The organism is Paucibacter soli, assembly GCF_037482845.1.
GTDB classification, from domain to species: domain Bacteria; phylum Pseudomonadota; class Gammaproteobacteria; order Burkholderiales; family Burkholderiaceae_C; genus Paucibacter_B; species Paucibacter_B soli.
This window is the reverse complement of sequence record NZ_JBBHJW010000002.1, coordinates 454519-509641: the sequence shown is the minus strand read 5'-3', so window position 1 is coordinate 509641 and position 55123 is coordinate 454519. Positions and strand designations below refer to the sequence as shown.

General features: G+C 67.8%; 54 protein-coding genes (1 of these 54 cut by a window edge). 18 read left to right on the top strand and 36 right to left on the bottom strand.

Translation table 11 applies throughout. The features are described from left to right. Nucleotides 1-11 precede the first annotated feature (11 nt). From WG898_RS07045 to WG898_RS07025, 5 genes are read left to right on the top strand one after another with little or no spacing between them, the layout of a single operon-like run. Nucleotides 12-2063, top strand: a complete 2052-nt coding sequence (locus WG898_RS07045) for a TonB-dependent receptor plug domain-containing protein (RefSeq protein ID WP_339602044.1) — start codon at nt 12-14, stop codon at nt 2061-2063. Further along, a complete protein-coding gene (locus tag WG898_RS07040; RefSeq protein ID WP_339602043.1) occupies nt 2060-2614 on the top strand; it encodes a YfiR family protein in 555 nt (184 codons plus the stop codon). The genes WG898_RS07045 and WG898_RS07040 overlap by 4 nt, the downstream gene beginning before the upstream one ends. A 5-nt stretch (nt 2615-2619) precedes the next feature. Continuing rightward, a complete protein-coding gene (locus WG898_RS07035; RefSeq protein ID WP_339602042.1) occupies nt 2620-4995 on the top strand; it encodes an ATP-binding protein in 2376 nt (791 codons plus the stop codon). Beyond that, on the top strand, nt 4992-5687 hold the full coding sequence (locus WG898_RS07030) for a response regulator (protein ID WP_339602041.1): 696 nt from the start codon (nt 4992-4994) through the stop codon (nt 5685-5687). Before WG898_RS07035 ends, WG898_RS07030 begins: the two co-directional genes overlap by 4 nt. A 59-nt stretch (nt 5688-5746) precedes the next feature. Then, nucleotides 5747-7264 carry a hybrid sensor histidine kinase/response regulator gene (locus WG898_RS07025; protein ID WP_339602040.1) on the top strand — a complete coding sequence of 506 codons (1518 nt, stop codon included), beginning with the start codon at nt 5747-5749 and terminating at the stop codon, nt 7262-7264. Here WG898_RS07025 and WG898_RS07020 read toward each other — a convergent pair. Beyond that, nucleotides 7244-8230, bottom strand: coding sequence for a quinone oxidoreductase family protein (locus WG898_RS07020; RefSeq protein WP_339602039.1), 987 nt, complete (start codon nt 8228-8230; stop codon nt 7244-7246). The genes WG898_RS07025 and WG898_RS07020 overlap by 21 nt on opposite strands. Before the next feature lie 75 nt (nt 8231-8305). On the opposite strand from WG898_RS07020, the gene WG898_RS07015 reads away from it, so the two are divergent. Then, nucleotides 8306-9238 (top strand): DMT family transporter, encoded by a 933-nt coding sequence (locus WG898_RS07015; RefSeq protein ID WP_339602258.1) that lies wholly within the window; start codon nt 8306-8308, stop codon nt 9236-9238. Here WG898_RS07015 and WG898_RS07010 read toward each other — a convergent pair. Genes WG898_RS07010 through WG898_RS06995 form a run of 4 tightly spaced genes read right to left on the bottom strand, consistent with a single transcriptional unit; the run spans nt 9195 to nt 13176 of the window. Then, nucleotides 9195-10169 carry a CsgG/HfaB family protein gene (locus tag WG898_RS07010; RefSeq protein ID WP_339602038.1) on the bottom strand — a complete coding sequence of 325 codons (975 nt, stop codon included), beginning with the start codon at nt 10167-10169 and terminating at the stop codon, nt 9195-9197. The genes WG898_RS07015 and WG898_RS07010 overlap by 44 nt on opposite strands. 56 nt (nt 10170-10225) lie before the next feature. Continuing rightward, the gene (locus WG898_RS07005) at nt 10226-11014 is read right to left on the bottom strand and encodes an SDR family oxidoreductase (RefSeq protein ID WP_339602037.1); all 789 of its coding nucleotides are present in this window, start codon (nt 11012-11014) and stop codon (nt 10226-10228) included. A 4-nt stretch (nt 11015-11018) separates the two neighbouring features. Next, entirely contained in the window at nt 11019-11909 is an 891-nt protein-coding gene (locus tag WG898_RS07000; protein WP_339602036.1) for a DMT family transporter, read from the bottom strand. Between the two features lie 52 nt (nt 11910-11961). Then, the gene (locus WG898_RS06995; RefSeq protein WP_444718918.1) at nt 11962-13176 is read right to left on the bottom strand and encodes an NAD(P)H-dependent flavin oxidoreductase; all 1215 of its coding nucleotides are present in this window, start codon (nt 13174-13176) and stop codon (nt 11962-11964) included. A gap of 270 nt (nt 13177-13446) precedes the next feature. Between WG898_RS06995 and WG898_RS06990 the strand changes: the two genes are divergently transcribed. Together WG898_RS06990 and WG898_RS06985 are read left to right on the top strand one after the other, a co-directional pair. Further along, nucleotides 13447-14484 (top strand): GGDEF domain-containing protein, encoded by a 1038-nt coding sequence (locus WG898_RS06990; protein WP_339602035.1) that lies wholly within the window; start codon nt 13447-13449, stop codon nt 14482-14484. Nucleotides 14485-14623: 139 nt separating this feature from the next. Then, nucleotides 14624-16207, top strand: a complete 1584-nt coding sequence (locus WG898_RS06985; protein WP_339602034.1) for a sensor histidine kinase — start codon at nt 14624-14626, stop codon at nt 16205-16207. A gap of 4 nt (nt 16208-16211) precedes the next feature. Here the strand turns inward: WG898_RS06985 and WG898_RS06980 are convergent, their stop codons facing one another. Next, nucleotides 16212-17120 carry an AraC family transcriptional regulator gene (locus WG898_RS06980; RefSeq protein ID WP_339602033.1) on the bottom strand — a complete coding sequence of 303 codons (909 nt, stop codon included), beginning with the start codon at nt 17118-17120 and terminating at the stop codon, nt 16212-16214. A 110-nt stretch (nt 17121-17230) separates the two neighbouring features. On the opposite strand from WG898_RS06980, the gene WG898_RS06975 reads away from it, so the two are divergent. Further along, entirely contained in the window at nt 17231-18502 is a 1272-nt protein-coding gene (locus WG898_RS06975) for a glycosyltransferase (protein WP_339602032.1), read from the top strand. Here WG898_RS06975 and WG898_RS06970 read toward each other — a convergent pair. Genes WG898_RS06970 through WG898_RS06930 form a run of 9 tightly spaced genes read right to left on the bottom strand, consistent with a single transcriptional unit; the run spans nt 18499 to nt 30268 of the window. Next, nucleotides 18499-18942: a universal stress protein gene (locus tag WG898_RS06970; protein WP_339602031.1), complete on the bottom strand. Its 444-nt coding sequence runs from the start codon at nt 18940-18942 to the stop codon at nt 18499-18501. The genes WG898_RS06975 and WG898_RS06970 overlap by 4 nt on opposite strands. 33 nt (nt 18943-18975) lie before the next feature. Then, entirely contained in the window at nt 18976-19671 is a 696-nt protein-coding gene (locus WG898_RS06965) for a carbonic anhydrase (protein ID WP_339602030.1), read from the bottom strand. A 7-nt stretch (nt 19672-19678) separates the two neighbouring features. Next, nucleotides 19679-20536 carry a peptidylprolyl isomerase gene (locus WG898_RS06960; RefSeq protein ID WP_339602029.1) on the bottom strand — a complete coding sequence of 286 codons (858 nt, stop codon included), beginning with the start codon at nt 20534-20536 and terminating at the stop codon, nt 19679-19681. A gap of 16 nt (nt 20537-20552) precedes the next feature. Beyond that, the gene (gene narI / locus WG898_RS06955) at nt 20553-21275 is read right to left on the bottom strand and encodes a respiratory nitrate reductase subunit gamma (protein ID WP_339602028.1); all 723 of its coding nucleotides are present in this window, start codon (nt 21273-21275) and stop codon (nt 20553-20555) included. Next, nucleotides 21272-21973: a nitrate reductase molybdenum cofactor assembly chaperone gene (gene narJ / locus WG898_RS06950; RefSeq protein WP_339602027.1), complete on the bottom strand. Its 702-nt coding sequence runs from the start codon at nt 21971-21973 to the stop codon at nt 21272-21274. Before narJ ends, narI begins: the two co-directional genes overlap by 4 nt. 11 nt (nt 21974-21984) lie before the next feature. Beyond that, complete coding sequence (narH, locus tag WG898_RS06945) at nt 21985-23508, bottom strand: nitrate reductase subunit beta (protein ID WP_339602026.1); 1524 nt, start codon at nt 23506-23508, stop codon at nt 21985-21987. Then, nucleotides 23505-27284 carry a nitrate reductase subunit alpha gene (locus tag WG898_RS06940; protein WP_339602025.1) on the bottom strand — a complete coding sequence of 1260 codons (3780 nt, stop codon included), beginning with the start codon at nt 27282-27284 and terminating at the stop codon, nt 23505-23507. The genes narH and WG898_RS06940 overlap by 4 nt, the downstream gene beginning before the upstream one ends. Nucleotides 27285-27309: 25 nt before the next feature. Further along, complete coding sequence (locus tag WG898_RS06935; RefSeq protein ID WP_339602024.1) at nt 27310-28956, bottom strand: MFS transporter; 1647 nt, start codon at nt 28954-28956, stop codon at nt 27310-27312. 31 nt (nt 28957-28987) lie between these two features. Continuing rightward, entirely contained in the window at nt 28988-30268 is a 1281-nt protein-coding gene (locus WG898_RS06930; RefSeq protein ID WP_339602023.1) for an MFS transporter, read from the bottom strand. Between the two features lie 245 nt (nt 30269-30513). Here WG898_RS06930 and WG898_RS06925 point away from each other — a divergent pair, with 245 nt between their 5' ends. Continuing rightward, nucleotides 30514-31287, top strand: coding sequence for a Crp/Fnr family transcriptional regulator (locus WG898_RS06925; protein ID WP_339602022.1), 774 nt, complete (start codon nt 30514-30516; stop codon nt 31285-31287). A gap of 21 nt (nt 31288-31308) precedes the next feature. Here WG898_RS06925 and WG898_RS06920 read toward each other — a convergent pair whose 3' ends face one another. From WG898_RS06920 to WG898_RS06890, 7 genes are read right to left on the bottom strand one after another with little or no spacing between them, the layout of a single operon-like run. Next, the gene (locus tag WG898_RS06920; RefSeq protein ID WP_339602021.1) at nt 31309-32385 is read right to left on the bottom strand and encodes a DUF8744 domain-containing protein; all 1077 of its coding nucleotides are present in this window, start codon (nt 32383-32385) and stop codon (nt 31309-31311) included. Then, a complete protein-coding gene (locus tag WG898_RS06915) occupies nt 32385-32714 on the bottom strand; it encodes a metal-sulfur cluster assembly factor (RefSeq protein ID WP_339602020.1) in 330 nt (109 codons plus the stop codon). Before WG898_RS06915 ends, WG898_RS06920 begins: the two co-directional genes overlap by 1 nt. Beyond that, nucleotides 32711-33787, bottom strand: a complete 1077-nt coding sequence (locus WG898_RS06910) for an NnrS family protein (protein WP_339602019.1) — start codon at nt 33785-33787, stop codon at nt 32711-32713. The genes WG898_RS06915 and WG898_RS06910 overlap by 4 nt, the downstream gene beginning before the upstream one ends. Nucleotides 33788-33790: 3 nt before the next feature. Next, nucleotides 33791-35161, bottom strand: coding sequence for a cytochrome c oxidase accessory protein CcoG (gene ccoG, locus WG898_RS06905; RefSeq protein WP_339602256.1), 1371 nt, complete (start codon nt 35159-35161; stop codon nt 33791-33793). Nucleotides 35162-35205: 44 nt separating this feature from the next. Next, nucleotides 35206-35673, bottom strand: coding sequence for an RrF2 family transcriptional regulator (locus WG898_RS06900; RefSeq protein ID WP_339602018.1), 468 nt, complete (start codon nt 35671-35673; stop codon nt 35206-35208). A gap of 10 nt (nt 35674-35683) precedes the next feature. After that, nucleotides 35684-36859: an NnrS family protein gene (locus WG898_RS06895; protein ID WP_339602017.1), complete on the bottom strand. Its 1176-nt coding sequence runs from the start codon at nt 36857-36859 to the stop codon at nt 35684-35686. Nucleotides 36860-36873: 14 nt separating this feature from the next. After that, on the bottom strand, nt 36874-37155 hold the full coding sequence (locus WG898_RS06890) for a DUF2249 domain-containing protein (protein ID WP_339602016.1): 282 nt from the start codon (nt 37153-37155) through the stop codon (nt 36874-36876). 119 nt (nt 37156-37274) lie between these two features. On the opposite strand from WG898_RS06890, the gene WG898_RS06885 reads away from it, so the two are divergent. The 3 genes from WG898_RS06885 (at nt 37275) to WG898_RS06875 (ending at nt 40284) form a co-directional block, all read left to right on the top strand. Beyond that, nucleotides 37275-37676: a putative zinc-binding protein gene (locus tag WG898_RS06885; RefSeq protein ID WP_444718917.1), complete on the top strand. Its 402-nt coding sequence runs from the start codon at nt 37275-37277 to the stop codon at nt 37674-37676. Nucleotides 37677-37704: 28 nt separating this feature from the next. Beyond that, nucleotides 37705-38592 (top strand): 1-acylglycerol-3-phosphate O-acyltransferase, YihG family, encoded by an 888-nt coding sequence (gene yihG / locus WG898_RS06880; protein ID WP_339602014.1) that lies wholly within the window; start codon nt 37705-37707, stop codon nt 38590-38592. A gap of 84 nt (nt 38593-38676) precedes the next feature. After that, nucleotides 38677-40284, top strand: coding sequence for a S8 family serine peptidase (locus WG898_RS06875; protein ID WP_339602013.1), 1608 nt, complete (start codon nt 38677-38679; stop codon nt 40282-40284). 35 nt (nt 40285-40319) lie between these two features. On the opposite strand, the gene WG898_RS06870 is transcribed toward WG898_RS06875, so the two are convergent. From WG898_RS06870 to WG898_RS06845, 6 genes are all read right to left on the bottom strand, one after another. Then, nucleotides 40320-40730 (bottom strand): SirB2 family protein, encoded by a 411-nt coding sequence (locus WG898_RS06870; RefSeq protein ID WP_339602012.1) that lies wholly within the window; start codon nt 40728-40730, stop codon nt 40320-40322. A 9-nt stretch (nt 40731-40739) separates the two neighbouring features. Then, the gene (locus WG898_RS06865; protein WP_339602011.1) at nt 40740-41261 is read right to left on the bottom strand and encodes a hypothetical protein; all 522 of its coding nucleotides are present in this window, start codon (nt 41259-41261) and stop codon (nt 40740-40742) included. Between the two features lie 116 nt (nt 41262-41377). Continuing rightward, nucleotides 41378-41740, bottom strand: a complete 363-nt coding sequence (locus WG898_RS06860; protein WP_339602010.1) for a plastocyanin/azurin family copper-binding protein — start codon at nt 41738-41740, stop codon at nt 41378-41380. A 14-nt stretch (nt 41741-41754) separates the two neighbouring features. Then, a complete protein-coding gene (locus WG898_RS06855) occupies nt 41755-42624 on the bottom strand; it encodes an ethylbenzene dehydrogenase-related protein (protein WP_339602009.1) in 870 nt (289 codons plus the stop codon). Between the two features lie 17 nt (nt 42625-42641). Further along, nucleotides 42642-43244: a NapC/NirT family cytochrome c gene (locus WG898_RS06850; protein WP_444718916.1), complete on the bottom strand. Its 603-nt coding sequence runs from the start codon at nt 43242-43244 to the stop codon at nt 42642-42644. Between the two features lie 70 nt (nt 43245-43314). Further along, complete coding sequence (locus tag WG898_RS06845; RefSeq protein WP_339602008.1) at nt 43315-45000, bottom strand: cytochrome D1 domain-containing protein; 1686 nt, start codon at nt 44998-45000, stop codon at nt 43315-43317. A gap of 219 nt (nt 45001-45219) precedes the next feature. On the opposite strand from WG898_RS06845, the gene WG898_RS06840 reads away from it, so the two are divergent. The 4 genes from WG898_RS06840 to WG898_RS06825 all read left to right on the top strand — a co-directional run bounded on the left by WG898_RS06840 (nt 45220) and on the right by WG898_RS06825 (nt 47335). Continuing rightward, nucleotides 45220-45759 (top strand): DUF924 family protein, encoded by a 540-nt coding sequence (locus tag WG898_RS06840; RefSeq protein WP_339602007.1) that lies wholly within the window; start codon nt 45220-45222, stop codon nt 45757-45759. Nucleotides 45760-45886: 127 nt separating this feature from the next. Further along, nucleotides 45887-46693, top strand: coding sequence for a hypothetical protein (locus WG898_RS06835; protein ID WP_339602006.1), 807 nt, complete (start codon nt 45887-45889; stop codon nt 46691-46693). 79 nt (nt 46694-46772) lie between these two features. Further along, the gene (locus WG898_RS06830) at nt 46773-46976 is read left to right on the top strand and encodes a hypothetical protein (protein ID WP_339602005.1); all 204 of its coding nucleotides are present in this window, start codon (nt 46773-46775) and stop codon (nt 46974-46976) included. Between the two features lie 32 nt (nt 46977-47008). After that, the gene (locus WG898_RS06825; RefSeq protein WP_339602004.1) at nt 47009-47335 is read left to right on the top strand and encodes an antibiotic biosynthesis monooxygenase family protein; all 327 of its coding nucleotides are present in this window, start codon (nt 47009-47011) and stop codon (nt 47333-47335) included. Nucleotides 47336-47393: 58 nt separating this feature from the next. On the opposite strand, the gene WG898_RS06820 is transcribed toward WG898_RS06825, so the two are convergent. From WG898_RS06820 to WG898_RS06790, 7 genes are read right to left on the bottom strand one after another with little or no spacing between them, the layout of a single operon-like run. Next, the gene (locus WG898_RS06820; protein WP_339602003.1) at nt 47394-48944 is read right to left on the bottom strand and encodes a cytochrome D1 domain-containing protein; all 1551 of its coding nucleotides are present in this window, start codon (nt 48942-48944) and stop codon (nt 47394-47396) included. Between the two features lies 1 nt (nt 48945). Continuing rightward, a complete protein-coding gene (gene nirJ, locus WG898_RS06815) occupies nt 48946-50211 on the bottom strand; it encodes a heme d1 biosynthesis radical SAM protein NirJ (RefSeq protein WP_339602002.1) in 1266 nt (421 codons plus the stop codon). Nucleotides 50212-50215: 4 nt separating this feature from the next. Then, a complete protein-coding gene (gene ahbB, locus WG898_RS06810) occupies nt 50216-50704 on the bottom strand; it encodes a siroheme decarboxylase subunit beta (protein WP_339602001.1) in 489 nt (162 codons plus the stop codon). After that, nucleotides 50697-51203 carry an Lrp/AsnC family transcriptional regulator gene (locus WG898_RS06805; RefSeq protein ID WP_339602000.1) on the bottom strand — a complete coding sequence of 169 codons (507 nt, stop codon included), beginning with the start codon at nt 51201-51203 and terminating at the stop codon, nt 50697-50699. The genes ahbB (WG898_RS06810) and WG898_RS06805 overlap by 8 nt, the downstream gene beginning before the upstream one ends. After that, nucleotides 51196-52236 (bottom strand): siroheme decarboxylase subunit beta, encoded by a 1041-nt coding sequence (gene ahbB, locus WG898_RS06800; protein WP_339601999.1) that lies wholly within the window; start codon nt 52234-52236, stop codon nt 51196-51198. Before ahbB (WG898_RS06800) ends, WG898_RS06805 begins: the two co-directional genes overlap by 8 nt. 2 nt (nt 52237-52238) lie before the next feature. Continuing rightward, a complete protein-coding gene (locus WG898_RS06795; protein WP_339601998.1) occupies nt 52239-53435 on the bottom strand; it encodes a cytochrome D1 domain-containing protein in 1197 nt (398 codons plus the stop codon). Next, nucleotides 53432-53785 carry a c-type cytochrome gene (locus tag WG898_RS06790; protein WP_339601997.1) on the bottom strand — a complete coding sequence of 118 codons (354 nt, stop codon included), beginning with the start codon at nt 53783-53785 and terminating at the stop codon, nt 53432-53434. The genes WG898_RS06795 and WG898_RS06790 overlap by 4 nt, the downstream gene beginning before the upstream one ends. 130 nt (nt 53786-53915) lie before the next feature. Between WG898_RS06790 and cobA the strand changes: the two genes are divergently transcribed. Further along, complete coding sequence (gene cobA / locus WG898_RS06785; protein WP_339601996.1) at nt 53916-54734, top strand: uroporphyrinogen-III C-methyltransferase; 819 nt, start codon at nt 53916-53918, stop codon at nt 54732-54734. Here the strand turns inward: cobA and WG898_RS06780 are convergent. After that, nucleotides 54719-55123 carry the 3' portion of a Crp/Fnr family transcriptional regulator gene (locus WG898_RS06780; protein ID WP_339601995.1) on the bottom strand. The gene runs 297 nt beyond the window's last position, so 405 of the gene's 702 nt are visible here — the last part of the coding sequence; the start codon falls outside the window, past its right edge — the gene reads right to left on this strand; its stop codon occupies nt 54719-54721. The two genes, cobA and WG898_RS06780, sit on opposite strands and share 16 nt — an antisense overlap.

Genomic DNA, 55123 nt, shown 5'->3' with positions numbered 1-55123 from the left:
TGCGCCTTGCCATGAGATTGACCTTTACTTGCCTACTCGCACTGTGCTGCCACAGCCCTGCCCGGGCGGCCGCCGAGCCTCTTGATCTGACGGCCATCCCCTTCGAGAAGCTCACCCAGACCGAGGTCATCACCGCCTCCAAGCTGGCCAAGCAGGTGAGCGACTCGCCCTCGGCCGTCTCCATCGTCACGGCGGACGACATCCGCGCCTACGGCTACCGCACGTTGGCCGATGTCGTTAACGGCATGCGCGGCCTCTACACCACCTACGACCGCCGCTACGAGTATCTGGGCGGCCGCGGTTTCGGCGCGCCAGGCGACTACACCGGCCGCATCATGGTGCTGATCGACGGCACAGCCACCCAGGACAACATCTACAACCAGGCCTATATCGACAACTCCGGCCTGCTCGATCTGGAATTGATCGAGCGCGTCGAGTACGTGCCCGGCACCGGCTCGGTGAGCTACGGCAACAACGCCCTGCTGGGCATCATCAACATCATCAGCAAGCGCGGTGCCGACTTCGACGCCGCCCAACTCGCGGGCGAGCTGTCCAGCTACGGTGGCCGCAAGAGCCGCCTGACGCTGGGCCACCGTTTCGAGAACGGTGTGGACCTGCTGCTCTCCGCGTCCGGCCTGCACAGCGATGGGCAGACGCACTACTTCCCCTACTTCGACGCCATCGGCCTGCATGGCGGCCGCGCCGTCGGGCAGGATTTCGAATCGAACCGGCGCCTGTTCGCCAAGCTGGAATTCGAGGGCTTCAGCCTGCAGGCCGCCCATGTGAGCCGCACCAAGGCCTCGCCCCTGCCCAGGCGCCAGAACGCCTTCAACCTGCCCTACTACCTGGTGGACGAATCCACCAGCGTCAGCGCCAAGGTCGACTTCAATATCGGCCGCGATCTGAAGTCGGTATCGCGCCTGTACCTCGGCCGCTACGAGGACCGCACCTTCCGTCAGTACGTCGCCGTCGATCCGGACGAGCAGTTCCGCCGCAACCAGACCCTGGGCCAATGGTGGGGCCTGGATCAGAAATTTGCGCTCACCCGCTACCAGGGCCACACCCTGGTATTCGGTGCCGAGATCCGCGACGATTTCCGCCAGCGCATTGCCAGCGTCGGCCTGGACGATCACTATGTCGAGCGCATCGAGTACGACCGCCTGCCCTATACCAACAAGACCTACAGCCTCTACGCCACCGACGAGTTCGTCGTCAGCAAGACCCTCACCGCCAATCTCGGCGTGCGTTACGACAAGCCCCATGCGGTGGACTGCTCGATGGCGCCCTGCATCACCTACGCCAGCAAGCCAGCCTTCAGCCCGCGCCTGGCCTTTACCCTGATCGCCGGCCCCGACACCACGCTGAAGGCCTCCTACAGCCGCGCCTTTCGCCTGCCCAACCCCAACGAGATCAGTGCCTCCACGCAGTCCGACCTTTACCGCCCCGAGCGGGTCGGCGCGGCCGAACTGGTGTTGGAGCAGGACTGGTCGCCGACGCTGCGTTTCACCGGCTCGATCTACGACTACCGCCTGGGTGACCAGCGCTATCTGGCCTCAGCCACCGGCGGCGAGCAGCACGACGGCCGCAGCCGCACGCGCGGGCTGGAGATCCAGCTCGACCAACTCTGGGAGGGTGGCATCAAGCTGCGCGCCAGCGCGGCCTGGCAGGCCGCACGCGACCCCGAGGGCAAGCAACTGGTCAACTCACCGCGCGCCATGGCCAAGCTGAACCTGAGTGCGCCGCTGTGGGAGCGCGCCTGCCGGCTGGGCCTGGAGGCGCAATACCTGGGTCGGCGCATCACCCAGGAGTTGCGCGACGACGATGGCATCGTCACGCGCGAGGGGCGACCGCTGGCCGGCGCCAGCCTGCTCAACCTGACGCTGAGCTCGGCACAGGGCTGGCATGGGCTGAACTGGTCGATCGGCATCAAGAACGCATTGAACCAGCGCTACGAGGTGCCGGCCTCCACCGTGCGCAGCGACGGCCATGGCGCCGTGCTCGACACCATGGCCATGGACGGCCGCCACTTCTTCGTGCAACTCAGCTGGGACGCATGGCGATGAGAACGGCCCGCGCGCGCCTGCTGACGGCCGGCTCGCTGGCCCTGGCCCTGAGCTTGGCCACCAGCCAGCAGGCCGGCGCGCAGCAGGCCGGCGCCCAGGCCGTGCCCGAGTACGCGATGAAGGCCACCTATCTGTACAACTTCATGGTGTTCGCCGAGTGGCCCAATCAGGAGGCCCATGGCACACAGGACTCCCTGCAGCTCTGCGTGTTCGGGCCGGACAACTTCGGCGCCGCCCTGAACGCACTGGAGGGCAAGAGTGTGCATGGCCGCAAGCTGGCGGTGCAGCGCGCCAGCAGCCTGGCCAGCCTGCGGCGCTGCCATCTGCTGTTCGTCACCGAACGCGAGGCGCCAAATATGGCCGCAATCTTGCAAGTGCTGGGTGAGGCGCCGGTGCTGACCGTGGCAGACTCGCCGCTGGCCAGCGGCGCCGCCATCCTGCTTTCGCTCGACGGCCAGCGCCTGGTGTTCGACGTGAATCTCCAGCGCATCAAGAAGGCCGGCATCACGCTGTCTTCCAAGGTGCTGCAACTGGCGCGTTCTGCGAGCTAGTTCCCATGTTCAGCCTCTCCTCCCTTTTTAAGCGTCCGGGCAGCGAGCAGGGCTCCCTGGTCACCCGGCTGGAAAGCATTCTGGCGGCGACCATGGGCGCCGCCCTGCTGATCGCGTTGGTGCTGATCACCTCCAAGGAGTTGCTCACCCAGCGTGCCGCGCTCAGCGCAGGCGGGCAGGCCTGGCTCAACACCCTGGCCGTGCAAGCCACCTCGCCGCTGGCCTTCGACGATGCCAAGGCCGCACAGGAGTTCCTGCAGGCCGCCAGCATCTATCCGGGCCTGCAGGCCGCCTACATCCTGCGCAACGATGGCTCCACCCTGGCCAGCCACCTGGCCGCGTCGCAGCCCGCGCTGTCGGCGGCCGAGCTGGCACAGGCCAACAGCACGCCCTTCTTTGCCAGCGCCCTGCTGATTAGCACGCCGGTACGGCTGTCGGAGGACATGCTGGGCAGCGTGGTGGCGAAGATCGACCTCACGCGCATGTGGCGCTCGATCCTGCAGTTCGCCGTCTCGCTGATCGTTGCGCTGGGCGCGTCGGGGGTGGCGGCGGCGCTGGCGGCACGCAAATTCCTGCATCGCGCGCTTGCCCCCATCAAGGGCCTCAAGCAAGTGATGGACGACGTTTCGCATGGCCAGCGCTTTACGGTGCGCGCCGAGGTGGTGGCCAACGACGAGGTCGGGGCGCTCAGCACGGTGTTCAACAACATGCTGGACCAGATCATCAAGAGCGACGCCCAGTTGGCCGAGAACAATGCACGTCTGCGCGCGCTCAAGGACGCCGCCGAGCAGGCCTCCAATATGAAGAGCGAGTTCCTGGCGCTGATGAGCCATGAGCTGCGCACCCCGATGGCGGGCGTGCTGGGCATGCTCAAGCTGAGCCTGCGCGGCCAGATGGACGCCACGGTGCGCGAGCGCATCGAGCTGGCCAGCCAGAACGCCTCCGTGCTGCTGCAGCTGGTGAACGACCTGCTGGACGTCTCCAAGATCGAGGCCGGCAAACTCTCGCTCGAATGCGTGGACTTCGAGCTGCAGACCCTGCTCGGCGATGCCATGCGGCTGCTGCACGAGCGCGCCACCGAGAAGGGCATCGCGTTGAGCTGGCAGATCGACGCCGCCGTGCCGACCTATCTGCGCGGCGACCCCACGCGGCTGCGCCAGGTGCTCATCAACCTGGTGGGCAATGCCATCAAGTTCACCGAGCGTGGCGGCGTCACCGTCACGGTGCGCAATCTGCCGCCCGACGAGCGCTTGCCCGATGCGCCGCCACCCATCTACTTCGCGGTGCAGGACACCGGCATCGGCATCAGCGAAGCTGCCCAGCGCCGCATGTTCCAGAAATTCGAGCAGGCCGACATGTCGACCACGCGCAAATTCGGCGGCACCGGCCTGGGCCTGTCGATCTGCAAGCAGCTGGTCGAGCTGATGGGGGGCCAGATCGGCCTGCACAGCGTGCTCGACCAGGGCAGCATCTTCTTCTTCGAGCTGCCGCTGCCGGCCGGACAGCGCCCGGCCGAAACCAGCGCCCTGGCGATGGGCCGGCATGCCTACCGGCTGCATGCGCTGGTGGCCGAGGATGCCAGCACCAACCAGCTCATCATCAAGGCGTTGATGGAGGACATGGGCCACCAGGTCAGCGTGGTCGAGAATGGCGAGCAGGCCCTGGAGGCGCTGACAGGCCAGAGCTTCGACCTGATCCTGATGGACGGCCGTATGCCGGTGATGGATGGCCTGGAGGCCACCGCCCATATCCGTGCCGGCCACTGGGGTGAGCTGATTTTTGCGGAGCGCGACATCCCCATCGTCGCGCTTACCGCCGATGCCTCCGAACAGGACCGCGCCAAGTTCCTCGCCAGCGGCATGAACGATTTCCTCAGCAAGCCCGTCGACGAACTGGCCCTGCACCAGGTGCTGAGCCGCGTCATCGAACAGCGGCTGCGCGCCGGCCTGCCGATGAAGCCGCGCACCGACGACGCGCTGGGCGCGCTCGACAACTGGGCCGCCCAAGCCAGCCTGGATGTGGGCGCGGTGGCGGCGCCGCCCCCCGTACCGCTGCGTGCCAGCCAGGATGCCATGCAGCAGCGCGCGCGCAGTGTGCAGGCGCAAATGCTGCGGGCCTTCCGCGAGCAGGCGCCGCTGCGCCTGCAGGAGATCGCGGCCGCGGCCGCGGCGGCCGACTGGAACAGCGCCGCCATCGTCGCGCACGGCATCAAGGGCTGTCTGGCCTATATTGAGCCCAAGGGCCGCGCCTACCAGCTGAGCGACCAGCTCGAACGCATGGCCGACCGCGGCGAGGTGGCCGAGTTCGACACGCACTTGCAGGCGCTGCAGCTCGCACTCGCCAACACCGTGATGAACAAAGACGCAGGGAGCGGCGCATGAAGATTCTGGTGGTCGATGACGACATGATTTCGCGCATGGCGCTGGTCGATGTCATCAACGCTTGCGGCAACTACCGCATCGTCGAGGTGGCCAGCGGCGACGAAGCCTGGCAGCAGATCAGCGGCCCCGGCGTGCCGCCGATGCTGGTGTGCTGCGACATCCGCATGCCGGGCATGTCGGGTATCGAGCTGCTCAAGAAGGTGCGCGCCACCCCGGCCAGCCAGGACATGCCTTTCGTGTTGATCTCGATGGCCAACGACGCCGACACCATCAAGGAAGCGATTCAGTTCGGCGTGACCGGCTACATCGTCAAGCCCTTCAGCCAGAAGGACGCGCGCGAACGCCTCAGCAAGGCGCTGGCGCTGTCGGGCAGCAAGGTGATGGAAAGGCCCGCCGACACCATGGCCAGGCTCAAGTTCGAACCCGACCGCTATCGCGCCTACCTCACCACCATGCAGCGCCAAGTGGCGCAGCTGATCGGTGAAATCGCTGCCATCTCGAACAGCGAGGCACTGCGACCGATACGCGAGAAGATGGCGGTGCTGCAGACCGGCTGCGCGCCGCTGGGCCTGTGGCGGGCGGCTGCCCTGCTGCAGAAGTTCTCGGCCGAGGGCTCGGCCAGCGCCGACATGCTGGACAGCCTGGACGAGCTGCAACAGCAACTCCATCACCAGTTGTTCGCAATCGACTGAGCGTTGGCGCGCCGACGCAGGCCACAATGCGCGCTGATGAGATCCGTTCCCCCCGCCCCATGCTCGATTTTTCCAGCTTGACGCATTACGACTGGCTCGACGTCCCCATGTGGGTGTACGACCTCGAGCGCCAGCGCAATCTGTGGGCCAACGCCGCCGCCCTGAGCTTTTGGCGCGCCGAGAGCGCCGAGGAATTCCTCTCGCGCGACCATACCGACACCAATGCCGCGGTGCGCGAGCGCCTGGCCGTGACCGCCGCCGACCATGCCCAGGGCAAGATCGTGCGCGAGCAATGGACGCTCTATCCCAAGGGTCAGCCCACCACCGTGATGCTGACCTCGCGCGGCATCCGCACCCCCGACCGCCGCCAGGTCATGCTGTTCGCCGCCGACTCGCTGCCCGCCGGCAGCGACAAGTCGATGCTGCGCGGCGTCGAGGCGCTGCAGCACACCTCGGTGCGCATCGCCATGTTCTCCCTGCGCGACGGCAGCGCCCTGATGCGCAACCCGGCCGCGGCGATCTGCTTCGCCGCTCTGCCCAAGGCCGCCGGCGTGAGCGACTTTGCCGCCATCTTCCCGGACCCCGAACTGGCCAGGCGCATCTACGCCCAGGTGCAGCGCGGCCAGACCTTTGCCGCCGATCTGGAGCTCAACACCAGCTCGGGCCGGCGCTGGCATGGCGTGGATGCGCGGCCGATGCGCGACCCGGTGACCGGCGATCTGGTGATGCAGCTGAATGCGCGCGACATCGCCGACCTCAAGGCCAGCCAGGCCGCGCTGGAGGCCGCGCGCGAGGCCGCCGAGGCGGCCAGCCAGGCCAAGAGCAGCTTCCTGGCCAATATGAGCCACGAGATCCGCACGCCCATGAACGGCGTGCTGGGCCTCACCGAGCTGGTGCTGCAGACCGAGCTGAGCGAGCGCCAGCGCAAATTCATCGAGCTGGCCCATGGCTCGGCCAAGGGCCTGATGGTGATCATCAACGACCTGCTGGACGTGGCCAAGATCGAGGCCGGGCGCGTGCATATCGACGACGCCGAGTTCTCGCTGCACGACTGCCTGCGCGAGTCCCTGCACCCGCTCTTGCTGCAGGCGCATGAGAAGGGCATCCAGCTGCATGCGCGCGTGCAGCCGGGCGTGCCCCAGCATCTGCGCGGCGATGCGCTGCGCCTGCGCCAGGTGCTGGTGAACCTGGTGGGCAATGCGCTCAAGTTCACCGAGCGCGGCGAGGTGCGCGTCGAGGTGCAGCTGATCGCCGAGGACGATGCGCCCGCCAATTCACCCATCGATGGGCCGGCGCCGCTGCGCTTCTCGGTGCACGACACCGGCATCGGCATGACGCGCGACCAGATCGCCCATGTGTTTGCGCCCTTCACCCAGGCGGACGGCAGCATCACGCGCCGCTACGGTGGCACCGGCCTGGGCCTGACCATCGTGCAGCGCCTGGTCAATCTGATGGGCGGATCGGTCAGCGTCGAAAGCCAGCCCGGCACCGGCTCCTGCTTCAGCTTCGAGCTGCGGCTGCCGCGCGCCATCAGCGCGGCGCCCGCGCCGGCAGATTCAGACCAACAGCACGCCTGAGCCCGTGGTGCTGCGGGCCTCGAGCTCGCGGTGCGCCCGCGCCACCTCGGCCAGCGGGTAGCGCTGGTCGACATGGATGCGCACCGCGCCGCTCCGCACCACCTCGAAGAGTTCGTCGGCCATCGCCTGGCTGCGCTCGCGCGTGGCCAGGTGGGTGAACAGCGTGGGCCGCGTCAGGTAGAGCGAGCCCTTGGCCGCCAGCGTGCCCAGCGCCACCGGCGGCACCACGCCCGAGGCATTGCCGAAGCTGACCATCAGGCCGAAGGGAGTCAGGCAGTCGAGCGAGCCGGCCCAGGTGTCGGCGCCCACCGAGTCGTACACCACCTTGACGCCGCGCCCCTCGGTGATCTCGCGCACCCGCTCCGCGAAATCCTCGCGCCGGTAGTTGATGACATGGGTGGCGCCGGCGTCCAGCGCGAGCCGGCATTTTTCCTCGCTGCCAGCGGTGCCGATCAGGCGCAGGCCCAGCAGGCGCGCCCATTGGCAGGCGATCAGGCCGACGCCACCGGCGGCCGCATGGAAGAGCACGAAGTCGCCCGCCTGCAGACCGCCCTGCGGCAGCGTACGGCGCAGCAGGTACTGGGCGGTCAGGCCCTTGAGCATCATGCCGGCGCCGGTCTCGAAGGAGATCTCGTCCGGCAAGCGCACCACGCAGCGCGCCGGCATCACGCGCGCCGTGGCATAGGCACCGGGCGGCTGGCTGGCATAGGCGGCGCGGTCGCCCGGCTTGAGGTGGGTAACGCCCTCGCCCACCGCCTCCACAAAGCCCGCCGCCTCCATGCCGATGCCGGCGGGCATGGGCAGCGGGTAGACGCCGTTGCGGTGGTAGACGTCGATGTAGTTGAGCCCCACCGCCACATGGCGGATGCGCAGCTCGCCCGGCCCGGGCTCGCCCACCTGCACCGGCAGCAGCTGCAGCTGTTCCGGGCCACCCGGCTGTTGTATGCGCACCGCGAGATCGCTCATCGAGAACTCCTGCTGATATGGCCAAGGGAATTCCGCTATCGTGCCAGCCTTTGCCCTTCAGTGCCCGCCCACGCCATGCAGCTCACGCCGCGCCTCGCACTCCTGCTCACGCTGCCGCCGCTGCTGTGGGCCGGCAACGCCGTGGTCGGACGCCTGATGGCCACCAGCGTGCCGCCGCTGAGCCTAAATGCAATGCGCTGGGCGCTCGCCTTCGTGCTGCTGCTGCCGCTGGCGCGCGGCCTGTTCGCCAGGCTCGAGCAGGTGCGCGCGCGCTGGCGCTATCTGGCCCTCACCGGCCTGCTGGGCATGGGCTGCTACAACGCGCTGCAGTACCAGGCCCTGCACAGTTCCAGCGCACTCAATGTGACCCTGATCGCGGCCAGCCTGCCGGTCTGGATGCTGGCGGTGGGCGCGCTGGGCTTCAAGGTCCATCCGACGCGCCGGCAGCTGCTGGGCGCCCTGCTCTCGCTGGCCGGCGTGGCCCTGGTGATCGCGCGTGGCCGGCTCGCCAGCCTGGGCGAGATCCAGTTCGTCGCCGGCGATCTGCTGATGCTGCTGGCGATCTTCAGCTGGGCCATCTACAGCTGGCTGCTGGCACGCCCGCCCGTACATTTGCGGGGCGCCACCCGGCCGGACTGGAACTGGGCCGAGATGCTGATGGCGCAGCTGCTGTTCGGCCTGCCCTTCGCCGCCGGCATGGCGGGCGTGGAACAGGCGCTCGGCAGCCAGCCCATCGCCTGGGGGTCAGGTCTTGCGCTGACGCTGGCCTATGTGGCGCTGGGCCCCTCGTTGATCGCCTACCGCTGCTGGGGCCTGGGCGTGGCGCAGGGCGGGCCAGCGCTGGCCGCCTTCTTCAACAACCTCACGCCGGTGTTCGCCGCGCTGATGTCGGCCGCGCTGCTGCGCGAATGGCCGCAGTGGTACCACGGCCTGGCCTTTGTGCTGATCGCCGCCGGGATTGTGGTCAGCGCACCCCGCCCACCAAGGTCCGCTGCACCCAGCCGCTGAAGTTGGCGGCGTCGATCTGCACGAAGCCGTTCTTGACCTCGCCGGTAGCAATCAGCTCGTCGCTCTTTTGCAGCGTCGCCACCACCTTGGACTCGCGCGAGGGCTCGGCATAGAGCTTCACATTCGCGATCTTGGCCATCAGCACCTGACCGGGCTGCTGGGGTGCCTCGGCGCGCGTGGAGGCGGCGGCATTGGCATCGCCCGATGCGCTGCCGCTCTTGATGAGCTGCGGCTGCTCGCGCACCACCAGCACGATCTTGTTGTAGTTGTCGAGAAAGCTGGCCGCCACCATCTTGCCCTCGGGCGTGCTGGTATAGCCGCCCAGCGCCCCCAGTGCGCCGCCGCCGAAACCCCAGCCGCCGACGCCGAATTCGGTCTTGGTGGCCTTGCCCTCGGCGGCGGCTACCTGGATGCTTGAGCGCACATCGGCCACCAGCAGGCTGGTGGAGGCCTCCTTGAACTTGAGGCCGCCGGCGATCGCACCCAGCACGCCCAGCTTGCCGAACAGCGCTCCGCCGACCCCGCCGGTGGTCGAGCTGCCGATCTGCACATTCGGGGTCATGACGAAATCGGCCGCCTGCATCTGGCCCTTGCCGACATTGGATTCCTGGCGCAGCTCGCCGCCCTGGGCCAGCGCGCGCTCCTGCTGGATGTTCTGCATCGCCTGGCCGCGCTCCACGACATCGAAGCAACCCGATTGCTGGATCATCATGCGCAGCAAGGCGGCGGGCGATCCCAGCCCGTATTGCGAGAGGTAGTTCCAGCCATGCTGCGGCTCGGCCACCGCCATCACGCCGAGCTTGCGCTGGCATTTCTCGACCGTCGAGCCGGGCTCCTCGGCCCAGGCCGGCGCCGCCAGCAAGGCGGCGCTGAGCAGGGCCAGCACCTGACGTTGGTGCAGGCGCTGCTGCACATGGTTCTTGTTGTTCATCGCAAACTTTCCCTGGTTATGGCCCAACGATTGTGCCAAAGGCGCATGCCGCCAGATCAAAAAGTGCCGGGGTAGGCGCCGCCGTCGAGCAGGATGTTCTGGCCGGTCAGATAGCCGGCCTGCACACTGCAGAGCATGGCGCAGAGCGCGCCGAACTCGGCCGCCTGGCCGAGGCGCTGCGCCGGAATCGCGGCGGCGCGCTGGGCCATCACCTGCTCCAGGGTCTGGCCGGTCTTGGCGGCGGCCGCGGCCATGGTCTTGCCCAGGCGCTCGGTGTCGAAGGCGCCCGGCAGCAGGTTGTTGATGGTGACGTTGCGCCCCGCCAGCCGAGGCTGGCGCGCCAGGCCGGCCACGAAGCCGGTGAGGCCCGAGCGTGCGCCGTTCGACAGGCCCAGGGTATCGATCGGCGCTTTCACCGCGCCCGAGGTGATGTTGACGATGCGGCCGAAACCGCGCTCGGCCATCGCATCCACCGTCGCCTTGATGAGCTCGATCGGCGTAAGCATGTTCGCGTCCAGCGCGGCCAGCCAGGCGGCACGGTCCCAGTCGCGGAAATCGCCGGGCGGCGGGCCGCCGGCGTTGTTGATGAGGATGTCCACCTGCGGGCAGGCCGCCAGCGCCGCGGCGCGGCCGGCCTCGGTGGCGATGTCGCCCGCCACCGCGCGCACCTGCACGGCCGGGTGCAGCGCGCGCAGCTCGGCGGCGGTGGCCTGCAGCGCCGCGTCGCCGCGCGCGGTGATCACCACGTTCACGCCCTCGCCCGCCAGGCTCAGCGCGCAGGCGCGGCCCAGCCCCTTGCTGGAGGCGCACACCAGCGCCCAGCGGCCCTGCAATCCCAGATCCATTGCCTTACCTCCAACGTGCCAGCAGCCAGACGCCGGCAATCACCAAGACCGAACCCAGCGCCACCCAGGGCGTGAAGGGCTCGCCCAGCACCACCACGCCCATCAGTATCGTGGACATCGGGCCGATCATGCCGGTCTGCGCCGCCAGCGAGGCGCCCAGGCGCTCGATCGCCATCATCACCATCAGCACCGGCGCGAAGGTGCAGGCGGTGGCGTTCAGCAGCGACAGCCAGATCACCGCCGGCGCCACCTCCAGCAACCCCTGCAGCGGGCGCAGCAGCAGAAATTGCGCGATGCATAGCAGGCAGGCCACCGTGGTGGCCAGGCCGGTAAGGCGCAGCGAACCCAGGCGTTGCACCTCCTCACCGCTGAAGACCAGGTAGACCGCATAGCTGAGCGCGCTGCCGAACACCAGCGCCGCGCCCAGCCAGACATGGCCGCCCTGCAGCTGCAGCTCCTGGCCGAACACCAGCAACACGCCCGAGTAGCTCAGGCCCAGCGCCAGCAACTGCCGGCCGCTGACGCGGCGCTTGAAGATCAGCCAGCCCAGGCCCAGCACCAGGGTCGGGTTGAGGTAGAGAATGAGGCGCTCGAAACTCGCGCTCACATAGGCCAGGCCGGCAAAGTCCAGAAAGCTCGCCAGGTAGTAGCCGCTGAAGCCCAGGCCCAGGATGACACGCCAGTCGCGCCGCGTCAGCGCCGGCTTGCCGCGCCCCGCCCACCAGGCCAGCGCCAGGAACAGCGGCAGCGCGAACAGCATGCGCAGCATGATCAGGGTGACCGCATCCACGCCGTGACGGTAGGCCAGCTTGACGATGATGGCCTTGCCCGAAAAGGCCACCGCGCCCATCGAGGCCAGGGCGAGGCCGGGGCCCAGGGCGGGTTTGGATGTCATCCGGCCATTCTAGGAAGCGTTCGCGCAGCCCGCGCTTCGCCAAGCAGCAAGCTCAGCTTGTCTGCGGCAGCGGCGCGGCGGCGGTGAGCAGCTTCTCCATCAGCTCGCGTACGCTGCGGATCTGCTCACCGAAAGGCAGACTGCCGGCACCGCGGAAGAACAGACCCTTCTTGAGGTCGCCGCGCAGCGCGGCGGCGAGCTGGTTGTCGATGCAGAACTGGCCCCAGTCCTTCAGCCCGTCGCGCAGGCCGCATTGCGCCAGGCAGTCAAACGCCTTGGTGCAGCGGCTCTTCACATGCGCCACCGCCTGCAGCTTCTGCTCGATCTTCAGATAGGCCTTCAGCCAAGGCGTGCCCACGGCGCGCGCCGGCAGGCCGGCCACGCTGGTGAACTCCAGCAGGTCCTCGTCGCGCGCCTCGGCCAGCACGCGCTTGAAGTCGGGGTGGGCGTCGGCCTCCTCGGTGACCGCAAACGGCGTGCCCAGCTGCACGCCGGCCGCGCCCAGCGCCTGCAGGCGCGCAATGTCCTCGAAGCTGCGCACGCCGCCGGCGGCGATGAGCGGAATCCGCCCGGCCAGGCCGGCACGCTCGAAGAACTCCAGGCATTCGGGGATGGCGCGTTCGAAGTCGAAGCGCCCGTCCTGCAGATCGCTGATGCGCGCCGCGCCCAGATGACCGCCGGCCAGGCGCGGGTGTTCGATCACGATGGCATCGGGCAGGCGCTTCTTGCGCTCCCACTTCTTGACGATCAGCTGCACGCCGCGTGCATCGCTGAGGATGGGCATCAGCAAGGTGTCGGGATGGTCCTGGGCCAGCTCGGGCAGGTCCAGCGGCAGGCCCGCACCCACCACCACCGCGTCGATGCCGGCCTCCAGCGCCTTGCGCACCGAGGCGGCGTATTCGCTCACCGCCCTCATCACGTTCAGCGCCACCAGGCCGCGGCCGGCCGAGCGCGCGCGCGCACCGGCGATCTCGCGGCCCAGGGCCTCCAGATTCGCCGCGTTGATGACGCGCTTGGCCTCCTCGCCGGCATGGTGGCCCTCGGTGCGGGCCATCAGGTCGGGATGGTGGCGGCGCAGGTCCACCGAGCTCAGCGTGCCCATGCCGCCCTCGGCCGCCACCGCGCCGGCCAGGCGCTGCGCGCTCACGCCCACCCCCATGCCGCCCTGCACGATGGGCAGCAAGGCGCGGCCGCGCAGCATCAGCGGCTTGAGCCCGCTGCGTTCAAACAAGGCGCCCAGCTCGGGGGCAACGAAGGGAAGATTCATGGCGCGCTCGCATCTGCGAAAAGGGGCAGGAACGCGATGCTGAGGGGCCGTGATCCGTGACGTATTGACGCATATCAGGCTCGGTTTCATCTTTTGCAACTCGGCCGCCTCAAGTGCGGCCCGAGGCTTCCGATACAGGCCCCAGCACCGCCCGCACGAGGCGGATTGAAGAATGAATGTGCGCACAAGGGAGCCGCCACGGCAGCCAGCCGGCTGCCTCTATGCAGGGCCATGGCGCATTTGCATAGTCGGGGAAGCAGGAATCAGAGCATGAGGTATCAAGACAGCATCGCACGCAGCGCCGAGTACTTGCGCACCGCCTTGCCCATGATGTCGCGCCAGCGCGCCGCCCTCCATCCGGTCAGCTACGCCGTGTGGTACGAATTCGTCAGCGGCAGCAACCCGGCGCTGGCCCAGGCCCTGCAGGAACTGACCCAGGGCAATCGCCCGCTCGACGAGACGCAGACCTGGGAGCTCTACCGCAGCCATATCGCCGAGCTCGATACCGAGAGCGCCACCCGACTGAGCGAGGGCCTGGGCAATGTGCTGGGCCAGATCGCCCACAGCGCCGAACTCGCCGAAGACCAGACCCAGGCCTTCGGTCGCTCGCTGGGGCGCTGGAACGAACAGCTGCGCAGCGCCGCGCCGGGCCAGCACACCCAGGTGCTGGCCGAGCTGATGGCCGGCACCCAGGACATGCAGTCCACCATGAAGGCGCTGCGCGCGCGCCTGCATGCCAGCCAGTCGGAGATCGAACACCTGCGCCACGAGGTCGAGCGCACGCGCGGCGAGGTGCTGCTGGACGCCCTCACCGGCCTGGCCAATCGCCGCGCCTTCGAGCAGCGCCTGAATGAATGCGCGCAGAGTGAGCATGCCGGCAGCCCGGTGGCGCCCTGCCTGCTGCTCAGCGACATCGATGGCTTTCGCCAGCTCAACGAACGCTACGGCCTGGACTTCGGCGATCAGGTGCTGCGCAGCGTGGCGCGCGTGCTGCAGCGCTGCGCGCAGAGCCATCATCTGGTGGCGCGCGTGGGCGGCGAGGAGTTTGCCCTGCTGATGCCCGAGGCCGGCCTGCACGAGGCGCTGATGCTGGCCGAGCAGCTGCGCGAGGGCATGGCCGGCACCGGCATCGCCACCGACAGCCAGGGTCCAGCACGCGTGACGCTCTCGCTGGGCGTGACCCAGCTGGGCCAGGGCGAGGCGCCGAGCGCCTTTCTGGCGCGCGCCGACCTGGCGCTGCAGGCTTCCAAGCGCGGCGGCCGCAACCGCGTCACGGTGCTGTCGGCACAGGAATCGCTGTCCGCCTAAGCGTGTTGCATGCGGGGCAAGACCCGGCACCCGGGCGCTTGGGCCCCTGGTTTTGTGTGGATAATCGCGCCACATCCCGCCTGCTGCCAAGCGGCCGGAGCCTGGGAGACGACATTCAAGCAAAGGCCTGCAAGTGCCCATGAATCTGCCGCTGATCAATCAGTCCCTGCGCCTTGCGGTGGTGATGGCCCTGCTGGTGGGCCTGTTGCTGCCCACCGCCGTGGTGCTGGTCTACGAGCAGCAGCTCACGCGCGACACCGCCATGGAGGACCTCAAGCGCGACCTCGCACGCGCCTCCGAGGTGCTGGCGCTCTCGCTGGCCGAACCGATCTGGCAAGTCTCGCCCGACCTGGCCGAACCAATGGTGAACGCCCAGCTCGACGACCCGCGCTTTGTCTCGGTGCTGGTGACGGAGAGCTCGGCCCAGCAGGCCTTTCTGGAGCTGCCCAAGGAAAAACGCGTGGTCAGCGACCCCGCACTGACGCTGTCCGACACCCGCGCCGTGGTGCGCGACGGTCGGGAGATCGCCAAGCTGACGGTGGTGATGAGCGCCGAACCGCTGCTGGAGCGCAAGCGCGAGGACATGCTGCGCACGCTCTTGCGCAGCGGCCTGACGCTGACGCTTTCGCTGGGCCTCATCATGATCCTGATCCAGCGCCGTGTGCTGCATCCGATGGACCGGCTCAGCCGAACCGCCGACGAATTGGCCGCCGGCCATCTGGAGAAGCCGCTGGAGCTGGGTGGCGAGGACGAGATCGCGCGCGTCGGCAAGGCCATGGAGCGCATGCGCCAGGCGCTCTTGAAGGCCTTCGAGGAGCTGCGTGGCCATGCCAACACCCTGGAAGACCAGGTGGCGCAGCGCACCGCCGAGCTGACCCAGGCCAATAGCGAGCTGACCCAGGCCCTGGGCAACCTCAAGACCGCACAGCGCGAGCTGGTGGAGTCCGAGAAACTGGCCTCGCTGGGCCGGCTGGTGGCGGGCGTGGCGCATGAGCTGAATACGCCGCTGGGCAATGCGATGACGGTGGTCTCGGCGCTGGAAGACCGTTGGGCCAGGCTGGACCAGATGCTCAGCGACAACACACCGATGCGCCGCAGCCTGCTGGAAGATCTGGTGAAGGACACGCGGCGCGGCCAGGACATCCTGCAGCGCAATGTGCAGAAGGCCGCCGACCTGGTGCGCGACTTCAAGCAGGTGGCGATCGACCAGACCACCGATTCGCGCCGCGAGTTCGACCTTGCCCAGGTGGTGGAGGACGTGATCGTGATGGTCGAGCCCAGCTTCAAGCACACACCCTTCCAGATCGTCACCGACCTGGAAAGCGGCATCGCGATGAGCAGCTACCCCGGTGCGCTCGGCCAGGTGCTGACCAATCTGCTGATGAATGCGCTGGTGCATGGCTTCGAGGGTCGCGACGCGGGCCAGGTGCGGGTGCGCTGCCAGCGCATCGAAGGCACCGACCAGGTCGAGCTGGTGGTGAGCGACAACGGCCGTGGCATGGATGCCTCGGTGGCGCGCCGCATCTTCGACCCCTTCTTCACCACCAAGCTCGGCAAGGGCGGCTCGGGCCTGGGCATGCACATCGTGCACAACATCGTCACCAATGTGCTGGGCGGCTCGATCGAGGTGATCTCCAACCTCGGCCAGGGCGCCACCATGCTGATGCGCATACCCCTGGTGGCCCCCGAGCGCAGCGGCGATACCGACAACGCGATCCTGTAGCCTGCTAGCTCCAGGGCGGCTGCAGCGCCGCCATGCCCCAGACGCGATAGGCCCAGAAGCTCTCGTCGTCCATGCGACGGCGCAATTCCTCGGGCGAGAAACCGGTCACGCGCCGGGTCTGGCGGCATAGATGCGACTGATCCGCATAGCCGGCCTGCTCGGCCACATCGGCCCAGCTCCAGTCATCGCGCTGGGTGGCCAACACCGCTTCGAAGAAGGCGCGCTCCGACCTGCCCATGCCGCGCAACTCGCGCAGCGGCTGTCCGGTCCACTGCTTGATGCGCCGCTCGATCTGGCGCACGCTGCGGCCCAGCGCCGAGGTGGCGGCGCGCAATGCCAGGCCCTGGCTCCAGTCCTCGATGCGATGCACGCCGGCCGACACTGCGGGCCGCGCACGCTGCCACCAGCCGTCCAGCCGACGCTCCAGCAGGTCGATCCGTGCGGCGTCGTCGCCGGCCTCGTGCACCTCGCGGCAGAGCTGCCACCAGGGCACATCCAGCACCTCGCGCGCCGGCGCCACGCGATTGACCCAGGCGGCCGGCGCGATGCCGGTGAGCGCCTCCAGCGCGTCGGGGCGCAGCATCAGCTTCATCAGATGCACCGGGCCGGCGCTCCAGCTCGCCACTGGCCGCGTCCACGGGCCGGCGAACACCACCTCCGACGGCATGGGCCGGCGCGGCCCCTCCTCCCGGCCGCCCGGCGGCTGTTCGAACAGCTCGACCTGGCCCTCAAAAATCCAGGTGATGCTACACATCGGCGTGCAGGGGAAGTAGCTGCGGCGCTGCTGATCGTCCAGCTGCAGCCCGCGCGTGTCGCGCAGCAAGAGGGCCTGCACGCAATGGCTCAGCGACAGACGCGGCAGCAGCAGCTGGGCGTGCTCGCGACGGCGGGTGGGCGAGGCTGGGGCATGCATGATGGGCGGCAGTATAGAAAGAACCGGGGTGTCGCAAAGCTTCAAGACAAGCCGCCTGTGCCTGGCCTAGCATGCGCTGACTGCTCCTACCGGCGCTCCCTGCCCCGTTCATGACCCTGCCTTTCCCCCATGTGCTGCTGGCCACCTCGGGCACCGGCGGCGATCTGCTGCCCTTTGTGCGCCTGGGCCAGCTGCTGCAGGCCCGCGGCCACAGCGTCAGCCTGTTTGCCCCCAGCCTGCACGAGGCCAGCCTGCGCGCCAGCGGCCTGCCCTACAAGCTCTTTGGCGCGGCCGAAGAGGACCAGGCCCTGCTCGACAACCCCCAGCTATGGCACGAGCGCGAGGGCTTTGGCGTGATCCTGCGCAGCCTGATGCCGCGCCTGCTGGCGCTGCGCCAGCATGTGCTGGAGCTGCCCGGCGCGCGGCCCTGCGCGCTGGTCTGCCACCCCATCCTGTTGCCGGGCGCGGACCTGGCACGCGCGGCGCGCGCCGATGTGCGGGTGATAGGGCTGGAGCTGGCACCGTCCAATCTGCGCACCGTTCACGATCCGCTCATGGTGGGCGCGCAAGCCATCCCCGGCTGGCTGCCGATATGGGCGCGGCGCGCCATGTGGGGCCTGCTGGACCGCATCTGGGTGGACCCGCACATCCTGCCGGCACTTAACGCCGAGCGTGCGCGGCTGGGCCTGCCGGCCGTGGCGCATTTCCTGGCTCATATGCAAGCCAGCTGCGACGCCGCGCTGACACTCTTCCCGGACTGGTTTGCGCCGGCGCTTGCTGACTGGCCCGGCAATCTGGTGCATGGCGACTTTCTGCTGGGCAGCCATTCTGAGGGCGCGGTGCTGGCACCGGCCTTGCAGCAGTTTCTCGCCGCGGGTGATGCACCCATTGCCTTCACGCCAGGCACGGGCAACCGCCATGCCGCAGCGTTCTTTGCCGCCGCCCTGCAGGCCCTGCAGCGCCTGGGCCGCCGCGGGCTCTTCATCAGCACCCATGCCGAGCAGATACCGCAGCCGCTACCGTCCGAGGTGATGTGCTTGCCGCAAGCCCCCTTCGAGGCCTTGCTGCCAAGGCTGGCAGCGGTGGTGCACCATGGTGGCATAGGCACCATGGCCGAGGCCCTGCGCGCCGGCACTCCGCAGCTGGTGGTACCCAGCGGCTTTGACCAGTTCGACAACGGCGCGCGCGCACACCGGCTGGGCGTGGCCGAGGTGCTGCCCGCCACGCGCGTGAACGCACGCCGCCTGCAAGGGCAGCTGAGCCGCCTGCTGGACGCGCCCGATCGCGCCGAACGCTGCCGCAGCGCGGCAGCCCGCTTTGCGCCCGGCGCAGGCAACGCGGTGGCGGCAGAGCGCTTGGAGGCGCTGCTGGCGCGCACCTAATGGATCACCAGCACAGGCAGGCGTGACTTGGCCAGCACCGCCTTGGTGTGCGATCCGAACAGCCATTCGCCCAGGCGGCTGCGGCCATGGGTGGCCATCACGATAAGGTCGCAAGCCTGCTCGCGCGCGGCGTCGACGATGGCCTGATCGACATCGTCGGAGCGTCGCTGCAGCCCCTGGAAGACCACGCCGGCCTCGCGCGCCGCGGCCTCGAACTCGCCGAGCACCTTCTCCGCATGGGCGTCGGTGTAGGCGCGGTGCTGATCGGCGGCGAGCTGGTAATTGCTGGGATGCATGCCCACCGCGGGCAGCACCGGCAGCGATTCGCACACCAGGCCGCTGACTTGCGCGCCCAGCGCCTTGGCCAGGGCCAGCGCGGCCTGCACCGCATGCTGCGACAGCTCGCTGCCGTCGACGGGGACCAGAAGATGCTTGTACATGGCGGACCTCCTGAAGCGGGAGCTTAGCCCGGTTCAGCGGCGCGGCGCCCAGGCGTCGTCGATCTCGTTGAACAGCGCGCCCGGATCGGCGGCGCGGTAGGGGCCGGTGCCGCTGTGCTCGGAGGTGGACGCCGGCACAAAAGCGCCGAGGTTGACGTCGAACACATGCACCTCGCCGGCCTCGATCACATAGTGCCAGCCATGCAGGGCGATGCGCCCCTGCTCGACGCGTGCGCGCACCATCGGGTATTCCATCAGGCGCTCCAGTTGCAGCACCACCGAGCGCTGCTCGGTGCGGCGCAGCGCCTCGTCGCTGAGCTGCACCGGCAGCACGGCCTCGCGCCCCATGTCCAGCCAGGCGCGCAGATTGGTGGCCTCGGTCGGCACCTCGCCGTAGAGCGCGCGGATGCCGCCGCAATGGCTGTGGCCGCACACGATGATGTGCTGCACCTCGAGCGCCAGCACCGCGTACTCGATCGCCGCGGCCGTGCCATGGTGGCCGGCCGAGCCGTCGTAGGGCGGCACAAAGGCCGCCACATTGCGCACCAGGAACAGCTCGCCCGGACCCGCGCCGGTGAGCATATAGGGCACCACGCGCGAATCCGAGCAGCCGATGAAGAGCGTGGTGGGATGCTGCCCCTGCTCGACCAGATCCTTGAACTGGGCCTGGTATTGCGGGAAGAAGTCGGTGTTGAAGCGACGCAGTCGGGACAGCAGTTCGTCGGGCATGGCCGGTTTATTGCAGCAAGGGTGAGTCGGCAGCTTCCAACTCTATGCCTTCCAGCACCGCCTCGCCGGCCAGCAGGTTCAGGTACTGGCGCAGGGCCGTCACATAGGCCTGCTGCCTGAGCGTCTGTGCGATCGCCGCGGCCACCGCCTCGAAGGGCTGGGCCACGCCGGGCTCGCGGGCCTGCACGCGCACGATATGAAAGCCGAAACGCGTGCTAACCAGGCGCGGCAGCACGCCCACATGGGCGCTGGCCTCGTCCTGTGCGAACAGGGCCGCGCTGAACTCGGGCACGCAGTCGCCGCGCGCGAGCCAGCCCAGTTCGCCGCCGTCGGCGCCGCTGGGGCAGTTGGAGGTCTCGCCGGCAGCGGCCGCAAAGGCCGCCTGGTCTTCGCAGCGCAGGCGCACCAGCAGGCCTTCGGCGCGCTGGCGCAGCGCGTCCACATCCACGCCGGGCGTGACGGCAAACAGGATATGGCTGGCCTGCACGCGCTCGCCCTGAGCGAAGCGCGCGGCATGGGCCTCGAAGTAGCGCCGGCAGGCCGCCTCGTCGGGCTCGGGGATGCGGATCTCGCGCTCCAGCAGGGCCTCGATGGCGGCCGAGGCGGTTTCGCTCAGCACCCCATCCACGCCGGGCAGATCGCCCACGGCCAAGAGGCCCTGGCGCTGCGCGGCCTGGCGCAGCAGCTCGCTATAGGCGCGCTGGCGCAACTGCTCCAGGTCGGGGCTCTCGCCCTCGCCCTGCAGCGGCACGCCATTCACCATCGGCAGGGCGACCCGAGGGTCGGCCTGCAGCTCAGGCGTCGGCGCCGCCTTGGCGCCGCCACAGCCGCAGCTGCCGCCACCACATCCTTGTGATCCAGACATCGTGGTCTCCGTTTGCTCAGTGCTGCTGAGGTGTCGTGTGGCCGGCCGGCAGCGAGATGCGGCGGCTGCGCACCATCTGGTAGGGCCGCGCGATATAGGCCAGCGTGCCGAAGCCGCTCCACACATGCACCAGGCGGGTGAAGGGGAACACCAGGAAGATGCTCATGCCCAGGAACATATGCAGCTTGAAGATCCAGCTGGCATGGGCCAGCAGTTCCACCGCACCACCCTGGAAGGTGACGATGCGCTGCGCCCAACCGGCCAGCTGCATCATCATGCCGCCGTCCAGGTGCTGGGCCGACAGCGGAATGGTGGCCAGGCCCAGGGCCAGCTGTATCCACAGCAGCACCAGCAGCATGATGTCGCTGAACTTGCTGTTCAGGCGGATGCGCTCGTCGCTGAGGCGACGATGCAAGAGGATGCTGACGCCCGCGAAGCCCGCTAGGCCGGCCAGTCCGCCGCTCACCATGGCCATCAGCTGCTTGTTGCCGGCGCTGATGAAGTGCTCGTAGAGGAAGTGCGGGGTCAGCATGCCCACGCTATGGCCGAAGAACAGGAACAGCACGCCGATGTGGAACAGATTGCTGCCCCAGCGCAGGCTGCCGGCGCGCAGCAGCTGCGAGGAATCGCTCTTCCAGCTGTACTGGTCGCGGTCGAAACGCAGCAGGCTGCCAACCAGGAACACGGCCAGGCAGATATACGGGTAGATGCCGAACAGGGCGAAGTCTAGAGAGCTCATATGCGGGCTCCTTCTTGGCTAGGGTTCTTCTTGACGATATGGATGGGCTGGGGCGCGCCGGGCCGGCTCTGGCCCTTGGACGAGCAACCATCGAAGGCCGGCGGCTCTTGCCAGGCCTCGTCGAGCGGCTCGTCGGGCGTGATCTGCACCGCCTGCGGTTTCTCGCCGGCCAGCTCCAGCACCGCGCCGATGGCCGCGGCATAGGGGTTCTCGCGTTTGATCAGGGCGGTGTGGATGGCGTTCAGGATATGCGCCATCTCGCCCAGGAACTCGCGCGCCACCGCCGGCGGCTGGGTGGAGGCAAACTCCAGCACCACCGGCAGGTAATCCGGTAGTTCGCTGGCATCGAAGAACATGCCGCCCTGCTCGTAGGTCTTGGCCAGGTCCACGAGGGCCGGGCCGCGCTCGCGCGAGTCGCCGTGCACATGCTCGAACATGTGCAGGCTGGTGGCGCGGCCGCGGTCGAAGGTCTCGACGTAGAGGGCCTGCACTGCGAAGGCGCCGTCCTGGCCGGGGCGCGCCAGGCGCGCCACCAGGGCTTGCATCTCGGCCAGCCGTGCCGGGCTGAGCGCGCGTTCCTGTTGCAGGGCCTGCAGCAACTCGGGCAGCAGGGCGCGGGTCTCGTCGCTGGGATAGTCCAGCAACTTGGCCAGCACGCGGCAGCTGAGCGTGATCGCTTGGTCTTTCTTGCTACTCATCGTGCGTCTCCTCAGACCGTGGTCTTGATCGGGATGGTGCGCTTCTTCTGTCCGCCGAACAGGCTCACATTGGTCTCGCCCTCCGAGCAGCCGTTGCCGAAGCTGAAGCCGCAGCCGCCACGCAGGTCGTAGGCGTTTTCGGCGTACTCGCGGTGCGTGCTGGGGATGACGAAGCGGTCCTCGTAGTTGGCGATCGCCATGGTCTGGTACATGTCCTCGACCTCGTGCTTGATCAGGCCCACCTGGTCCAGCACCGCCTTGTCCTCGACGCCGTCCACATGCTTGCCGCGCTGGTAGGCGCGCATCGCCAGCATGCGCTCGAGCGCACGTTCCACCGGCTTGACGTCACCGGCGGTGAGCATATTGGCCAGGTACTGCACCGGGATGCGCAGCTGCTTGACGTCGGGGATCTGGCCGTTCACACCGATCTGGCCGGCGTTGGCGGCGGCGCTGATCGGCGAGAGCGGCGGCACATACCAGACCATGGGCAGGGTGCGGTACTCCGGGTGCAGGGGCAGCGCGACCTTCCAGTCCACCGCCATCTTGTAGACCGGGCTCTTGCGCGCGGACTCCAGCCAGGCCTCGGGGATGCCGTCCTTGCGCGCCTGCGCGATCACCTTGGGATCATGCGGGTCGAGGAAGATGTCGAGCTGGGCCTGGTAGAGGTCCTTGTCGTCCTTGACGCTGGCGGCTTCCTGGATGCGGTCGGCATCGTAAAGCAGCACGCCCAGATAGCGGATGCGGCCCACACAGGTCTCGGAGCACACGGTTGGCTGGCCCGCTTCGATGCGCGGGTAGCAGAAGATGCACTTCTCGGCCTTGCCCGACTGCCAGTTGTAATAGATCTTCTTGTAGGGGCAGCCCGAGACGCACATGCGCCAGCCGCGGCACTTGTCCTGGTCGATCAGCACGATGCCGTCTTCCTCGCGCTTGTAGATCGAGCCCGAGGGGCACGATGCCACGCAGGCCGGATTCAGGCAGTGCTCGCACAGACGCGGCAGGTACATCATGAAGGTGTTTTCGAACTGGCCGTAGATGTCCTTCTGGACATTCTCGAAGTTCGCATCCTTGCTGCGCTTGGAAAACTCGCCGCCGAGGATTTCCTCCCAGTTCGGGCCCCAGACGATCTTTTCCATGCGCTTGCCGGTGATCAGGCTGCGCGGGCGCGCCGTCGGCGCGGCCTTGGACTTCGGCGCCGACTGCAGATGGTCGTAGTCGAAGGTGAAGGGCTCGTAGTAGTCGTCGATCTGCGGCAGGTTCGGATTCGCGAAGATGCGCATCAGCAGCTTCCACTTACCGCCCTGGCGCGGTTCGATCTCGCCACTGGCCTTGCGGATCCAGCCACCATGCCACTTGTCCTGGTTCTCCCATTCCTTGGGATAGCCGATGCCGGGCTTGGACTCGACGTTGTTGAACCAGGCGTACTCCATGCCCGGGCGATTCGTCCAAACATGCTTGCAGGTCACCGAACAAGTGTGGCAACCAATGCACTTGTCCAGGTTCAGCACCATGCCGATTTGAGCGCGTACTTTCATGCGGTCACCTCTGCGTTTCCTTCTTCGTCCATCCAGTCCACCTTGGCCATCTTGCGCACCAGCACGAACTCATCGCGGTTGGTGCCGATGGTGCCGTAGTAGTTGAAGCCATAGGCCAGCTGCGCGTAGCCACCGATCATGTGCGTCGGCTTGGTGACGATGCGCGTCACCGAGTTGTGGATGCCGCCGCGCGTACCGGTGATCTCAGATCCCGGGGTGTTGATGATCTTCTCCTGCGAGTGGTACATCAGCGTCATGCCGGGGTTGACACGCTGGCTCACCACCGCCCGCGCCGCGATCGCGCCGTTGGCGTTGAAGAGCTCGATCCAGTCGTTGTCGACGATACCGGCCTGACGCGCATCGTCCTCGCTGAGCCAGACCACCGAGCCACCGCGGTTCAGCGTCAGCATCATCAGGTTGTCGCTGTAGGTCGAGTGGATGCCCCACTTCTGGTGCGGCGTGATGAAGTTGAGCGCAATCTCCTTGTTGCCATTGGGCTTGACGCCGTGGAAGCCCGCCAGCGCCTTCAGGTCCACCGGCGGCCGGTAGCTCGTGAAGCCCTCGCCGAAGGCCTGCATCCAGGGGTGATCCTGGTAGAACTGCTGGCGGCCGGTCAGGGTGCGCCATGGGATCAGTTCATGCACATTGGTGTAGCCGGCGTTGTAGGACACCTTCTCGCTCTCGAGACCCGACCAGGTCGGGCTGGAGATGATCTTGCGCGGCTGCGCCTGGATGTCGCGGAAGCGGATCTTCTCGTCCTCGCGGTGCAGGGCCAGATGCACGTGGTCGCGCCCGGTCTGCTTGCCCAGAGCCTCCCAGGCCTTCACCGCCACATGGCCGTTGGTCTCGGGGGCGAGCTGCAGCACCACCTCGGTGGCGTCGATGTCGCTCTCGATCTTGGGCATGCCCAAGGTCACGCCCTCCTCGCGCACCCGGCCGTTCAGATCGCCCAACTGCTCGACCTCGGTCTTGGTATCCCAGCCAATGCCCTTGCCGCCGTTGCCGGCCTTGTTCATCAAGGGGCCCAGGGCGGTGAAGCGCTTGTAGAGATTCGGATAGTCGCGTTCGACCACGGCGATCGAGGGTGCGGTCTTGCCCGGGATGAGCTCGCACTCGCCCTTCTTCCATTCGGCCACGCCAAAGGGCTGGGCCAGTTCGGCCGGGCTGTCGTGCATCAGCGGCGTCAGCACCAGTTCCTTTTCAACGCCCAGATGGCCCACGCAGAGTTCGCTCAGCTTCTTGGCAAAGCCCTTGTAGATCTCCCAGTCGCTGCGAGCCTGCCAGGCCGGATCCACCGCAGTGGACAGCGGGTGGATGAAGGGATGCATGTCGCTGGTATTGAGGTCGTTCTTCTCGTACCAGGTCGCGGTGGGCAGCACGATGTCCGAGTACAGACAGGTGGTGCTCATGCGGAAGTCCAGCGTCACCAGCAGGTCCAGCTTGCCCTCGGGTGCCTTGGCGTGCCATTCCACCTCCTGCGGCTTGGCATCGTCCTTGCCCAGATCCTTGCCCTGCACGCCGTTGGTCGTGCCCAGCAGATGCTTGAGGAAGTACTCGTGGCCCTTGCCCGACGAGCCCAGGATGTTGGAGCGCCACACGAACATATTGCGCGGCCAGTTGGCCGGATGGTCGGGGTCCTCGCAGCTCATGCGCAGCGAGCCGTCCTTGAGCGCCTTGACCGCATAGTCCTTGGCATCCATGCCGGCGGCCTGTGCGTCCTTCACCGCCTGGATGGGGTTGGTCTGCAGCTGCGGTGCGCTGGGCAGCCAGCCCATGCGCTCGGCGCGCACGTTGTAGTCGATCAGGCTGCCGCCGTACTCCTTCTTGTCGGCCAGCGGCGAGAGCACCTCGCTGACGTCGAGCTTCTCGTAGCGCCACTGGTCGGTGTGAGCATAGAAGAAGCTGGTGCTGTTCATCTGGCGCGGCGGGCGGATCCAGTCGAGCGCGAAGGCCAGCGCGGTCCAGCCGGTCTGCGGGCGCAGCTTTTCCTGGCCCACGTAATGCGCCCAGCCGCCGCCCGATTGGCCGATGCAGCCGCACATCATCAGCATATTGATGATGCCGCGGTAGTTCATGTCGCAGTGGTACCAGTGGTTCATGGCCGCGCCGATGATGACCATGGACTTGCCATGCGTCTTGTCGGCGTTGTCGGCGAACTGGCGCGCCACCGTGATGATCTGCTCGCGCTTCACACCGGTGATGGACTCGGCCCAGGCCGGGGTGTAGGCCTTGTTGTCGTCGTAGCTGTTGGGGGTGTCGTCACCCAGGCCGCGATTGATGCCGTACTGCGCCACCTGCAGGTCGAACACCGTGGCCACCAGGGCCTCCTCGGCGTCCTCATGCTTGCCCAGCTTCAGACGCACCACGGGCACATTGCGCGAGAGCACGTCCTGCTGCTTGTTGGCGGTGAAGTGCGGAGCCTCGACGCCACCGAAGTAAGGGAAGCCGACCTCGGCCACCTCGTGCGCCTGCGCGCCATCCTCGACCACCGAGAGCTTGAGCTTGACGTCGGTACCCTGCACCGCTTCCTTGGACTCCAGGTTCCACTTGCCCAGGTCGGGGCGCTCGCCGGCGCCCCAGCGGAAGCCGATCGAGCCATTCGGCAGCACCACCTTGCCGGCGGTATCGAAGGCCACGGTCTTCCACTCGGGGTTGTTGTCCTGGTGCAGCTTGCCGCCGAAGTCGCTGGCACGCAGGTAGCGGTCGGGCACCAGCAGTTCGCGGCCATCGGCCGTGACCTGCTTCTTCATCTTCACCAGCAGGGGCAGATCGGTGTAGCGGCGCGCGTAGTCGTCGAAATAGGCGCTGCGCTTGTCGAAATAGAACTCCTTCAGGATCACATGGCCCATCGCCATCGCGATGGCGGCATCGGTGCCCTGCTTGGGGTGCATCCAGATGTCGGCGAGCTTGGAGATCTCGGCGTAGTCGGGCGTGATCGCCACCGTCTTAGCGCCCTTGTAGCGCACCTCGGTAAAGAAGTGGGCGTCGGGGGTACGCGTCTGCGGCACGTTGGAGCCCCAGGCGATGATGTAGTTGCTGTTGTACCAGTCCGCGCTCTCGGGCACGTCGGTCTGCTCGCCCCAGATCTGCGGGCTCGAGGGCGGCAGGTCGCAGTACCAGTCGTAGAAGCTCATGCACACGCCGCCCATCAGGCTCAGGTAGCGGCTGCCGGCGGCATAACTGATCATGGACATGGCCGGAATCGGCGAGAAGCCGATCACGCGGTCGGGGCCATGCTTCTTGATGGTGTAGATATTGGCCGAGGCGATGATCTCGTTGACCTCGTCCCAGTTCGAGCGCACGAAGCCGCCCAGGCCGCGGTCCTGCTGCCATTCACGGCGCTGTTCGGTGTTTTCAACGATGTTGGTCCAGGCGTCCACCGGGCTCTTGGCCACCGCGCGTGCAGCGCGCCAATGCTTGAGCAGCGAGCCGCGCACCATCGGGTACTTGACGCGGTTGGCGCTGTAGAGATACCAGCTGTAGCTGGCGCCGCGGGCGCAGCCGCGCGGCTCATGGTTGGGCAGGTCGTGGCGGGTGCGCGGGTAGTCGGTCTGCTGGGTTTCCCAGGTGACGATGCCGCCCTTGACGTAGATCTTCCACGAGCAGGAGCCCGTGCAGTTGGTGCCATGGGTGGAGCGCACGATCTTGTCGTGCTGCCAGCGCGAGCGGTAGGCATCTTCCCAGGTGCGGTCCTCGCCGGTGACACGGCCATGGCCGTCGGCGAAGTCTTCTTTCGGTTGAGCGAAATAGCTCAGGCGGTCGAGGAAATGACTCATGTTGTGCTTCCTTTAAGGGTTTCGCTCAAGGATTCTTGACGTAGGCATTGGCGCGCAGGTAGAACCACCAGTTCAGCACCAGGCACACGGCGTAGAAGACGGCAAAGCCGTAGAAGGCGTATTGCGGCGTACCGGCCTTGATCTGCTGGCCGATCAGCACCGGGGCGATGAAGGCACCGTAGGCGGCCACGGCCGAGGTCCAGCCCAGCACCGGGCCGGCCTGCTGCCGATCGAAGATGAAGCCCACGCTACGGAAGGTCGAGCCGTTGCCGATGCCGCTGGCGGCGAACAGCAGGATGAACAGGCCCATGAAGGTGCCAAAGTACTGCTCGGGCGTGGCCGACTGGTAGGCCTGCAGCATCACATAACCCACCGCCGCCGAGGCCACCACCATGATGGCAGAGATGATCTGGGTGACGATGGAGCCGCCCACCTTGTCGGAGATCCAGCCGCCGATGGGTCGCACTGCGGCGCCGACGAAGGGGCCGATCCAGGCATAGGTCAGCGCCGAGGGAGCGTTGGGGTTCTTCAGGGTGTGCTGCAGCACGCCGGCAGCATCGGGCACATGCTGGAAGCCGAAGATCACCGTGATCGCCAGCGGCAGGGCCATCGAGAAGCCGATGAAGCTGCCGAAGGTGACGACGTAGAGCGCCGTCATGGCCCAGGTGTGCTTGTTCTTGAAGATCTCGAATTGCTTGGAGACGTTCTCCTTCATGGTGCCGAAGGCGGCCAGCTTCATCACCAGCAACGCGGCCACGATGTCCAGCGGGATCGCCACCCACATGTTCAGCAGGCCCAGCCCGGTCGGCGCCGGCAGGTAGAGGTAGAGCATGACGATCGAGGGAACGAAGGCCAGCGAGTACAGATAGATGATCTTGAAGAAGGCGGCGATGGGCGAGCCGGCCGCCGGCGTCACCGTCTTCAGGTTGTTCATGCCGAACCAGCACAGGATCGACAGCGGCACCAGCGAGAGCACCCAGGCGAAGCCGGCGTTCTGGATATAGGTGGGCGTGCCGGCCTTGATCTTGCCGAGGATCCAGCCGCTGTCCTTGATGAGCGCCTTGGCCTCGCCGCCAAAGGCGCCGAACAGGCTCATCGTCATCACCAGCGGGATCACGATCTGCATCGTGGTCACGCCGAAGTTGCCCAGGCCGGCGTTCAGGCCCAGGGCCGTGCCCTGCAGGCGCTTGGGGAAGAAGGTGCTGATGTTGGACATCGACGACGCAAAGTTGCCGCCGCCCACACCCGACCACAGCGCCATCAGCTGGAACACCCACAAGGGCCATTCCGGATGCTGCAGCGCGATGCCGGTGCCGATGGCCGGGGCCAGCAGCATTGCGGTGGTCAGGAAGATGGTGTTGCGGCCACCCGCCATGCGGATCAGGAAGCTGGCCGGGATGCGCATGGTGGCGCCCGAGATGCCGGCGATGGCGGTGAGCGTGAACAGCTCGGCCTGGCTGAATGGGAAGCCCAGGTTCAGCATCTGCACCGTGATGATGCCCCACATGCCCCAGACCGCGAAGCCGCACAGGAGCGCGGGGATCGAGATCCAGAGATTGCGGTAGGCGATTTTGCTGCCGGTCTTGGCCCAGAAGGCGTCGTCTTCGGGACGCCAGTCCTGGATGTCAGCCGCGCTGCTGCCGGCGGTGCCGGTCTGCGTGATGGTGTTCATAGGGTTCCTTGTTAGCGCTGGCTTGATTCGTTCAGCGCGCGAAGCTGCGCGACGCGGGCGAGACCGGGGCGTTCCTGCCCATCATTTCGGTCTTGCGCACCTCGGTCCAGTACATCCAGATCAGCGACACCCAGACCACGCCATACATCAGCATGAAGGCGCTGGAGCGGATGCCGGTGAGGTCCATCAGGGCGCCGAACATGATGGGCAGGACGAAGCCGCCCATGCCGCCGGCCAGGCCGACGATGCCGCTGATGGTGCCGATATTGGCGCTGTAGTCGTCGCTGATGTACTTGAAGACGCTGGCCTTGCCAAAGGCCCAGGCGATGCCCAGCACGAACATCAGCACGGTGAAGGCATAGACGTTCAGGCCGATGTGGAAGGTCTTCACACCGTTCACCGTCATGATGCTGAAGTCGGTCTGCGGATAGCTGAGCAGGAAGAGCACGATCCAGCTCACCCACAGCACCCACCAGGTGACGTTGTGGGCGCCATGGCGGTCGCTCAGCCAGCCGCCGATCGCGCGCAGCACACCGCCGGGCAGCGAGAAGCAGGCCGCCAGCAGCGCCGCCACGCGGATATCGAGGCCGTACTCGCCGACGTAGTACTGCACCATCCACAAGCTCATCGCCACATAGCCGCCGAACACGATGCTGTAGTACTGGCAGTACTTCAGCACCTTGGGATCCTTCAGCGCCTTGAGCTGGCTGACGAAGCTGGATTGGCTGGAGACCTGGTGCTCGTCATCGGTGGCGCTGAAGAGCCAGAACAGGATGGCGGTACCCAGCAACACCGCGGCATAGACCTGCGGCACCATGGTCCAGCCGAAGCCCACCACCAGCGCCGGTGCGACGAACTTGTTGACCGCCGCGCCCGAATTGCCGGCGCCGAACACGCCCATCGCGAAGCCCTGGCGATTCTTCGGGAACCAGCGTGCCACATAGGGCGTTCCCACCGAGAACGAGCCGCCGGCCATGCCGACGAACAGGCCGATGGTGAGGAAATGCCAGTAGGCGGTGGCATAGCTCATCAGCCAGATCGGGATCACGCAGGAGAGCATCAGCGTGAAGAACACGATGCGGCCGCCGAACTTGTCGGTCCAGATGCCCAGGGGCACGCGGATCAGCGAACCGGTCAGCACCGGCATCGCGGTCAACAGACCGAACTCGGTGGCATTCAGGCCGAGCTGCTTCTTGATCGGGATGCCGATCACGCCAAACATCATCCAGACCATGAAGCACACGGTAAAGGCCAGGGTGCTGACGATCAGCACCGAAAGCGCCTTGCCGTTGGGCTTGGAACTTACAGACATGGGATTGCTCCTCGCTTTTTGATCCATGGCCGGCACTTTCCCGCATGCGAGGCCGCGCGCACATCCTCCGCTAGCAGGGTTCGGGCACAGCAGACGGAGGAGGCACCCACAGCTCGCCATCGTTCGAAAGAACTACTCCCTTCGGAATTGCGGGCACCTTTGCACCAGATCAAATCCGCAAACCCCAGTGAAATGGTCGACTAAGGGGACTCTGCTGAGGGCCCCCTGCCCCGGAGGACAACGCCATGAATCCGATCTCCCAAGCCAGCTTGCTCAGCCACCACAGCGCTGCGCAGCGCCGTGCCGGCTATCCAAGCGCCTACCAGCGCGCGCTGGGCCAGGCCCTGAAGAAGGCCCTCGCGCCCGCCGACGATCTCGACTACCTGGCCGACGAGCTGATGCAGCTGGGCCAGCCCCGGCAGGTGCGCGCGCGCAAGCCGGTGTTCCAGGCCGGCGAACGCGATGCCAATCTGTGGTTGCTGGTGAGTGGCAAAGTGGCGCTGGGCAAGCACGACGCCCAGGGCCGCTGGTGGCAGTCGCGCGAGTTCGGCCCAGGCGACTGGATCGACCTGCTGAGCGCCTGGGTGCGCGAACCCCATGCCGAGACCGCCATCGCGCTGACCGAGGTGCAAGCCCATGCCCTGCCGGTGGAGGTCGTGGCCCTTCTATGCGACACCCTGCCGGGCCTGGCACGCGCGCTGCTGCGCTGCGTGGCGGCCGGCGCACGCGGCGTCACCCTGGACCGCCAGGCCCTGCTCACCAAGGACATACATTCCCGCCTGGCCGCCTGGTTGCTGGAGCAATCGCGCCAGGCCGGCGACACCGACGAGCTGCAGCTGCAGCTGCAGAAAAAGGACCTGGCCTCGCAACTGGGCGTCACGCCAGAAACCCTCTCGCGCAGCCTGCGCGCCCTGCACGACCAGGGCATTGCGCGCGTTGATCGCTACCAGCTCTCCATCACCAACCGCCCCGCCCTGCAGGCGCTGGCGGACCGGCAACCGTCGAGGTATTCGAGGTGAGCGGCGCAGGCCAGGTCGCGGCTATGCCCTGAGCACCAGCCACCCCATCGTCACCCCAAACCACAGCAGCGCCAGGCCATGACCGGCCCCCGCCAGGGCCAGCCCCATGGGCCAGCCGCTCAGGCTGGCTACGCTGCGCAGCAGCAGGCTCAAGCCCAGCAGGGCCAGCGGCAGCAGCGCCCAGCGGCTGTGCCGGGGTCGCAGGCCGGCCAGCGCCGGCAGCATGATGGGCGCGTGGCCGAACACCATCGCGAACACAAAGCCCAGCCACAGCAGATGCCAGGCGATGCCGCCCGGCAGGCCCTGGCCGGCAAGACCTGACACCGCAGCCGCCAGCAGCCAGCCATAGCCCGCCAGCAGGCAGATCGCGGTGTGACCGGCCCAGCCCTTGGCACGCCATTGCAGGCGCGCCAGGTCGAAGCGCAAGAGCCACAGCGCCAGCAGGCCCAGCAGGGCAAAGCCCAGCGGCCGGCCCAGGTCCGGGCGCCAGGGCAGCAGCGCGGCCACCAGTGCAAAGCCGGCCCAGCCGGCCAGGAAGGCGCGCTGGGCCCAGACCGGCAGCGGCAGCAGGCGCATCAGCTCGCGGCGCTCTCCGGCAATCGTCAGCACCAGGAACAGGCTCCAGCCCCAGCGCGCCAACTCGGCCTGCCCCGCCGCATACGCGGCAGCAGCAGCCAGCAGGGCAAGCGCGGCGCTCGCCTCGACCGCCAGCGGCAGCGACCAGGCGCGGTGCCGCCCCGCCCACACATAGAGCTCCAGCAGGCCGGCCGCCGTGGCAAGCCACAGCCAGGCCGCCGGCTCGCCCTGCCCGGCCAGGGCCAGCAGGCCAGCGCCGGCCGATACCAGCGGAATCCAGCGGCCACGCCGCAGGGCCACCACGCGCTCCAGGCTGATCAGGCTGGCAAAAAAGCCCGCCATCATCAGCGCGCCATGCTGGGCCAGGGCCTGGCCGGCAGTTGCGGCAGTTGCGCCGCCCGCCTGCAGCGCGCCCAGGCGCAGCAGACCCCCCAGCAAGGCAGCGAGCAGATTGGCCACGGCCAGGCCGGCGCAGGCGGCGACCAGCGCTCGTGACAGTGCCGCCGGCTTGGCGCGCGCCATCAGCCTCCACCCCAGCCGAATCGCGCCCTCAGCGCGGGCGCCATGCGCTCCGGCGTCCAGACCTTGTCCCAGTCCATGTCCACCTCGATCACCCAGCCGGGCGGGCATTGCGCCTCGATGGCGCAGCCGGCGTCGTGCATGATCTGGTCGGCCATCGGGCAGGTGGCGCTGGTGGGCAGCAGCAGCAAGGAGGCGAAGTCTTGGCGCAGCTCGAGGGTCTCGACCAGGCCCAGATCGACGATGTTTTCACCGATCTCGGGGTCGGCCACCTTGCACAACGCCTGCATGATGGCGGCGCGCAAGCGGGCTAGTTCTTCTGCTTCTGTCATGGGCTGGTTCTTCTTTCTCTGCGCTGCGCGGGCCGCAGCAGCCATGGACCATAGCGCAGCAGCCAGGCCGCGGCCAGCAGGGCAAAGCCGGCGGCCGCGGCCGGCAGCCACCAGCGCGGCGCCTGCGGCCAGCAGGCGCTGGCCACGCGCAGCGCGCTCAGCAGCTGCAGCAGGCCGTGCATGAGGCGCAGCGGCAGGTCCACCACCACGCTGATGCCCTGCTGCACCGCCGTGACGCGGCTCACCATCGCCAGCATGGTGCTGCACATAAATCCCAGTGTCAGCGCATGCACAGAGGCCAGCTCGAACCGCAGCGCGGCCAGCACAAAGCTCGCGATCAGCCACAGCAGGCCATGGTGCAGCTGGCCCACAAAGGGCGTGCGCCGGGCCGCGGCCAGGGCGGGATTGAAGGCCGCGCGCGCCAGCATGGCGGCCAGCGCGAGGTAGCCCAGCCCCGGCAGCCAGTCCGCCAGCCCGAGCACGGGCGCCAGGCCGCGCAGCCACAGGCCCAGCAGCAAGGCCAGCAGCAGGCCATCGGCGCGCCGACCCTCGGCATGCAGGAAGGGCGTGAGGCGCTGCAGGGCGCAGGCAAACACCGTGCCCAGGCCGCCCCACAGCGCCAGCCGGGTGGCCTGGGCCGGCCAGCCCAGCGCCGCGCACCACAGCGCCAGGCCCAGCACGGCCATGCCCAGCAGCACGCCCTGGGCATGACGACGATCGGGCTTGGTGCTGGCGCGCAACAGCGGCGCCAGACGCAGCAGCAGCCAGGTCCAGCCGATGGCCGCCAGTCCCAGGCCTGGTGCATCGAGGGCGGCATGCAGGCCCCAACCCAGCATCAGCAGCACGAGCGGCCCCAGCCAGGCCGTTGCCGGCAGGGCCGCCGCACCCAACCATTTGGGCAGGGCGGTGAGCGCAAAGCCGGCGATGAAAAAGGGCAGAAAGCCGAGCGTGAACAGCAGACCATGCTGGGCCGAGGCCTGCCCCACCCCGCTCCACCAGGCCGCCAGGCTCAGCCAGGCCAGGGCCCCGGCGAGGAACCAGGCGCGGTGCGGAGCCTGGTGCGGGTTCAACATCGCTCAGCGCGGCAGATAGAAGCTGGCACTGCTGTCGACCCGCGCGCCCTGGCTTGCAAGCCGGAAGTGGATGGGGCGCGAGCCGCTGCCCAGGCGCGCGGCCTGCTCGGCCGGCAGGCGCAGCTGCAGCACCTGGGCATGGATGGCGGCGGGCGGCAGCAGCACCTCGGCCGGGCCCACGCGGTACAGGCCGTCCAGCCCGTCGACCTCGATGCGCAGGGCGAGCGGCCGCTCGGTGCGGTTCATCAGCTGCAGGCGATAGACGTTCTCGATCTCGCCGTTCTCGACCTGGCGCGCCAGCGTGTTGCGATCCTTCAGCACATCGACCTGGAAGTCGGGCCGCCTCCACAGGCTGGTGGCAAAGCCTATGCACAGCGCCAGCAGCACCGAGCCATAGATCAGCACGCGCGGCCGCAGCGCGCGCGCCAGCATCTGGCGCGGCGTCCATTGCTGCCGCACACCGTTCTCGGTGGCGTAGCGGATCAGGCCGCGCGGCGCGCCGACCTTGTCCATCACCTGGTCGCAGACGTCGATGCAGGCGGCGCAGCCTATGCATTCGTTCTGCAAACCCTTGCGAATGTCGATGCCGGTGGGGCAGACCTGCACGCACAGGGTGCAGTCGACGCAGTCGCCATGGTGCTGGCCCTGGCCCAGGGCCTCGACCTTGCGGGCGCGCGAGCCGCGCGGCTCGCCGCGCTTTTCGTCGTAGGTGATGATGAGCGAATCGGCGTCGATCAGCGCGCTCTGGAAGCGTGCGTAGGGGCAGATGTACTTGCACATCTGCTCGCGCAGCCAGCCGGCATTGCCATAGGTGGCGCCGGCGTAGAACAGCACCCAGAACCATTCCCAGGGCGAGAGCCCCAGCCGCAGCAGGCTGGCGCCGAGCTCTCGAATGGGCGTGAAGTAGCCGACGAAGCTGAAGCCGGTGACGAGGGCCAGCGCCACCCAGCTGGCATGCTTGGCGCTCTTGCGCGCCAGCTTCTCGGCCCCCCAGGGCGCGGCATCCAGGCGCATGCGGGCCTGGCGGTCGCCCTCGGTATGGCGCTCCAGCCACATGAACATCTCGGTGTAGACGGTCTGCGGGCAGGCATAGCCGCACCACAGCCGCCCGGCCAGGGCGGTGAAGAAGAACAGCGCCAGCGCGCTGATCACCAGCAGGGCGGCCAGGTAGATGAAGTCCTGCGGATAGAGCACCAGGCCCAGCACATAGAAGCGCCCGGCGTCCAGGTCGAACAGCAGCGCCTGGCGGCCCTGCCATTGCAGCCAGGGCATGCCGTAGAAGAAGGCCTGCGTGAGCGCCAGCATGATCCAGCGCCAGTTGGCATAGCGGCCGCTGACCGCGCGCGGATAGACCTTGGCCTCGGCCACATACATCGAGGTGGCGACCGGCGCGATCGGAATGACTTTGGCGGGAGACTTCACTGGGAGCTGGGGGCGCGCACTTCGCGTGAGGAAGGCAGGCTGATCTTGGCCAGGCGCTTGGCCGTGGCGGGTTGCAGAAGGTCGGCCAGATTGTGCCCGTCAAGCTCGGCCAGGAAGGCGGCCAGCGCGTCCTTGAAGACGCTGGTGAGGCGGCAGGCGCCGGTGAGCGAGCAGCTGTTGCCGCTGCCCAGACATTCGACCAACTGGAAGTCGGGCTCCACCGCCCGCACCAGGTCGCCCAGGCTCAGCCTGGCCGGACTCATCGCCAGCTTCATGCCGCCGCCCTTGCCGCGCACCGTGGCGATGAAGCCCTGCTGGCCCAGCTGGTGGGTGATCTTGGTGAGATGGGCCTCGGATATCTGGTAGGCCGCGGCGATCTCGGCGGTGGTGCACAGCCTATCCTGGTGCTGGCCGAGATAGATCAGCAGGCGCAGCGCATAGTCGGTCATGGTGGTGAGTCGCATGAGCTGATTCTCAACCGGGCTGGCCGTCGGGGCGCGGGCGCAGCAGCAAGGGTGTGTAGCGCCAGAGGTAGAGCACGAAGCTCAGGCTCCACAGCGCCGCCGCGAGCTGTACGCTCAGCATCAGGCTGGCGGGCGCCAGCAGCGGCAGAAAGACGCGCAGCAGCGCCGCCAGCAGCATGCTCAGGTAGGCGCTGATCTCGATACGCCCGGCCTTCAGCGGCCGGCCGGTGTGGCCCAGCGCGGTGCGCGTGATCATGCCCAGGGTGATGAGGCCGATCACGCCCAGGGTCAGGGCATGGGTGGCCGGGCCCGGCGCGATCCAGCCCAGCGTGGCGGCCGCGCGCAGCAGCAGGTGCACCGGCAGCCAGGCATAGGCCAGGTGCAGCACCCACACCAGGGGATTGCGCCAGCTCTTCCAGGGCTGCCACAGCGCCAGGCGCAGGCCCTGGGCCAGCGCGGCGGCCAGCAGTGCGGCGGCCAGCAGCGCGCCCTCGACGGCCAGCAGATCCAGCACCAGCAAGAGCAGCACCGAACCCAGCGCCGCCTTTTCCACCTGGGGCTGGCGTGTGGCCCGCATGCCCGGCACACCGTTGTTGGAGAACATGGGCACGACGCGGCCGGCCATCACCGCAATCATGAAGAGCACCAGGTCCAGGCCGATATGGACACCGGGCAGCTGCAGCAGGCCGGCCTGGCTCAGATGCACGGCCACGCTGGCCAGGCCCATGGCGACGAGCAGGCCGACGAAGAAGTAGTTGCGCTTGTTGCCGGCGGCGTGCAGGGCACGCCACAAGCCCCAGGCGGCCGCCCACGGCACGGCCAGGTTCAGGAGCAGCGAGGCCCACAGCCATGGGCTCAGCACCAGCACGCGCGCCAGCAGCCACAGCGCCGCCAGCGCCATCAGGGGCTTGCCGGTGGGCGTGGGCTGGCCCGACCAGTTGCGTCCGGCGGTGAAGAGAAAGCCGATCACCACCGCCAGCGCGTAGCCGAACACCATCTCATGCGCATGCCAGAGCGAGCCGCGCAGCACCGGCTGCGCCAGCAGGCCCGAGAACTGCAACGCCCAGAGCGGCACCGACAGCGCCGCCAGCAGCGCCGCCAGCAGGTAGAAGGGCCGGAAACCCAGGTCCCACAGCGCCAGGCGACGCACGGCCGGACGGGGTGGTTCCTCGATACGAATGAACATGGTGTTGCTCATGATCAGCCGCCGCAGCAGCCGCAGCAGCTCTTGCCGGCGGGCTTGCGGCTGATGCGCAGGCGCCATTGCGCCGGGCCGGTTTCCAAAGCCTCCCAGTCGAACTGGCCGGGCCACTGGGCCTGAAACTGCTGGCGCAGGGGCACAGGCTCGTGGTCGCTCAGCAGGTAGAACCAGTTGCCCACGGGCAGGGCCTGGAAAGCCTCGAAGATGCGCGCGTGGCGTTCGTGCGGCGCGATCAGGCGCACATCGATCACTTCGGCGGCAGGGGTGGAGGCAACGGTCATGGTCGTCCTTAAAGTTGCATTTGCGATATAGCTATTGTCGCCAAGCGCTGCGCCTAAAGCAATATTCAAGATGCAACTTTTGATCTGCCTCAAGCCAAATCCTGCACGCCATCGGCAGCATGGCGGCCATGTCCGCTGCCCCTGCCCTCCCCCTGGTGTACAGCTGCTCAGGCTGCTCCGACGCCGCCCAGTTGGCCAATCACCTGGCGCTGCGCCTGGATCGCGCCGGCCTGGCCGAGATGTCCTGCATCGCCGGCGTGGGCGGTGGCGTGCCCAACCTGGTGCGCAAGGCGCGCGAAGCCGCGGCGTCGGGTCGACCGATGCTGGCCCTGGACGGCTGCGTGCTGGCCTGCACCAAGGCCTGCCTGGCCCAGCAGGGGCTGGCGCCGACCCACCACATCCGTCTGCACGAGATGGGCGTGCGCAAACATTACCGCACCGACTTCGACCAGGCGCTGGCCGATCAGCTGTTCGAGCAACTCTCCCAGACGGCGCGCGACCTGCAGAGCGAGCGGGCCTGAGCCCACAGCTCAGGCTACAGTTCGGCCCATGCTACGTCTACTGCCTGCCCCCCTGCTGGGCACTCTTGCCGCCATCGTGCTGGCCATCAACACCGTCACCGGCGTCACTCTGATGATCCTGCCGGCCCTGCTCAAGCTGCTGCTGCCCCTCAGCTTCGTGCGCAAGCCCTGCGACCTGGCGCTCAACGGCATCGCCTCGGGCTGGGTGGCCGTCAACAACGCCTGGATACGGGTGCTCAACCCGCAGACCTGGGACGTGCAGGGCGTGGACGGCCTGCACCGGCGCGGCTGGTACCTGGTCTCGCCGAATCACCAGACCTGGGTCGACATCCTGGTGCTGCAGCGCGTCTTCCACGGCCGCATCCCCTTTCTGAAGTTCTTTCTCAAGCAGGAACTGAAGTGGGTGCCGGTGATCGGCCTGGCCTGGTGGGCGCTGGACTTCCCCTTCATGAAGCGCGGCCGCAGCGCCGGCTCGCAAGCGGCCGATCTGGCCACCACGCGCAAGGCCTGCGAGAAGTTCAAGACCATCCCGACCACGGTGATCAACTTCGTCGAGGGCACGCGCTTCACCGCCGCCAAACATGCCGAACAGAAAAGCCCCTACCAGCACCTGCTCAAGCCCAAGGTCGGCGCGCTGGGCATGGCCCTGGCCACCATGGGCGAGCAGTTTGAGGCCCTGCTGGACGTGACCCTGGTCTACCCCGAAGGCACACCCAAGTTCTGGGACCTGCTGTGCGGTCGCTGCGGCCCCGTGCAGGTGCGGGTGCAGCAGCGCCCCATCCCCCCCGAACTGGTGGGTGGCAACCCGATGGAAGACAAGCGCCTGCGCGCCGGCATCTCCATGTGGATCAAGAAGCAGTGGAGCGAGAAGGACGCGCTGATGGCGGCCTTGCTCAAGCGCAGCCCCCCACCCTGAACGGGGGGCGCGGATTGCCCGAATAGACCTGGCGCATCACCATGGCGAAAGTAACAGCCTCTACCACATTCATCGAGGCCCGCCATGAGCATGCCCAAGAAACTGTCGGCCATCCACAGCGCCACGACGCTGCTGCTGCTGGCCATGTCGAGCGCCGCAGCGCTGGCCGCTGCCCCCGGCCCGGACGCCATGATCGTCGCTTACAAGGCCGGCAAGGCCGCCACCGTGCGCGCCGAGGTGCTGAATGCCGGCGGCAAGATCACGCGTGAAATCGGTCGCGCCAGCGCCTTCGCGGTGCGCCTGCCGGCGGCCGGCGTGGCCGCCCTGCAGGCCAGCGCCAATGTCGATTTCGTCGAGCCCGATGTGGAACGCCGCCTGCTGGGCGTGCCGTCCCGCACCATGGAAGGCATGGTCCAGCCGCAATCAACGGCGGTGGACACGCCGACCTCGGGCACCGAGATGCTGCCCTACGGCATTGCGATGGTGCAGGCCAACCAGCTCACCGACGCCCTCAGCGGCAACCGCAAGCTCTGCATCGTGGACTCGGGCATTGACCGCGGCCATCCCGATCTGGCCGCCAACTCGGCCAATCTGAGCGGTGTCAACCTGACCGCCTCCGGCACCTGGGACAGCGACGAAAACGCGCACGGCACCCATGTGGCCGGCACGATTGCTGGCGTGGGCGGCAACGGCATTGGCGTGGTGGGCGTGAACCCCGGCGGCAAGCTCAAGCTGCACATCGCCAAGGTGTTCGACGCCACCGGCTCGGCCTCCTCCTCGACGGTGATGGAAGCGGTGACACGCTGTGCCGACGCTGGCGCCAACATCATCAGCATGTCGCTGGGCGGCGGCGACCCGAGCCAGGCCGAGCGCCGCGTGTTCCGTGCCCTGCTCAACGAAGGCGTGCTGACGATCGCCGCCGCCGGCAACGATGGCGATACCAGCACCTCCTACCCGGCCGGTTACGAGGAAGTGATGTCGGTGGCCGCGCTGGACGCCAACAAGGCGCATGCCGGCTTCTCCCAGGTCAACAACGATGTCGAGATCGCCGCGCCGGGCGTGGCGACGCTGTCGACCATCCCGCCCAATCTGGAGTCGTTGGGCCAGCTCTCGGTGGCCGGCACGGACTACGCGGCGGCGGCCATGACCGGCTCACCCCGGCTCAGCGCCACCGCGGCACTCTATGACTTCGGTCTCGGCACCGCGAACGATGCCGGCGCTGCGGGCAAGGTCTGCCTGATCAAGCGCGGCCTGGTCAGCTTTGCCGAGAAGGTGACGCGTTGCCAGAACAGCGGCGGCGTGGCGGCGGTGGTCTACAACAACCGCCCCGGCATGCTGTTCGGCACCCTGGGCGGCGCGCCCACCACCATCCCCTCGATCGGCACCACCGACGCCAACGGCGCCGTGCTGATGGGCCTGACCGGCCAGGCCGCCACCGTCAGCGTGGTGCCGGACCCGGCCCTCTACGCCTACTTCAACGGCACCTCGATGGCCACGCCCCATGTCTCCGGCGTCGCCGCCCTGGTGTGGAGCCATTTCCCCAAGTGCAGCGCCAAGCAGATCCGCCAGGTGCTGAACGCCAGCGCGCAGGAGCTGGGCAAGCCGGGCAAGGACGCCGAGTACGGCTTCGGCCTGGTGCAGGCCAAGGCCGCCTACGACCGCCTGGCACAGACCGGTTGCGGCAACAACTGAAGGCTGGTTCGCTGGCCTGACGCCCTAACTGCGCGTCAGGCCAGCCACCCCAGCGGATGGTGGGCGCGCGCCACCGTCACCATGAAGCCGAACACCGCCAGCGCCGCCAGATAGCCCAGGGCCCGCTGGCCGCGCGTGCGGCCACGCTTGAGCGCGATGCTGCCCAGCACGATGTAGACCAGCAGCAGCATGAGCTTGACGCCCAGCCAATGCTCGCGCGCCGGATGCAGGCCCAGCAGGGTCCAGAGGCTGACGCCGGCGCCGAGCAGCAGCACATCGATCCAGACGCTCAGCCGGCGCACCCAGGCCCGCATGGGCCAGGTGGCGCCGGCCAGCACGCCCAGTCCGCGCAGCGCGAACAGCGTGCCGCTACAGCTCACCAGGCCGATGTGCAGCTGCTTGATGAGGGGGTAGTTGGACTGAAGGATTTGCAGCAAAAAGCTCATGGGCTGGCATCATCGCATCGCTGCCGGCCCCTGCAGTCGCGCCCCGTCGGCGCTCAAGGTCAATCCATAGCGCCGCAGGCCCTCGGCCAGGGGCAGCGCCGCAACACGCCGCCGCACATCCAGATTCACCACCTGCAGCTCAGCGCCGTCCGCGCCGCGCCCCAGGGCCTCGGCCTGGTCGGCGCTCAGCACCAACTCGCGCAGCGGCTGCGGCAAGGCGATGCGCCGCACGCCCAGAAAACCGCGCTGCGCCACGCCCTCGCCCATGCGGAAGTCGTGCACCAGGCCCTCGTAGAAGTCTTCAGCGTGAGGGTCGTAGGAAATCTCCCAGAGCTCGGGCAGGTCGCGCAGTGCCAACACAAAGCTGCGTCTCAGCGCGGCCGTGCGCAGCGCCGCCAGGGTGCTGACTGCGCGGCCATCACGGCTCGCCAAGGCATAGCTGCGCCGGACCCGCAAGCCCTCGGCGTCGAGCAGCAGCAGCTGATTGCCACTGGCAAGCAGCAACCATGCGCCGTCGGCGCTACGCGCCATGTGCTCAGGCGGGACGGCAGCCAAGCCGCCCGGCAGCGTGAGCCCGGAATCGGCATGCAGCGCCGTGGTGCAAAGCAGAAGCAATAGGCAACACAAGCGGGCCAAAGCGGCTCTCATCAAGCCAGCACCTCCACCAGGCCGGTCATCTCCGGATGAGGCCCGCAGCGATAGGGGTAGCGGCCCGGCCGCTCGAAGCGGCGCTGCCAGCGCTCGCCCGGGAACAGGCGCTCGGATTCCAGGCCTTCCTCGGCGAACAGAATGGAGTGGGTGGTGCGCTTTTCGCTATTGGTCCAGACCACCAGCGTGCCCACCGGCACCGACAGCTCGGCCGGCATGAAGCGGTAGTCGCGGATATCGACCACCACCTCCGCCGCCGGCGCCGCCATGCCGCCGCGCGGGCCGAGCAGCGGCAGCGCGCCCAGCGACGCCAGCTGCACCAAGCAGCGGCGGCGGGCTTGTTGCTGCTGCTTGCCGCTCATGACCGCCGTCAGGTTCAGAACTTGGCTGCCGTGATGTCGGCCTTGGTGTCCAGACCCAGGGTGTAGCCCAGCGAGACATGGTGGAAGCGGCCGATCGCATGGTCGTCGTGGATCGCGAAACCGAAGTTCACGCTCTTGCCAGCGGCCAGGGCCACATCGCCCTCACCACCGCTGAACTTACGGGTGAACACCACCACCCATTCGTCGCCCTTCTTCTCGCCCTTGGCCTCGACGAGGGCCTTGCCGCCCTCCATCACGCGCTTGTCGGCCACATAGCCGTCGCTCTTGCCGCCCTTGCTGGTCCACTGCAGCAGGTCGTAGAACTTGCCGCTGGCCAGGCTGCCATCCTTCACATACTTGGTCTTCTTGTCGTCGCTCGCCTCGGGCATGGTGCGCGCATCGATGTGGCAGGTCTCCCAGCAGCCCGAGAGATTGGCCTGCGGCACCTTGTTGTCTTCCAGCATGAAGGCCAGCTTGACGGCGTTGTCCTTGTCCATCTTGTCGCCACCGCCCGAGGGCGGCTGCTTCCAGCTGAAGCGCAGGTACAGATTGCTGCCGTCATGGGCGGCCTGCACATTCACCGGAATCGAGCCGGCCTTGCCCTTGAGCGGCTTGGGCTCGAGCTTCTGGCCGCTGGCCATCTTCTTGCCCATGTCGGCCGTCTCGGCATGGTGGCAGCTGGCGCAGCTCTCGCCCTTGCGCAGCGCGCGCGCGCCACCGTGCTCGGTGCCCTTGCTGATCCACTCCATCGGCGCGGCGCCGGGGTAGAACACGGTGATCTTGGTGGCGGCGACCTTGCTCCAGTCGGGCCCTGAAGCCCAGGCCGAACCGGTGGCCAGCAAGGCGGCGGCGGCCAGACTTGCAATGCGGGGGATGCTGTGCATAGTGATTTCCTTCTGCGCTATTCGTCTTCTTCGCTCATGCCCTGGGGCTTGTGGTGGGCAATGCCCTTGTGGCAGTCGATGCAGGTCTCGTTGTTCTTGGCCGCCAGCTCATGCGACTTCTTGGCACGCGGCTTCTGCTTCTCGGTATCCATGCTCTTGAGCGTGTGGCAGTTGCGGCATTCCAGCGAGTCGTTGGCCTTCATGCGCGCCCACTCGTGGCGAGCCAGCTCCAGGCGCTTGGCCTCGAACTTCTCGCGCGTATCCACCGTGCCCATCACCTTGCCATAAAGCTCGCGCGAGGCCTGTACCTTGCGCCACATCTTGGCGCCCCAGGCCTTGGGCACATGGCAGTCCGGGCAGGTAGCCCGCACGCCGGTGCGGTTGGTGTAGTGGATGGTGTTCTCTGAATATTCCTTGTAGACGTTCTCGCGCATCTCATGGCAGCTGGTGCAGAACGCCTCGGTGTTGGTGGCCTCGACGACGGTGTTGAAACCGCCCCAGAGGACGACACCGGTGACGATGCCGATGCCGAGCAGCGACAGCAGCGACAGCTTGCTGGGCCGGCGCAGCGCTTGCCACAGGCGCGCCAGGCGCGAGGGCTGGGAATTGGATGGGGCCACGACGGGGTCCTCTTGCTAACGAGGCTTGGTAGCGGCCGGCACCGCGCCGACCGCTGGCCTCATGGCATCTTCAATAGATGTCGAACTGGGTATTCCAGACGTTGAACTTGCCCGTCGGGGTGATCATGTTCGGATCGGTGATCACCTTCTTGAGCTTGAGCGTCTTGTCGTCGTAGATGACGATGGCCGACTGGTCGGTCTTGCCACCCCACAGCGAGATCCAGACCTCGTCGCCCGCCTCGTTGAACTCGGGGTGGACGGCGCGGCGCAGCGCCTTGGTTTCCGGCAGGCCGGAATCCTTGGCCACGTCGAGCTTGACCGGGGTCTTGCTCAGGTCCGCCAGGCTGTAGACGTACACCGACTCGGCGTTCTCACGCTCGGGGTTCATCGGCAGGTCGGCCCACAGATGCTTGGACTTGGGGTGGGTCTTGACGAACAGATTGCCCGCGCCCGGCATCTTCAGCTCTTCCACGACCTTCCAGTTGTACTGCTTGTAGGCAGCATGCTCCTTCTTGTCGGAGGCGGTCGAGATCAGCGACACCGCGGCACCGCCCAGGTGGCCGGTGGCCCACACCGGGCCGTACTTGCTGTGCATGAAGTTGGCGCCGCGTCCCGGGTGCGGAATCTTGGCGGTATCCACCAGCGCCGCGAGCTTGCCGGTCTGGGTGTCCACCGCGGCCACCTTGTTGGAGGCGTTGGCGGCCACCAGGAAGTAGCGCTTGCTGGCATCCCAGCCACCGTCGTGCAGGAACTTGGCCGATTCGATCGTGGTGGTCTTGAGGTTCTTGATGTCGCTGTAATCCACCAGCAGGATCTGGCCGGTTTCCTTCACGTTCACCACCCACTCGGGCTTGATGTGCGAGGACACGATGGAGGCCACGCGCGGCTCGGGGTGGTACTCGCCATCGACCGTCATGCCGCGGGTCGAAACGACCTTGATCGGCTTGAGGGTCTCGCCTTCCATGATGGAGTACTGAGGCGGCCAGTAGCTGCCGCCGATCAGGTACTTGTCCTCATAGCCCTTGAACTTGGAGGTATCCACCGAACGGGCATCCGAACCCATGCGGATGGTGGCCACCGTGGTGGGCTTCTCGAACCACAGGTCGATCAGCGTCACCAGGCCGTCGCGACCCACCGTGTAGACATAGCGGCCCGAGGCCGAGGTGCGCGAGATATGCACCGCATAGCCGGTGTCCAGGATCTGCCAGATCTGCTTGGTATCGCCGTCGATCAGGGCCAGCTTGCCGGTGTCACGCAGGGTGACGGCAAACACATTCTTCAGATTGATCTTGTTGAGCTGCTTGGTGGGGCGCTGCGCCACCGGCACCAGCAGCTTCCACGAAGCCTCCATGTCCTTGAGGCTGAACTCGGGCGGCACATCGGGCTTTTGCTGGATGTAGCGCGCCATGATGTTGATCTCATCCTTGCTGAGGATGTCGTCGTAGTTGACCATGCCGCCTTCGGTGCCGAAGCCGATGATCTTCTCCAGGCGCGCGGTACCCAGCTTCAGGGTGCCGCCCTCCTGCACCGTGCCGTCGGCGGCCTTCTTGGTCCACTGGGGTTCCAGGTTCTTGCCGGTGGCGCCCTTGCGCAGCACGCCATGGCAGCCGGCGCAACGCTCGAAGTAGATCTTCTTGCCGACTTCCATCTCGGCCTGGCTCATGGCCGGCGCGGTAGCGGCAGACTGGGCATGCGCACCGAACGCCAGCGTCGCCACCAGGGCCGCAGCGAGCCGGGACAGGTTCTGGGTCGTCATCTTTATGCACTCCGTCAGGTCGGGCCGCCACATCCGGGCGACCCTGGCAGCTCGAACACCATCTCGACATTGCGTCTCTTGGGATGGACCCGCCGGGGGGCTGCTGTTCCTCGCATCGGGCAGCGCCATGGTCGGCGCAGCGGGCGCGAACGTCCTTGAACTGGTTCAAGCAATTCGACGCTGGCGGGCCGCTATGCTGCAAGCCCATGGAGGTATCGCATGACGCACCAAGACATCCTGCGCTTCTGGTTTGAGGAAACGCCGCACCGCGCCTGGTGGACCGCCGATCCGGCCTTTGATGCGCTGATACGCGAGCGCTTCGGCGAGCTGCTGCGGCGCGCCGCCCAGGGCGAATGCGAGGCCTGGCGCAGCAAGCCCCGTGGGCGCCTGGCCGAGATCGTGCTGCTGGACCAGTTCTCGCGCAATGTCTACCGTGGCAGCCCGCAGGCCTTCGCCCAGGACGGCATGGCCCTGGTACTGGCGCAGGAGGCGGTCAGCCGTGGCGAGCTGGCGCCCCTGAGCGGGGTGGAGCGCGGCTTCCTGCTGCTGCCCTACATGCACAGCGAGTCGCGCCTGGTGCATCAGTGCGCCGAGCAGCTCTACCGCGAACATGCGCTGGACGACAACTACCAGTTCGAGCTGCGCCACAAGACCATCATCGACCGCTTCGGCCGCTACCCGCATCGCAATGCCGTGCTGGGCCGCGTCTCGACGGCCGAGGAACTCGAGTTCCTCCAGCAGGCCGGCTCGAGCTTCTGAACCGGCGGCCGGGGCGAGCCGGCCGCCGCCACGCGTTGCGCCGGCGCATGAGCCGTTTGGCATTGGAACGCTGCGTATTCCAGGGTACGGCGCATGGAGCGCCGGCCAACCACGACTGGAGCACACCATGATTTCCAAGCCCCTGCTGCAACTGCTGGCCGCCACCACCGTCTGCGCCGGCCTCGCCGCCTGTGGCGGCGGCGCCGATGCACCTGCACCTGCACCTGCGCCTGCGCCTGCACCTGCACCCGCACCCGCACCCGCACCAGCACCCGCACCCGCACCCGCGCCGGCACCAGCACCCGCGCCGGCACCAGCACCAGCACCAGCACCAGCACCAGCACCTGCACCTGCACCAGCACCTGCACCTGCACCTGCACCTGCACCTGCGCCTGCGCCTGCGCCTGCGCCTGCGTCGAGCTTTGCCAAAGCCGGCCCCACGGTACCCGCCGCGGCCCTGGTCAAGCTCTGCCCCTCGGCGGCCAGCCAGGCGGGTGGTGGCATGCGCTACTTCAACTGCAAGGCCTCGGTGGTCGCGCAGGACAATCTGGCCGTGTTCGACCCCATCAACGCCTGGTTGGCGGCGCACCGCCATGCCGCGCGCCTGCCCATGCTGGCCGGTACGGTGAGCTCCTCGGATGGCGTGGCCGGCGTGAACAAGGGTGACGACTGCGACTTCGGCATCGAGCCCTTCATCGGCATGTTCAGCGACAGCTACCAGAAGGGCGGCGTGGTCAAGGGCCTGAGCTGGTCGGGCAGCGTGGACGACGAGATCGACACCGACAAGGACGGCAACGTCGTCTACCTGCATGCCGCCGACTGGAGCAGCACCAGCGGCGGCACCGAGGTCAACTTCCCCGGCGTCACCGGCGGCACCGTGCTCGAAGCGGTGTACGGTTCGACCGGCAAATTCCTGCTCTGCCGTATGGACTGAGCACGAGGCCGCCAGGCCTGGGCCGGCGGCCTGGTCGCGAGGAAGCAGGCAGCGCGCCGTCGACAGGTGAAAATGCCGCATGGACACCGCAAGCATTTTCTGGGGCCTGCTGTTCGGCGCCATCGGCGCAGGCTTCTTCGTCTATGGCAAGAAGCAGGGCAAGCCGGTGCCGCTGCTGTGCGGCATCGCGCTGGCGGTGTTCCCCTACTTCGTCAGCAATCTGCCGAGCCTGGTGGCGCTGGGCATCGTGCTCTGCGCGATCCCCTATTTTTACCGGCCTTAGCTTGCGGCCATTGCGTGGGCAAAGAGGTCACCATGTCGAGTGAAGACGCGCCGACCGCCCGCTACGTCTACGTCTGGGCGTTCCTGATCGCGCCGGAGCGCCGTGCCGAATTCCTGCGCGCCTACGGGCCCGGCGGCGCGTGGGAAGCCCTGTTCCGAAGGGCCGAGGGCTATATGGGCACCCTGCTGCTGCAGGACCAGGCCGATCCGAACCGCTACCTCACCATCGACCGCTGGCGCAGCGCCGCGGCACATGCGGCCTTCCGCGCCCGCTTCGCTGCCGACTACGCGGCCCTGGATCGCGCCTGCGAACGCCTGACTGCGCTTGAGGAGAACATGGGCGAGTACTGGGAGCGCTAGCGAGTTCGGCGGAAGGTCTTGCCTGCAAAGCGCAGCCAGACCTTCGGCGCATCGCCCCTCAATGCGAGGTGCCCTCTTCCCGGCTGATCTTGTTCCAGACGTTGTACTTGCCCACCGGCTTGCTCATCGGCAGGCGCTTGATTTCCTTGAAGCTGGCGGCGTCGTAGACGATCAGGGCGCCGTCCTGCTCCCACAGGCTGGCCAGCACATAGCGGCCGTCCTTGGTGAACTCCACATGGGCCAGCGTCTTGCCGGCCTCCTTCACCTGGGCCACCACTTCAAGAGTTTGCTTGTCGATGATGCTCATGGTGTCGCGCACGGCCGGTCCGCCCATCATGGAGTCGGTCCAGGCGTAGCGGCTCTTGGCATGGCTGCGCATGAAGAAGCCCGGGCCGGGCGTGGCGATCTCGCGCACCAGGCTCCAGTCCTTCAGGTCGATCACGCTGATGCGGCCATCCTTCAGATTGGGGCTGGCCATCAGGCGCCGGCCCTGCCAGTCGAAGCTGATGCCCGAGCCCAGATGCGGCATGCCGGCAATCGGCAGGCTGCTGATCTTGCGGCGCGCGTCCAGGTTCACCACCTGGCCCAGCATGGCCGTACCATCGGCGCGCGGCCGCGCGGCGCCCAGCACATGGGCATAGCTGTCGTCAAAGAAAAAATCGTCCAACGGCTCGTCCAACGCGGTGCGTTGGGGGGTCAACTCCGCGGGCTTGCGCATTGCGGCGGCGTCGTAGGAGAGCTCCCAGAGCTCGGCCACGTCCTTGAGCGCCACCACAAAGCTGCGCCGCGGCGCGGCGTCGTAGACGGCCGACACGCGCGAGCTCTGCCGGCCGTCCTGAGTCCTGGCATCCAGGCGCTTCACCAACTGCAGATCGGCATCGAACAGCACGACCGTGTGCGGCAGGTAGTTGGCCGCCATCACCCAGCGCCCATCGGCGCTGACCGCGACATTGCGCATATTGATGCCGGCGCGCACCTCGGCCACCAGCTTGAGGTTCCAGAGATCGTATTTGCTGATCCAGCCGTCGCGCGAGCCGAAGTAGACGTAACGGCCATCCGGGCTGAACTTGGGCCCGCCATGCAGGGCGTAGCGGCTGGCAAAGCGGTGCACGGGCTCGAACTTGTCGCCATCCACCAGGCTGACATGGTGGTCGCCCCCCTCCACCACCACAAACAGATTCATCGGGTCGGCCTGCCATTGCGGGCGCGCCGGCCAGCGGCGGCTGGCGGCGTCGAACGTGCGCGAGGCCTCGATGTCGGCATCGCTCCACTGCGGCGCGGGCAGCACCGGCTGGTAGATATAGGCGGCCAGGGCCTTGATCTCGGCCTCGCCGAGCTGTGCGGCAAAGCCCTGCATCTGGGTGGCCGGCCGGCCCTCTGCAATCACCTTCAGGGCCTCGGGCCGGCGCAGACGTTCCAGGCTCTCGGGCAGCAGGGCCGGGCCCATGGCGCCCAGGCGCTTCTCGCCATGGCAGGCCGCGCAATACTGCTGGTAGATTGCGGCGGCATCGACGCTCGGCGCGGGCTGGGCGCGGCCATAGTCCAGCCCCAGTGCGGCCAGGCCCAGGGCCAGGCCCAGCTTGATGCAGATCTTCAGCAAGGTACTCATATCAAATCTCGGCCTGGATGGGGATGGTCTTGGCGCGGTGCTTGAAGGGCTGCAGCTGCACGCGCGCACTCAGGCGCGCCGCGGCCTCGCCCGACAGGCCGATCTCGGCATCGTCCAGATAACAGCCCGGATCCTCGGCCCAGAGATCGCCGGTGATCTGCTGGGCGCGCACCCTGGTGTTGCCGCCGCACAGGGCGAAATACTGGCATTCGGCGCAGCGCCCCTGCACCGGGCGGGGTCGGGTCTTGAGCCCGTCCATCAGCGGGTCGCTGCGGTCGCTCCAGATCTGCGAGAAGGGCCGCTCGCGCACATTGCCCAGCGGGTAATGCCACCACATGGTGTCGGGGTGCACCACGCCGAGGTTGTCGATATTGGCCACGCCCACGCCCGAGGCATTGCCGCCCCAGGCCACCAGGCGCTCGCGCAAGGGTGCCGCCCATTGCGGAAAACGCTCGGCCACCCAGCGCAAGAGGTAGGCGCCATCGGCGTCGTTGTTGCCGGTCACGTAGTCTCTGGCGATGCCGTCCTGCGCATCGCGCCAGGCCGTCTCGAACAGCAGGTCCAGGGCCTCGCGGGTGGCCTGAAAGTGGGCGTCGCGGCCGCGGTGGATATTGCCGCGGCCGGCGTAATTGAGGTGGGAGAAATAGAACTTGTCGACCTGCTCGTCGCGCATCAGCTGCAAGAGGGCCGGGAAGTCCTGGCCGTTCAGGTCGGTGAAGGTGTAGCGCAGGCCGGTCTTGACGCCCTGCTCGCGCAGCAGGCGGATCGCCGTCAGCGAGGCGTCGTAAGCGCCCTCCAGGCGGCGGAACTTGTCGTGCGTGGCGCGCGTGCCGTCGATGCTGATGCCCACATAGTCGAACTGTTGCGCGGCAATGCGCGTGGCCATGGGGGCATCGATCAAGGTGCCGTTGGTCGAGAGCGCGGTGTAGAAGCCCAGCGCCTGCGCGCGCGCGGCGATCTCGAAGATATCGGGGCGCAAGAGCGGCTCGCCGCCGGACAGTATCAGCACCGGAACGCCATAGGCGCGCAGATCCTGCATCACCGTCTCGACCTCGGCAAAACTCAGCTCGCCCGGGTACTCATGGTCGGCCGAGAGCGCGTAGCAATGCTTGCAGGTGAGGTTGCAGCGGCGCGTGAGGTTCCAGATCACGACCGGCCCGACCGGGCCGAGGGGCCCGTTCGAAGTTCCCCGCCTCGCCGCCACCGGATACACGCCCTCGCGCTCGGCCTGGGCCACTTCACGCAGGTATTGGCTGATTCTTAGCATGAGGCTATTCCTTGATGCGCAGGCCGGTCTTCTTCAGGATCGCCGTGCTGTAGAGGATGTCGCTGCCGCGGCAGGCCGGGCCCAGCAGGGCGCGCAGCTTCTCGGCCTGCTGCGCCACCTCGGCGCGGCTGCGCCCATGCAGCATGGCGAACAGGTTGTAGGGCCAGGCCGGCAGCCGCCGTGGCCGGCGGTAGCAGTGGCTCACACCGGGCTGGGCGGCGATGCGCGCACCCAGCTCGTCCACCTGGGCGTCGTCCACGTCCCAGACCGTCATGCCATTGGCCACATAACCCAGCCGGTAATGGTTGGGCACGGCGGCGATGCGGCGTATCAGGCCGCGCTCGCGCATCTGCGACAACTGCGCGATCACCTCGTCCTCGCTCAAGCCCAGCACCGCGCCCACCGCCTCGAAGGGTCGCTCCAGCAGGGGCAGGCCGTGCTGGGTGGCGGCGATGAGCTGGCGCTCGATGCGGCTCAGCGTTTGCTCAGACATGCGAGCCCTCCTCGGCGCGGGCCTCAAGATAGAGGCCCACGTGGTATTCACGTTCCTTGGGAAAGGTCAGCACCGCCAGGCCGGTGGCGGCCTCGATGCGCGCGCACACCGTGGCGATCTCGGCGGGGCTTTCGGTGGCCAGCACGAACCACATGTTCAGCGCATGCTCGCGCCGGTAGTTGTGCGCCACCTCGGGCATCGCGTTCACGAGCGCGGCCACCTCCGCATAGCGCGCCTCGGGCACGGCGATGGCAGCCAGCACAAAGCGCCCGCCGGCGCGCTCGATCTGGAACATCGGGCCGAAGCGGCTCAGCGTGCCCTGCGCCAGCAGGCGCTGCAGGCGCGCGATCAGCTGCGTCTCGCTGCAGCCCAAGTCCTCCGCCAGCGCGGCAAAGGGTCGCGGCACTAGGGGCAGATCTACCTGCAGCCGGTTGATCAGGGCAGCATCCAGCGCGTCCAGGTGCGCCGGCAGCGGCGGGGTGTCCTCGGGTTCATGCATGAGAAAAACTCGCCTCCAAGTTGCTGCCGCCCTGCCCGGCGGCGATGGCACGGAAATAGCGCGCGCCGCATTGCTTGAAGCGCCGGCGGCTGAACAGCACGGCCTGGCTGCAGTTCTCCAGGCCAGCATTGCTGCGCGCACAGGCCAGCCAGTGCAGCACCTCGTCGCGCTCGCGGCCATGCAGCATGCAATAGAGGTTGTAGGGCCAGCCGGGGCCGCGCGCACGGCGGTAGCACAAGGTCACGCCGGGCTGTCGCGCCAGCAGGGCCGCATGCTCGTCCACCGCCTCGTCGGCGACATCGAACACGCACATGGCGTTGGCCGAGATGCCCAGCTCGTGATGGCGTACCACCACGCCGAAGCGGCGCAGCGTGCCCTGATCCAGCCATTGCTGCAGGCGCTGCAGCACCTGCTCCTCGGGCCAGCCCAGCGCCTCGGCCCAGGCCGCGTAGGGGCGCTGCAGCAGCGGCAGCCCGTCTTCCACCAGGGCGGCCAGGCCCATGTCGGCGCTGGCTACCGGCTCGGCCCGGCTGCGCGTGAGGCCTTCCACGCGCGAGGCGCAGCCGCCCCGGCCCGGCTGCTGCAGGTCGAAGCCCAGGTTGATGCGATAGGCGCGCTGCATGGGCAGGCGCAGCACATGCAGGCCACTGCGGCGCTCCAGCTCATGCAGGGCCTGCTCCAATGCCTCGTTGTCGTGACCGGTAAGCACGAACCAGAGGTTGTAGGCATGCTCGCGCTCGTAGTTGTGGTTGACGCCCGGATGCGCGCTCACCAGCGCCGCCACCGCGTCCAGGCGCTGCGGCGGTACGGCCATCGCGCACAGCAGCGCGGCGCCGCCTGCGCCGGGGTTCCAGATGCCGCCAATACGCGAGATGCTGCCGCCCGCCTGCAAGCGCCGCAGCCTGGCCAGCACCACTTCACCCTCGCCGCAACCGAGCTGCCGAGCCAGCGTCTCGAAGGGTTTGCTGTCGAGAGGGAAGCGCTGCTGCCAGTCGTTCAGCAGGCGGGCATCCAGGTCTGTGCTCTGGTCCATGGTCACAATCCGATGCGATGGGCGCGGCTGGTGAAGAAGATGCCGCTGGGTGCCTGGGCCGGCAGCGTGGCCAGGGTGGCGAAGCTGCGCGTATCGACCACGCTGACCAGATCGCTGTCGCGCGCCGAGATCCACACCGCCTCGCCGCGCGGCGTGAACTCCATATGCAGCACGGCCTTGCCGGGTTTGAAGGCATGCACGATGCGTTGGCTCTGGGTATCGATCACCTGCACCTGGTCATAGTCGGGCACGGCGAAGTTGACCCAGACCTGGCGCCCATCCGGCTGCGCCATCACGAACACCGGTTGCCCGGCCACCGGGATGCGCGCCACCTCGGCCCAGCTCTGCGTGTCCACCACCAGCACCTCGTGGCGGCCGATGGCGGGCAGATAGGCCAGGCGCCCGGCCACCGCCCAGCCGCGCAGATGCGGCATCTTGAACACGGGCAGCGGTTGCTGGCCACGCCCATAGCCAGGCAGGATGCGCTCGACCTTGGGCTCGGCGGCCCAGAGGTCGATCTTGGCCAGGCCGTCCTCGCCGAACAGGCCGGCGATGTAGTGGCGGCCGTCCGGCGTGACCAGGGCGTCATAGGGCTGGTGGCCCACATTCCTGAACTTGCTGATGCGCGGCGCCTTGGGCTCGGCGAGATCGGCCAGCCAGATCTCGTCGGCATCGAAGAGAGAAAAAATGAAACGCTGCCCGGGCAGATCGGCCAGGCCCACCACGCGCGAGAGCTTGCCCGGCGCGTACTCGGCCGGGATGTCGGCCACCAGGCTCAGGTCCTGGGCGTCGAAGACCTTGATGCCGCCGGGCTGGTAGTTCTGCGCCACCACCCAGCGCCCGTCCTGCGAGATCGCGCCGCCGATGGAGTTGCCGCTTTGCTGCACCCGCGCCACCACCGAGAGACTGGGCAGATGCAGCTTGCTGAGCGCGCCGTCACGGCCGAACACATAGGCGTAGGCACCATCGCGCGAGTACACCAGCGAGGCATGCGAGAGATCACCCAGGCCCTGCACCCGGCCCAGCGCGCTGCGCGTGCTGGTGTTGAGCAGTTGCAGGCTGCCGCTGGCACGCTCCACCACCAGGCCCAGATCACCGGTGCCCTGGATGCGGGCCGGCGCCTGAGGAGCTTGTGGCGCCTGCGCGCAGGCGGTGAGCAGCAGGGCCGCCGCGGCGGCACCCAAAAAACCCAGCTTCATGGTTTGCTTTCGGATAGAACGGCGACGGGCTCGCCCTGCAGCACGCCGGCCAGCCACTCAGCCTCCTCGGCGCTGAGCATGGTCTTCCAGCCCGGCATGGGTGTGCCGGGGCGGCCGTGGTAGATGACGGCGGCGATCGAGCCGCGTGGCAGCTCGCGCATCGCCTGCACATGGATGGCGGGGCCCAGGCCGCCGTTGAGCTGCATGCCGTGGCAGGAACCGCAGTCCTGCTTGAGCATGCGCAGCAAGGCCTGTTGACGCGCCGGCGCGGGCGATTGGGCCAGCGCTGCCGATGCAGCCAGCAGCAGCACCGCCGCCAACCCGACCCTCAGCCCCCTGCTCTTGCCCATCACCGCGCACCTCTTGATTCGATGTGCCAATGCTTGCTTGATGTCAATCAGTTGTCCTTGAACCAGTTCAAGGACGGGTCAGGCCCGCTGTTTTCACAATGGCCGCAAGCCTTCCGCATGGAGCAAGACGATGAGCCGACTGGACGAACCCCGCTACTTCAGCACCCCCAGCGTGACCCTGGTGGGTGCCGGTCCGGGCGACCCCGAATTGCTGACCCTGAAGGCTGCGCGCGCCCTCGCCGAGGCACGCCTGGTGCTGTATGACGCGCTGGTCTCGCCCGAGGTGCTGGCGCTGGCGCACCCCGAGGCCGAGCTGATCTATGTGGGCAAGCAAAGCGGCCACCACCACCTGAGCCAGGAGGCCATCATCGAGCTGATGATCCGCCTGGTGCGCGAGGGCCGCTCGCTGCTGCGCCTGAAGGGCGGCGACCCCTATATCTTCGGCCGCGGCGGCGAGGAGGCCGAGGCGCTGGCCGAGGCGGGCATCAGCTTCCAGACCATCCCCGGCATCAGCGCGGCGCAGGCCGCGGCGGCCGGCAGCGGCATCCCGCTCACGCACCGCGATCACGCCGGTGCCCTGGTGTTCGCCACCGGACATCTGCGTGCCGCCACCGATGGCTCGGCGGCGCACTGCGTGGACCTCGACTGGCCCATGCTGGCGCGCCCGCAGCAGACCGTGGTGATCTATATGGGCCTGAGCGGGCTGGAGATCATCAGCGCCAAGCTGATCGAGCATGGCCTGCCGGCCGACACGCCCGCGGCCCTGATCGCCAACGCCAGCCAGGCCAGCCAGCGCTGCCTGCGCGCCAGCCTGGCCGCCTTACCCACCCTGGCGCGCACGCAGGGCGTGCGCTCGCCCGCCCTGCTGGTGATCGGCCATGTGGCGGCACTGCACGAGAAGCTGGCGCCCTGGATGCAGGCCGCGCAAGCCGCTCACTGCACGGTGTAGCGCGCCAGGCGGCGCGGCTGCATGATGCGGATGTCGCGCCGGCAGATCTGGATCAGGCCCTCGTCCTCCAGCTCGCGCAGCACGCGCGAGAAGTACTCAGGCGTGAGCGACAGCCGCGCCGCCACGTTGGCCTTGCTGACCGGCAGAGAAACCGTGATGGGCTCGGCCGAGCCCTGGCCGTCGGTGCCGCCCTGTTCGAGCAGATAGCCCACCACGCGGTGCGCGCCGCTGTGCAGGCAGTAGGACTCCACATCGCGCAGCAGGCCCTGGATGCGCTGCGAAGCGCCGGCCAGCAAACGCAGCGCAAACGCCGGGTCGCGCTGCACCTGCGCGGTCAGCAGCGCCGCCGGCACGCGCAGCACCAGCGCCTCGGTGAGTGCCTGGGCACT

Bases quoted from the DNA above. Each gene is read 5' to 3' on its own strand.
- WG898_RS06885 (WP_444718917.1), top strand. From the start codon at position 37,275: ATGGCGGCCATGTCCGCTGCCCCTGCCCTCCCCCTGGTGTACAGCTGC.
- WG898_RS06910 (WP_339602019.1), bottom strand. From the start codon at position 33,787: ATGTTGAACCCGCACCAGGCTCCGCACCGCGCCTGGTTCCTCGCCGGG.
- WG898_RS06805 (WP_339602000.1), bottom strand. From the start codon at position 51,203: ATGCATGAACCCGAGGACACCCCGCCGCTGCCGGCGCACCTGGACGCG.
- WG898_RS06900 (WP_339602018.1), bottom strand. From the start codon at position 35,673: ATGCGACTCACCACCATGACCGACTATGCGCTGCGCCTGCTGATCTAT.
- WG898_RS06875 (WP_339602013.1), top strand. From the start codon at position 38,677: ATGAGCATGCCCAAGAAACTGTCGGCCATCCACAGCGCCACGACGCTG.
- cobA (WP_339601996.1), top strand. From the start codon at position 53,916: ATGAGCCGACTGGACGAACCCCGCTACTTCAGCACCCCCAGCGTGACC.
- WG898_RS07020 (WP_339602039.1), bottom strand. From the start codon at position 8,230: ATGAGCGATCTCGCGGTGCGCATACAACAGCCGGGTGGCCCGGAACAG.
- WG898_RS06795 (WP_339601998.1), bottom strand. From the start codon at position 53,435: ATGAAGCTGGGTTTTTTGGGTGCCGCCGCGGCGGCCCTGCTGCTCACC.
- WG898_RS07010 (WP_339602038.1), bottom strand. From the start codon at position 10,169: ATGAACAACAAGAACCATGTGCAGCAGCGCCTGCACCAACGTCAGGTG.
- WG898_RS06935 (WP_339602024.1), bottom strand. From the start codon at position 28,956: ATGAACACCATCACGCAGACCGGCACCGCCGGCAGCAGCGCGGCTGAC.
- WG898_RS06960 (WP_339602029.1), bottom strand. From the start codon at position 20,536: ATGTCTGGATCACAAGGATGTGGTGGCGGCAGCTGCGGCTGTGGCGGC.
- WG898_RS06865 (WP_339602011.1), bottom strand. From the start codon at position 41,261: ATGGCGCGTAGCGCCGACGGCGCATGGTTGCTGCTTGCCAGTGGCAAT.
- WG898_RS07035 (WP_339602042.1), top strand. From the start codon at position 2,620: ATGTTCAGCCTCTCCTCCCTTTTTAAGCGTCCGGGCAGCGAGCAGGGC.
- WG898_RS06830 (WP_339602005.1), top strand. From the start codon at position 46,773: ATGGACACCGCAAGCATTTTCTGGGGCCTGCTGTTCGGCGCCATCGGC.
- WG898_RS06930 (WP_339602023.1), bottom strand. From the start codon at position 30,268: ATGTCTGTAAGTTCCAAGCCCAACGGCAAGGCGCTTTCGGTGCTGATC.
- WG898_RS07005 (WP_339602037.1), bottom strand. From the start codon at position 11,014: ATGGATCTGGGATTGCAGGGCCGCTGGGCGCTGGTGTGCGCCTCCAGC.
- WG898_RS06870 (WP_339602012.1), bottom strand. From the start codon at position 40,730: ATGAGCTTTTTGCTGCAAATCCTTCAGTCCAACTACCCCCTCATCAAG.
- yihG (WP_339602014.1), top strand. From the start codon at position 37,705: ATGCTACGTCTACTGCCTGCCCCCCTGCTGGGCACTCTTGCCGCCATC.
- WG898_RS06860 (WP_339602010.1), bottom strand. From the start codon at position 41,740: ATGAGCGGCAAGCAGCAGCAACAAGCCCGCCGCCGCTGCTTGGTGCAG.
- WG898_RS06975 (WP_339602032.1), top strand. From the start codon at position 17,231: ATGACCCTGCCTTTCCCCCATGTGCTGCTGGCCACCTCGGGCACCGGC.
- WG898_RS06990 (WP_339602035.1), top strand. From the start codon at position 13,447: ATGAGGTATCAAGACAGCATCGCACGCAGCGCCGAGTACTTGCGCACC.
- narI (WP_339602028.1), bottom strand. From the start codon at position 21,275: ATGAGCTCTCTAGACTTCGCCCTGTTCGGCATCTACCCGTATATCTGC.
- nirJ (WP_339602002.1), bottom strand. From the start codon at position 50,211: ATGCTAAGAATCAGCCAATACCTGCGTGAAGTGGCCCAGGCCGAGCGC.
- WG898_RS06825 (WP_339602004.1), top strand. From the start codon at position 47,009: ATGTCGAGTGAAGACGCGCCGACCGCCCGCTACGTCTACGTCTGGGCG.
- WG898_RS06920 (WP_339602021.1), bottom strand. From the start codon at position 32,385: ATGGCGCGCGCCAAGCCGGCGGCACTGTCACGAGCGCTGGTCGCCGCC.
- WG898_RS06925 (WP_339602022.1), top strand. From the start codon at position 30,514: ATGAATCCGATCTCCCAAGCCAGCTTGCTCAGCCACCACAGCGCTGCG.
- WG898_RS07040 (WP_339602043.1), top strand. From the start codon at position 2,060: ATGAGAACGGCCCGCGCGCGCCTGCTGACGGCCGGCTCGCTGGCCCTG.
- WG898_RS06845 (WP_339602008.1), bottom strand. From the start codon at position 45,000: ATGACGACCCAGAACCTGTCCCGGCTCGCTGCGGCCCTGGTGGCGACG.
- WG898_RS07000 (WP_339602036.1), bottom strand. From the start codon at position 11,909: ATGACATCCAAACCCGCCCTGGGCCCCGGCCTCGCCCTGGCCTCGATG.
- WG898_RS06980 (WP_339602033.1), bottom strand. From the start codon at position 17,120: ATGCATGCCCCAGCCTCGCCCACCCGCCGTCGCGAGCACGCCCAGCTG.
- WG898_RS06835 (WP_339602006.1), top strand. From the start codon at position 45,887: ATGATTTCCAAGCCCCTGCTGCAACTGCTGGCCGCCACCACCGTCTGC.
- WG898_RS06985 (WP_339602034.1), top strand. From the start codon at position 14,624: ATGAATCTGCCGCTGATCAATCAGTCCCTGCGCCTTGCGGTGGTGATG.
- ahbB (WP_339602001.1), bottom strand. From the start codon at position 50,704: ATGTCTGAGCAAACGCTGAGCCGCATCGAGCGCCAGCTCATCGCCGCC.
- WG898_RS06840 (WP_339602007.1), top strand. From the start codon at position 45,220: ATGACGCACCAAGACATCCTGCGCTTCTGGTTTGAGGAAACGCCGCAC.
- ccoG (WP_339602256.1), bottom strand. From the start codon at position 35,161: ATGTATGTGGCCGAGGCCAAGGTCTATCCGCGCGCGGTCAGCGGCCGC.
- WG898_RS07045 (WP_339602044.1), top strand. From the start codon at position 12: ATGAGATTGACCTTTACTTGCCTACTCGCACTGTGCTGCCACAGCCCT.
- WG898_RS06790 (WP_339601997.1), bottom strand. From the start codon at position 53,785: ATGGGCAAGAGCAGGGGGCTGAGGGTCGGGTTGGCGGCGGTGCTGCTG.
- WG898_RS07030 (WP_339602041.1), top strand. From the start codon at position 4,992: ATGAAGATTCTGGTGGTCGATGACGACATGATTTCGCGCATGGCGCTG.
- narH (WP_339602026.1), bottom strand. From the start codon at position 23,508: ATGAAAGTACGCGCTCAAATCGGCATGGTGCTGAACCTGGACAAGTGC.
- WG898_RS06995 (WP_444718918.1), bottom strand. From the start codon at position 13,176: ATGAATCTTCCCTTCGTTGCCCCCGAGCTGGGCGCCTTGTTTGAACGC.
- WG898_RS06855 (WP_339602009.1), bottom strand. From the start codon at position 42,624: ATGCACAGCATCCCCCGCATTGCAAGTCTGGCCGCCGCCGCCTTGCTG.
- WG898_RS06895 (WP_339602017.1), bottom strand. From the start codon at position 36,859: ATGTTCATTCGTATCGAGGAACCACCCCGTCCGGCCGTGCGTCGCCTG.
- WG898_RS07025 (WP_339602040.1), top strand. From the start codon at position 5,747: ATGCTCGATTTTTCCAGCTTGACGCATTACGACTGGCTCGACGTCCCC.
- WG898_RS06970 (WP_339602031.1), bottom strand. From the start codon at position 18,942: ATGTACAAGCATCTTCTGGTCCCCGTCGACGGCAGCGAGCTGTCGCAG.
- WG898_RS06820 (WP_339602003.1), bottom strand. From the start codon at position 48,944: ATGAGTACCTTGCTGAAGATCTGCATCAAGCTGGGCCTGGCCCTGGGC.
- ahbB (WP_339601999.1), bottom strand. From the start codon at position 52,236: ATGGACCAGAGCACAGACCTGGATGCCCGCCTGCTGAACGACTGGCAG.
- narJ (WP_339602027.1), bottom strand. From the start codon at position 21,973: ATGAGTAGCAAGAAAGACCAAGCGATCACGCTCAGCTGCCGCGTGCTG.
- WG898_RS06915 (WP_339602020.1), bottom strand. From the start codon at position 32,714: ATGACAGAAGCAGAAGAACTAGCCCGCTTGCGCGCCGCCATCATGCAG.
- WG898_RS07015 (WP_339602258.1), top strand. From the start codon at position 8,306: ATGCAGCTCACGCCGCGCCTCGCACTCCTGCTCACGCTGCCGCCGCTG.
- WG898_RS06890 (WP_339602016.1), bottom strand. From the start codon at position 37,155: ATGACCGTTGCCTCCACCCCTGCCGCCGAAGTGATCGATGTGCGCCTG.
- WG898_RS06940 (WP_339602025.1), bottom strand. From the start codon at position 27,284: ATGAGTCATTTCCTCGACCGCCTGAGCTATTTCGCTCAACCGAAAGAA.
- WG898_RS06965 (WP_339602030.1), bottom strand. From the start codon at position 19,671: ATGCCCGACGAACTGCTGTCCCGACTGCGTCGCTTCAACACCGACTTC.